Origin of the sequence: Streptomyces sp. NPDC001678 (assembly GCF_042892945.1) — a bacterium.
Classification (GTDB): Bacteria; Actinomycetota; Actinomycetes; order Streptomycetales; family Streptomycetaceae; genus Streptomyces.
The window spans coordinates 1-55431 of record NZ_JBIAUP010000011.1; the positions used below are offsets into that span (position 1 = coordinate 1).

50 protein-coding genes and 1 pseudogene (1 of these 51 only partly in view) are annotated in these 55431 nt (G+C 72.6%); 23 read left to right on the forward strand and 28 right to left on the reverse strand.

Features of this window, described 5'->3' with window-relative positions; translation table 11 throughout:
* Positions 1-162: 162 nt before the first annotated feature.
* The 5 genes from ACFYZR_RS22455 to ACFYZR_RS22475 all read right to left on the reverse strand — a co-directional run bounded on the left by ACFYZR_RS22455 (position 163) and on the right by ACFYZR_RS22475 (position 5888).
* Positions 163-1500: an NDP-hexose 2,3-dehydratase family protein gene (locus ACFYZR_RS22455; RefSeq protein WP_391912932.1), complete on the reverse strand. Its 1338-nt coding sequence runs from the start codon at positions 1498-1500 to the stop codon at positions 163-165.
* Entirely contained in the window at positions 1485-2489 is a 1005-nt protein-coding gene (locus ACFYZR_RS22460; protein WP_391912933.1) for an NAD-dependent epimerase/dehydratase family protein, read from the reverse strand. Before ACFYZR_RS22460 ends, ACFYZR_RS22455 begins: the two co-directional genes overlap by 16 nt.
* The gene (locus ACFYZR_RS22465) at positions 2477-3103 is read right to left on the reverse strand and encodes a dTDP-4-dehydrorhamnose 3,5-epimerase family protein (RefSeq protein ID WP_391912935.1); all 627 of its coding nucleotides are present in this window, start codon (positions 3101-3103) and stop codon (positions 2477-2479) included. The genes ACFYZR_RS22460 and ACFYZR_RS22465 overlap by 13 nt, the downstream gene beginning before the upstream one ends.
* Positions 3104-4411: an activator-dependent family glycosyltransferase gene (locus ACFYZR_RS22470; protein ID WP_391913416.1), complete on the reverse strand. Its 1308-nt coding sequence runs from the start codon at positions 4409-4411 to the stop codon at positions 3104-3106. It lies immediately after the preceding gene.
* Positions 4412-4490: 79 nt separating this feature from the next.
* On the reverse strand, positions 4491-5888 hold the full coding sequence (locus ACFYZR_RS22475) for an SRPBCC family protein (RefSeq protein ID WP_391912937.1): 1398 nt from the start codon (positions 5886-5888) through the stop codon (positions 4491-4493).
* A gap of 208 nt (positions 5889-6096) precedes the next feature.
* Here ACFYZR_RS22475 and ACFYZR_RS22480 point away from each other — a divergent pair, with 208 nt between their 5' ends.
* Genes ACFYZR_RS22480 through ACFYZR_RS22500 form a run of 5 tightly spaced genes read left to right on the forward strand, consistent with a single transcriptional unit; the run spans position 6097 to position 10250 of the window.
* Complete coding sequence (locus ACFYZR_RS22480; RefSeq protein ID WP_391912939.1) at positions 6097-6444, forward strand: antibiotic biosynthesis monooxygenase family protein; 348 nt, start codon at positions 6097-6099, stop codon at positions 6442-6444.
* Positions 6441-7712 (forward strand): beta-ketoacyl-[acyl-carrier-protein] synthase family protein, encoded by a 1272-nt coding sequence (locus ACFYZR_RS22485; protein WP_391912941.1) that lies wholly within the window; start codon positions 6441-6443, stop codon positions 7710-7712. The genes ACFYZR_RS22480 and ACFYZR_RS22485 overlap by 4 nt, the downstream gene beginning before the upstream one ends.
* Complete coding sequence (locus ACFYZR_RS22490; protein ID WP_391912943.1) at positions 7709-8929, forward strand: ketosynthase chain-length factor; 1221 nt, start codon at positions 7709-7711, stop codon at positions 8927-8929. The genes ACFYZR_RS22485 and ACFYZR_RS22490 overlap by 4 nt, the downstream gene beginning before the upstream one ends.
* A gap of 47 nt (positions 8930-8976) precedes the next feature.
* Positions 8977-9267, forward strand: a complete 291-nt coding sequence (locus ACFYZR_RS22495; RefSeq protein ID WP_391912945.1) for an acyl carrier protein — start codon at positions 8977-8979, stop codon at positions 9265-9267.
* The gene (locus ACFYZR_RS22500) at positions 9264-10250 is read left to right on the forward strand and encodes an acyltransferase domain-containing protein (RefSeq protein WP_391912947.1); all 987 of its coding nucleotides are present in this window, start codon (positions 9264-9266) and stop codon (positions 10248-10250) included. Before ACFYZR_RS22495 ends, ACFYZR_RS22500 begins: the two co-directional genes overlap by 4 nt.
* A 103-nt stretch (positions 10251-10353) precedes the next feature.
* Here ACFYZR_RS22500 and ACFYZR_RS22505 read toward each other — a convergent pair whose 3' ends face one another.
* Positions 10354-11214: a class I SAM-dependent methyltransferase gene (locus ACFYZR_RS22505; protein WP_391912949.1), complete on the reverse strand. Its 861-nt coding sequence runs from the start codon at positions 11212-11214 to the stop codon at positions 10354-10356.
* A 240-nt stretch (positions 11215-11454) separates the two neighbouring features.
* Between ACFYZR_RS22505 and ACFYZR_RS22510 the strand changes: the two genes are divergently transcribed.
* From ACFYZR_RS22510 to ACFYZR_RS22525, 4 genes are all read left to right on the forward strand, one after another.
* The gene (locus ACFYZR_RS22510; RefSeq protein ID WP_391912951.1) at positions 11455-11904 is read left to right on the forward strand and encodes a SnoaL/DnrD family polyketide biosynthesis methyl ester cyclase; all 450 of its coding nucleotides are present in this window, start codon (positions 11455-11457) and stop codon (positions 11902-11904) included.
* An 81-nt stretch (positions 11905-11985) separates the two neighbouring features.
* On the forward strand, positions 11986-12825 hold the full coding sequence (locus ACFYZR_RS22515; RefSeq protein ID WP_391912953.1) for a BTAD domain-containing putative transcriptional regulator: 840 nt from the start codon (positions 11986-11988) through the stop codon (positions 12823-12825).
* A gap of 102 nt (positions 12826-12927) precedes the next feature.
* On the forward strand, positions 12928-13374 hold the full coding sequence (locus ACFYZR_RS22520) for a nitroreductase family deazaflavin-dependent oxidoreductase (protein WP_391912955.1): 447 nt from the start codon (positions 12928-12930) through the stop codon (positions 13372-13374).
* 82 nt (positions 13375-13456) lie between these two features.
* Positions 13457-15073 (forward strand): FAD-binding oxidoreductase, encoded by a 1617-nt coding sequence (locus ACFYZR_RS22525; protein ID WP_391912957.1) that lies wholly within the window; start codon positions 13457-13459, stop codon positions 15071-15073.
* A gap of 67 nt (positions 15074-15140) precedes the next feature.
* Here the strand turns inward: ACFYZR_RS22525 and ACFYZR_RS22530 are convergent, their stop codons facing one another.
* A complete protein-coding gene (locus ACFYZR_RS22530) occupies positions 15141-15863 on the reverse strand; it encodes a class I SAM-dependent methyltransferase (protein ID WP_391912959.1) in 723 nt (240 codons plus the stop codon).
* A 71-nt stretch (positions 15864-15934) separates the two neighbouring features.
* On the reverse strand, positions 15935-16816 hold the full coding sequence (locus ACFYZR_RS22535) for an NAD(P)H-binding protein (protein ID WP_391912961.1): 882 nt from the start codon (positions 16814-16816) through the stop codon (positions 15935-15937).
* Between the two features lie 193 nt (positions 16817-17009).
* On the opposite strand from ACFYZR_RS22535, the gene ACFYZR_RS22540 reads away from it, so the two are divergent.
* The 5 genes from ACFYZR_RS22540 (at position 17010) to ACFYZR_RS22560 (ending at position 20680) form a co-directional block, all read left to right on the forward strand.
* Entirely contained in the window at positions 17010-17477 is a 468-nt protein-coding gene (locus ACFYZR_RS22540) for an ester cyclase (RefSeq protein WP_391912963.1), read from the forward strand.
* A gap of 113 nt (positions 17478-17590) precedes the next feature.
* Positions 17591-18199, forward strand: coding sequence for a PadR family transcriptional regulator (locus ACFYZR_RS22545; RefSeq protein ID WP_391912965.1), 609 nt, complete (start codon positions 17591-17593; stop codon positions 18197-18199).
* A gap of 247 nt (positions 18200-18446) precedes the next feature.
* On the forward strand, positions 18447-19427 hold the full coding sequence (locus ACFYZR_RS22550) for an ATP-binding cassette domain-containing protein (RefSeq protein WP_391912967.1): 981 nt from the start codon (positions 18447-18449) through the stop codon (positions 19425-19427).
* Entirely contained in the window at positions 19424-20287 is an 864-nt protein-coding gene (locus tag ACFYZR_RS22555) for an ABC transporter permease (protein ID WP_391912969.1), read from the forward strand. The genes ACFYZR_RS22550 and ACFYZR_RS22555 overlap by 4 nt, the downstream gene beginning before the upstream one ends.
* Positions 20288-20485: 198 nt before the next feature.
* Entirely contained in the window at positions 20486-20680 is a 195-nt protein-coding gene (locus ACFYZR_RS22560) for a hypothetical protein (protein ID WP_391912971.1), read from the forward strand.
* Positions 20681-20698: 18 nt separating this feature from the next.
* Here ACFYZR_RS22560 and ACFYZR_RS22565 read toward each other — a convergent pair whose 3' ends face one another.
* The 3 genes from ACFYZR_RS22565 to ACFYZR_RS22575 form a co-directional block, all read right to left on the reverse strand.
* Positions 20699-22105: a family 2B encapsulin nanocompartment shell protein gene (locus tag ACFYZR_RS22565; RefSeq protein WP_391912973.1), complete on the reverse strand. Its 1407-nt coding sequence runs from the start codon at positions 22103-22105 to the stop codon at positions 20699-20701.
* A gap of 219 nt (positions 22106-22324) precedes the next feature.
* Positions 22325-23737: a family 2B encapsulin nanocompartment shell protein gene (locus ACFYZR_RS22570; protein ID WP_391912974.1), complete on the reverse strand. Its 1413-nt coding sequence runs from the start codon at positions 23735-23737 to the stop codon at positions 22325-22327.
* A gap of 134 nt (positions 23738-23871) precedes the next feature.
* The gene (locus tag ACFYZR_RS22575; RefSeq protein ID WP_391912975.1) at positions 23872-25089 is read right to left on the reverse strand and encodes a phosphodiester glycosidase family protein; all 1218 of its coding nucleotides are present in this window, start codon (positions 25087-25089) and stop codon (positions 23872-23874) included.
* Between the two features lie 224 nt (positions 25090-25313).
* Here ACFYZR_RS22575 and ACFYZR_RS22580 point away from each other — a divergent pair, with 224 nt between their 5' ends.
* Positions 25314-26189, forward strand: a complete 876-nt coding sequence (locus ACFYZR_RS22580; RefSeq protein ID WP_391912977.1) for a phosphatidylinositol-specific phospholipase C/glycerophosphodiester phosphodiesterase family protein — start codon at positions 25314-25316, stop codon at positions 26187-26189.
* On the opposite strand, the gene ACFYZR_RS22585 is transcribed toward ACFYZR_RS22580, so the two are convergent.
* The gene (locus ACFYZR_RS22585; RefSeq protein WP_391912979.1) at positions 26137-26634 is read right to left on the reverse strand and encodes a hypothetical protein; all 498 of its coding nucleotides are present in this window, start codon (positions 26632-26634) and stop codon (positions 26137-26139) included. The genes ACFYZR_RS22580 and ACFYZR_RS22585 overlap by 53 nt on opposite strands.
* 280 nt (positions 26635-26914) lie before the next feature.
* Here ACFYZR_RS22585 and ACFYZR_RS22590 point away from each other — a divergent pair, with 280 nt between their 5' ends.
* Positions 26915-27166 carry a hypothetical protein gene (locus ACFYZR_RS22590; RefSeq protein WP_391912981.1) on the forward strand — a complete coding sequence of 84 codons (252 nt, stop codon included), beginning with the start codon at positions 26915-26917 and terminating at the stop codon, positions 27164-27166.
* 165 nt (positions 27167-27331) lie between these two features.
* Here ACFYZR_RS22590 and ACFYZR_RS22595 read toward each other — a convergent pair.
* Together ACFYZR_RS22595 and ACFYZR_RS22600 are read right to left on the reverse strand one after the other, a co-directional pair.
* Positions 27332-28264, reverse strand: a pseudogene (locus ACFYZR_RS22595) (SWF or SNF family helicase); the annotation flags it as partial.
* A complete protein-coding gene (locus tag ACFYZR_RS22600; RefSeq protein WP_391912983.1) occupies positions 28261-31137 on the reverse strand; it encodes an SNF2-related protein in 2877 nt (958 codons plus the stop codon). The pseudogene ACFYZR_RS22595 and the gene ACFYZR_RS22600, both read right to left, overlap by 4 nt.
* 167 nt (positions 31138-31304) lie before the next feature.
* On the opposite strand from ACFYZR_RS22600, the gene ACFYZR_RS22605 reads away from it, so the two are divergent.
* Positions 31305-31487 carry a hypothetical protein gene (locus tag ACFYZR_RS22605; RefSeq protein WP_391912985.1) on the forward strand — a complete coding sequence of 61 codons (183 nt, stop codon included), beginning with the start codon at positions 31305-31307 and terminating at the stop codon, positions 31485-31487.
* A 16-nt stretch (positions 31488-31503) separates the two neighbouring features.
* Here ACFYZR_RS22605 and ACFYZR_RS22610 read toward each other — a convergent pair whose 3' ends face one another.
* From ACFYZR_RS22610 to ACFYZR_RS22625, 4 genes are all read right to left on the reverse strand, one after another.
* Complete coding sequence (locus tag ACFYZR_RS22610; RefSeq protein ID WP_391912987.1) at positions 31504-32526, reverse strand: TolB family protein; 1023 nt, start codon at positions 32524-32526, stop codon at positions 31504-31506.
* A 35-nt stretch (positions 32527-32561) separates the two neighbouring features.
* A complete protein-coding gene (locus ACFYZR_RS22615; RefSeq protein ID WP_391912989.1) occupies positions 32562-33857 on the reverse strand; it encodes an MFS transporter in 1296 nt (431 codons plus the stop codon).
* A gap of 2 nt (positions 33858-33859) precedes the next feature.
* Positions 33860-34777, reverse strand: coding sequence for an alkaline phosphatase family protein (locus ACFYZR_RS22620; RefSeq protein WP_391912991.1), 918 nt, complete (start codon positions 34775-34777; stop codon positions 33860-33862).
* 128 nt (positions 34778-34905) lie between these two features.
* Positions 34906-35202 (reverse strand): hypothetical protein, encoded by a 297-nt coding sequence (locus ACFYZR_RS22625; protein WP_391912993.1) that lies wholly within the window; start codon positions 35200-35202, stop codon positions 34906-34908.
* A 227-nt stretch (positions 35203-35429) separates the two neighbouring features.
* On the opposite strand from ACFYZR_RS22625, the gene ACFYZR_RS22630 reads away from it, so the two are divergent.
* Both ACFYZR_RS22630 and ACFYZR_RS22635 read left to right on the forward strand, forming a co-directional pair.
* Positions 35430-35801 carry a roadblock/LC7 domain-containing protein gene (locus ACFYZR_RS22630; protein ID WP_391912995.1) on the forward strand — a complete coding sequence of 124 codons (372 nt, stop codon included), beginning with the start codon at positions 35430-35432 and terminating at the stop codon, positions 35799-35801.
* 198 nt (positions 35802-35999) lie between these two features.
* Positions 36000-36965 (forward strand): DUF6397 family protein, encoded by a 966-nt coding sequence (locus tag ACFYZR_RS22635; protein WP_391912997.1) that lies wholly within the window; start codon positions 36000-36002, stop codon positions 36963-36965.
* Positions 36966-37018: 53 nt separating this feature from the next.
* On the opposite strand, the gene ACFYZR_RS22640 is transcribed toward ACFYZR_RS22635, so the two are convergent.
* On the reverse strand, positions 37019-39532 hold the full coding sequence (locus ACFYZR_RS22640) for a DEAD/DEAH box helicase (RefSeq protein WP_391912999.1): 2514 nt from the start codon (positions 39530-39532) through the stop codon (positions 37019-37021).
* 133 nt (positions 39533-39665) lie between these two features.
* Between ACFYZR_RS22640 and ACFYZR_RS22645 the strand changes: the two genes are divergently transcribed.
* On the forward strand, positions 39666-40457 hold the full coding sequence (locus tag ACFYZR_RS22645; RefSeq protein WP_391913001.1) for a metal-dependent hydrolase: 792 nt from the start codon (positions 39666-39668) through the stop codon (positions 40455-40457).
* 29 nt (positions 40458-40486) lie between these two features.
* On the opposite strand, the gene ACFYZR_RS22650 is transcribed toward ACFYZR_RS22645, so the two are convergent.
* Positions 40487-42268, reverse strand: a complete 1782-nt coding sequence (locus ACFYZR_RS22650) for an ABC transporter ATP-binding protein (RefSeq protein ID WP_391913003.1) — start codon at positions 42266-42268, stop codon at positions 40487-40489.
* Positions 42265-44232 (reverse strand): ABC transporter transmembrane domain-containing protein, encoded by a 1968-nt coding sequence (locus ACFYZR_RS22655; RefSeq protein WP_391913005.1) that lies wholly within the window; start codon positions 44230-44232, stop codon positions 42265-42267. The genes ACFYZR_RS22650 and ACFYZR_RS22655 overlap by 4 nt, the downstream gene beginning before the upstream one ends.
* A gap of 158 nt (positions 44233-44390) precedes the next feature.
* On the opposite strand from ACFYZR_RS22655, the gene ACFYZR_RS22660 reads away from it, so the two are divergent.
* Complete coding sequence (locus ACFYZR_RS22660; protein ID WP_391913007.1) at positions 44391-46004, forward strand: peptide-N4-asparagine amidase; 1614 nt, start codon at positions 44391-44393, stop codon at positions 46002-46004.
* Between the two features lie 70 nt (positions 46005-46074).
* On the opposite strand, the gene ACFYZR_RS22665 is transcribed toward ACFYZR_RS22660, so the two are convergent.
* Positions 46075-46518, reverse strand: a complete 444-nt coding sequence (locus ACFYZR_RS22665; RefSeq protein WP_391913009.1) for a MarR family winged helix-turn-helix transcriptional regulator — start codon at positions 46516-46518, stop codon at positions 46075-46077.
* Positions 46519-46676: 158 nt separating this feature from the next.
* On the opposite strand from ACFYZR_RS22665, the gene ACFYZR_RS22670 reads away from it, so the two are divergent.
* A complete protein-coding gene (locus ACFYZR_RS22670; RefSeq protein ID WP_391913011.1) occupies positions 46677-48473 on the forward strand; it encodes an ABC transporter ATP-binding protein in 1797 nt (598 codons plus the stop codon).
* An 80-nt stretch (positions 48474-48553) separates the two neighbouring features.
* On the opposite strand, the gene ACFYZR_RS22675 is transcribed toward ACFYZR_RS22670, so the two are convergent.
* The 6 genes from ACFYZR_RS22675 to ACFYZR_RS22700 all read right to left on the reverse strand — a co-directional run bounded on the left by ACFYZR_RS22675 (position 48554) and on the right by ACFYZR_RS22700 (position 55247).
* Positions 48554-49780 carry an SGNH/GDSL hydrolase family protein gene (locus ACFYZR_RS22675; protein ID WP_391913013.1) on the reverse strand — a complete coding sequence of 409 codons (1227 nt, stop codon included), beginning with the start codon at positions 49778-49780 and terminating at the stop codon, positions 48554-48556.
* A 133-nt stretch (positions 49781-49913) separates the two neighbouring features.
* Entirely contained in the window at positions 49914-51092 is a 1179-nt protein-coding gene (locus ACFYZR_RS22680) for a CaiB/BaiF CoA transferase family protein (protein ID WP_391913015.1), read from the reverse strand.
* A gap of 44 nt (positions 51093-51136) precedes the next feature.
* On the reverse strand, positions 51137-51817 hold the full coding sequence (locus ACFYZR_RS22685) for a lactate utilization protein C (protein ID WP_391913017.1): 681 nt from the start codon (positions 51815-51817) through the stop codon (positions 51137-51139).
* The gene (locus ACFYZR_RS22690; protein WP_391913019.1) at positions 51814-53283 is read right to left on the reverse strand and encodes a lactate utilization protein B; all 1470 of its coding nucleotides are present in this window, start codon (positions 53281-53283) and stop codon (positions 51814-51816) included. Before ACFYZR_RS22690 ends, ACFYZR_RS22685 begins: the two co-directional genes overlap by 4 nt.
* Positions 53280-54041, reverse strand: coding sequence for a (Fe-S)-binding protein (locus ACFYZR_RS22695; RefSeq protein WP_391913021.1), 762 nt, complete (start codon positions 54039-54041; stop codon positions 53280-53282). Before ACFYZR_RS22695 ends, ACFYZR_RS22690 begins: the two co-directional genes overlap by 4 nt.
* 60 nt (positions 54042-54101) lie before the next feature.
* The gene (locus ACFYZR_RS22700; RefSeq protein WP_391913023.1) at positions 54102-55247 is read right to left on the reverse strand and encodes an NAD(P)-binding domain-containing protein; all 1146 of its coding nucleotides are present in this window, start codon (positions 55245-55247) and stop codon (positions 54102-54104) included.
* A gap of 120 nt (positions 55248-55367) precedes the next feature.
* Between ACFYZR_RS22700 and ACFYZR_RS22705 the strand changes: the two genes are divergently transcribed.
* Positions 55368-55431 carry the beginning of a secondary thiamine-phosphate synthase enzyme YjbQ gene (locus ACFYZR_RS22705; RefSeq protein WP_126917100.1) on the forward strand. The gene runs 359 nt beyond the window's last position, so the window shows 64 of its 423 coding nt (coding positions 1-64); its start codon is at positions 55368-55370; its stop codon lies beyond the right edge, outside the window.

The window sequence follows — 55431 nt, forward strand, 5'->3', positions numbered from 1 at the left end:
CTTTTTTTGCGGGCGCCCTATGCCCCCGCCCCGCCGCCGGGGGGTGGTGCAGTTGGTGTGGGGCGCGGCCCCCCGGGGGCCCGCGGCCTTGTCCCCCCCCGGGCGGCCCGCCGCCCCGGGCGCGGGGCCCCGCCTCCTTCGGGACGGGATTCAGGACGGGATTCAGGACAGGACGCTGTGCAGACAGGCCACCAGGGAACGGGCCTGGACGTTCAGGTAGTGACTGTGCCGCAGCAGCGCCGTCAGCTGGCGCACCGCCAGCCAGCGGTAGTCGGGGTGGCCCGGGTCGGCCGGCACGTCGCTGTCCACGACGAGGTAGCGGTTGCGGGCGTGGTGGAAGCGGCCGCCCTCCTCCGACAGCAGCGCCTCGAAGCGGATCCGTTCCTTCCCGGCGCTCAGCACCTCGTCCAGGTAGCGCGGCCGCGCCGTCGCGGGCAGCACCTCGTAACTGGCCGGGTCGCACTGCACCGTGGGGCCCAGCTCCACGACGTCCGCGTACCCCGGCTCGGCACCGGCGTGCAGGAGCACGTGCGGCACCCCGTCGAACTCCCGCAGGAGGACGGCGATGACACCGGTGCCCCTGGGCTCGATCATCGGCTGGCTCCACCGGCCCACCTCCCGGCCGCCCGCGACGACGTCGACGCCGATGACGTCGAAGAACCGGCCGCTCTCGTGGCAGACCCGCCCGTCCGCGTCGTGCCACCCCTCCAGCGCGTTCAGCGGCACCCGCTCGGTGCGGACGTCCGTGAGCGAACGCGCCTCCGTCAGCCAGCTCAGCACATCGGCGGTCCGGTGGAGGGCGGGCGCGCCGCCGGCCGGGAAGGGCAGACAGGACAGGACGGTACGGGCGTCCATGTTGACCACGTCGTCCCGGCCCAGCAGCGCGAGCACCTGCCCGAGCGTCATCCAGCGGAAGCCGTCGAGGACGGTCACCTCGTCCGTCGTCTCCACGACCATGTTCCGGTTGCGCTTGCGGTAGAACCAGGCGCCCTGCTCCGACTGGCGCACATCCACGATCACCCGCTGTGCGGCGGCGTTGCGGAAGTAGTCGAGGTACGGCACGCTGCCGCCCTGGTGCACCCGGGTGTAGTTGCTGCGGGTCGCCTGCACGGTGGGCGACACCTGGAGGCCGTCGCTGTTGCCCGGCTCGGCCTTGGCCTGCATCAGGCAGTGCAGGACCCCGTCGAACTCCTTGACCAGGATGCCGAGGATCCCGGTCTCGGGCTGGTCGATGATGGGCTGGTCCCACCGGGGCACCGGCCCCTCGGGGTGGTGCACCCGCAGCCCGTGCACGGTGAAGTACCGCCCGCTGTCGTGCCGCAGGTCGCCGGTGACCGGGTCCCGCCGCCACCGGTCCAGGGCGTCCAGCGGCACGCGCTCCACCGTGGTGTGGGTCCGGGTCGCGCACTGCGCGAACCAGCGGTCGAAGCCGCCGGGGTCCGCCACCGCGCTCTCCCGGGCGGAGGCGGAGCGGGCGACGCGCGTCATGATGTCGGCCATGGGGACTCCTCGTCCTGGGTGATGGTCGGTCCGGTGCCGGGGGCCGTCTCCCGCGCGTCCCACATCGCCCGCAGCGAACCGGCCAGCCCGGTCCGCGCGCGCCAGCCGAGCAGTTCGGCGGCCAGCCGGGTGTCGGCCAGCGTCCAGCCGCCGCCCTTGCTGTCGACGGAGCCGCCCTCGTCCCGCACCGTGCCCGGCGGCAGCCCGGCCTCCGCCACCAGCAGCGCGACCAGCTCGCGCATGCCCACGGCCACGCCCCGGCCGATGTTGACGACCCGTCCGGCCACCGGGGCCGGCACCGCCAGGACCGTGGCCTCCGCCAGGTCCCGTACGTCGACGAAGTCGCGCCGCGCCTCGGCGATGCTCAGGGTCAGGACGGCACCCGGGGGCAGCGCGCGCAGCCGCTCCACCACACCGCCCAGGAAACTGGCGGGTGTGGTGTACGGGCCGCAGACGTTCACCGCCCGCAGCACCACCGCGTCCGCCTCGCCGGCCCGGGCCGCCTCCAGCACCGCAGTGGAGCCGGCGAGCTTGGTGCGGGCGTAGGCCGTCGCCGGCCGGGGGACGACGCCCTCGTGGATCGCGGTGCCGAAGGGCACCGGCCCGTACTCGTGGATGGACCCCATGTGCACCAGCCGCGGCCGCCGCGCCATCAGGGCCACGGCTCGCAGGAGCCGCTCCACGAGGAGGACGTGCGCGTACTCCATCTCCTCGCGGGTGGTCCCCCAGCCCCCCGTCGCGTTGACGACGGCCGTCACCCCGTACCGCTCCAGGAGGTCGGAGAGTTCCTCGGGGTGCGCCGCCGCCACGTCCAGCGCGACGAACGGGTGCCCCGCGACGGCGGGACGGAAGGACCGGGCGACCGCGAGCACCCCGTACCCCGAGCGCGCGAGGGCGGCGCAGACCGCCCGGCCGACGCAGCCCGTCGCCCCCAGCACCGCGACCCGCGGCCCGCCACGGCCGTCACCGCCCCCGCTCAGGGACGCCACAGCGCGGCCTCCAGCCGTAGGCACTTCTCGTACTCGGGCAGCCCGCCCTCGGCCCGGACCTCCCGCAGCGTCGGCGCCGCCCGGTCGCGGTCGGACAGCACCGGCTCGATGTCCTCGGGCACCGGCAGCCCCAGCGCCGGGTCCAGCGCGGACAGCGCCAGCTCGTGCCGTGCCTCGTAACTGCCGGAGAGCATGTACGACATCACGGTGTCGTCCTCCAGCGCGACGAAGGCATGGCCCACGCCCACCGGGAAGTACATGGCCCGGAAGTCCTTCTGGTCCAGCAGCGAGACGTCCCACCGGCCGAACGTCGGCGACCCGACCCGGATGTCGACGACGATGTCCAGCGCGCTGCCGCGCGCGCAGTAGACGTACTTGGCGACACCGGGCGGAGTCACGGTGTAATGGACGCCCCGCACCGTCCCCCGCCGCGAGAGGCTGTGGTTGGACTGGGCCACCGGGAACAACGGACGCCCCGTCGCCCCGACGAACGCCGGCTCCTGGTAGGGCGAGACGAACAGGCCGCGGTGGTCGGCGAAGACGGGCGGGGCGAAGACGAACGCGCCCTCGACGGCGAGCTCGCGTGACTGCACGGCGGGACCGGCGGAATCCATCTACTGCTCTCCTCGGCGGGCGGCGCGGTGTTCGGCGGTGAGCTGCTCCAGCACCGGGACGATGCCGGCCGGGCTCGGCGTCCCCACCATCTCGGTGCGGAGCCGGGCGCAGTTGCGGGCGAACGACGGCTCGTCGAGCAGTCGCACCAGCTGGGCGCGCAGGTCCTGGGCGGTGTAGTGGTCGACGTCGTGTACGTAGAGCCCCGCGCCGAACCGCTCCAGCTGCTTGGCCTTGTGGATGGTGTCCCAGACCATGTCCGGAACGATGAGCTGCGGCACCCCGTGGATCAGCGCGGTCTGGAAGGTGCCCGAGCCACCGTGGTGGATGACGGCCGAGCACGACGGCAGCAGCGCGTTCAGCGGTACGAAGTCGACGGCCCGGACATTGCCCGGCAGCCTCCCCAGCCCCGCCAGCTGCTTGGCGTTGAGCGTCGCCACGACCTCGACGTCCAGGTCCGCGACCGCCTCCAGCAGTTCGCCGATGGACGCCCGGTCCGCGGAGAGCACCTCCCGGTGGGCCACGCCCAGGGTCAGGCACACCCGCCGTCGCCCGGGCGGCTCGTGCAGCCACCGGGGGACGACGGCCTGACCGTTGTAGGGCACGTACCGCACCGGGACGTAGGTCAGGTCCACGGGGAAGCGCATCGGGCCCGGCACCGGGTCGACGGTCCACTGGCCGACCGCGACCTCCTCGGCGAAGTCGCACCCGTACCGGGCGAGCGTCCAGGTCAGCCACTCGCGCAGGGGATCGTCGCGGAGCTCCGGCGGCCGCTTCGCCAGCAGCTCCAGGAAGGTCTCCCGCATCCGGCCCATCAGGTCCAGCCCGAACAGCAGACGCGCGTGGGCGGCACCGGTGACGCGCGCCGCCACCGGCCCGGCGAAGGACATCGTGTCCCAGACGACCAGGTCCGGCCGCCAGGCGCGGGCGAACGCCACCGTGTCGTCGATCATGCGCTCGGGACAGGAGTTCTGGAACGCCATCGCCGTCATCGAGGTGAACACGCCCAGGACGTGATCCCAGGTGAGCATCTCCGGCCGGGTCTCCGTCATGTCCATCCCGGCCTCGGCCTGGCTCTCCATGATCTCGGCGTCGTCGCCCAGGCCTTCGCTGACCTTCTGCATCTGCTCCTCGAGCAGGAGCGGCTCGCCGACCTCCACGGCGGTCAGGCCCGTCCGTGTGATGTCCTCCGCCAGATCCGGCTGGCTGGCCACGCGGACCTCGTGGCCGGCGGCCTGGAGCGCCCAGGCCAGCGGCACCTGGGCGTGCATGTGCGACTTCGCGGCGAATGTGGTGAACAGCACCCGCATGGAATTCCTCATCCTCCCGGGATCTCACGAACGGAAGTGCCCGGCCGGCCCCCGTTCGGGCGCGGGCCGCCGGGCCCGGTCAGCGGCCGTCGTGCTCCACCAGCCGGCGGCGCACCAGCCAGCCGTCCCCCTCGGGGGCCAGCGAGTCCTGACAGGAGGCGCTCAGCCGGAGCACGGGAGAGGCACCCTCCTCGGTGTCCACGACCAGGGCGTAGAAACGGGTGCGCACCGAACCGTCCGGCGACTGCCGGGCGGTGAGCATGCCGGTGAAGTGCCGGCGCCGCGCGGAGCGCGCCCGCCCCGCGGCGGAGCGCACCGCCGCCGCGATCGCGGCCCGCCCGCGCAGGGGCGCGGGCCCCGCGCTCTGGGCGAACTCGCCGTCCTCGGCGAAGGTGCCGGCCCACGCCTGTCCCTCGCCGTCGTCCAGCAGACGCATCTGCGCCGCGTAGAACCGCTGCAGCGAGGCGTACGTCGCCGGCGTCACGGGACGGTCGGCGCAGCGCCCCTCCGCGTACTCCTTGGCGTGCCGCATCGTGGTCGTGCTGTTGTGCCCGAGCGCCCGCCGGACGAACGCCCGGGCGTCCTCCGGCGTCGCCGTCCCACCCAGGACGGAGGCGATCGCCCCCGGGTCGATCACCACGGTGTGGCGGGAGGTGACCACCGAGCCGGCCGGGTCCTCCGTGACCGTCCAGCACCCGGTGTGCGCCGCCATCAGCGCGGGGGTGCGCAGTTGTTTGTAGACGATCCGCCGGCCGGGCAGGCAGATCCGGATGGACGAGGTGGTGTGCGTCGAGCCGTCCGCCGTGCGGGTGTCCATCTCCAGCAGCTGGACGTCCGGGGTGTCCTCCTTGAGCACCACCCGGGCGACGTGCGGGAGCCGGTCCTGCCACAGCTGGGCCTCCAGGAGGAAGGCGTGGACGTCGCCGGCCGGGGCGTCCACCCGCACCGTGTCCTCGAAGGTGAAGGCCGCCCCGTCGCCGGTCCGCCCGTCGCCGGTTCGCCCGCCGTCGGCCCGCTCGGCGGCGGTTCGTTCGGCGGCGGCCTTGAGGGCCGCCAGCTCCGCGCCGCTGTTGCGGTCGACCGCCCGGCTGATCCAGGCCACGTTCTCCGGCAGGTCGTCGACCGCGCGGAAGTCGTGGGTGAGCCGGACCCGGGTGTGCCCGTCCGGCAGCGGCTCGACGATCCACTCGCCGCCCATCGACGCGACCGGGTGCCGCGAGACCTCCTGGCGGAAGCGGATCCGCAGACCCTCGCGGTCCACGGTCCGGCGGGACGTCCAGTTCTTCACCTGGTCGTTGGCCGTCGCCCAGATGCGGATCCGCTCCTCGGCGCCGGCCCGTTCGAGGCACTCGACGTGGAGGGTCGGCGGGAAGACGTGGGGCCAGTCGTCCACGCTCTCGACCAGTGCGAAGACGGTCCCGGCCGGCGCGGCCACCGTGATCGTGTGCTCGGTCTCGTGCACGTCGGGTCGGTTCATGCGCTCCCCTCCGGTGGTGGGGCTCGGTGGTGCGGCGGACGACTGCGAGGCTGGCAGCCCCGGCTCGAATTGCGCTGGACCGGACGGCGGCGCGGCCCGGGCCGGTCCACCGGTCTTCCAGCCGCTTGCGAGAGACGGCCCGCACGTTGGGGACACGAGCGGTGATGACGCCTGGTCGAGAGCCGCCCGGAAGCGAGGAGCCAGTGCGATGCCCGATCACGATCCCGGTGCGACCGGAGCCGTCATGTTCGTCAACAGGTTCACCGTGCACGCCTCCCCCGAGGAGTTCGAGGAGGCCTTCGCGCGGACGTCGGAGTTCATGGCGGGCCGGCCCGGCTTCCTCCGGCACACCCTCTCCCGCCACGTCGACCGGCCCGGGCACTACGTCAACGTCGCCGAGTGGGAGGACGCCGAGTCCTTCCGGGCGGCCCTGGCGCACCCCGGCTTCGGCCCGCACGCGGCCGGGCTGCGGGCCCTGAGCACCAGCGAGCCCGCCCTCTACGAGACGCGCCGCACACGCGTCGCGGACCGCCCGGCGCACCGGGAGCGGGCATGACCGGGCGCCGGGTGGTGATCACCGGGATCGGGGTGGTGGCGCCGGGCGGAGTGGGGACGAAGGCGTTCTGGAACCGCGTCGTCTCCGGTGTCCCCGCGACCCGGACGATCACCGCGTTCGACCCTTCGCCGTTCCGCTCCCGCGTGGCCGCCGAGTGCGATTTCGACCCCGTACAGGCGGGGATCGCCCCCGCCGACGCGCGACGGCTCGACCGGGCCGCCCAGTTCGCCCTGGTGTCGGCGCGCGAGGCCCTCGCCGACAGCGGCCTGGACGTCACCGGGGAGAACGCCCACCGGGTCGGCGTCGCGATCGGCTCCGCCGTGGGATGCACCCAGAAGCTGGAGGAGCAGTACGTCGCGCTGAGCGACGGCGGACGCCACTGGCTGGTCGACCACACCCAGGGATCGCCCCACCTCTACGACTACTTCGTGCCCAGCTCCCTCGCGGCCGAGGTGGCCTGGGAAGCCGGGGCCGAGGGGCCCGCCACCGTCGTCTCCGCGGGCTGCACCTCCGGGCTGGACTCCGTGGGCTACGCCTGCGAGCTCATCCGCGAGGGCACCGCCGACGTCATGATCGCCGGTGGTGCGGACGCCCCCATCGCGCCCATCACCGTCGCCTGCTTCGACGCCATCAAGGCGACGACACCCCGCAACGACACCCCCGAACGCGCCTCCCGCCCCTTCGACCGCACCCGCAACGGCTTCGTCCTGGGGGAGGGCGCCGCCGTCCTGATCCTGGAGGAGCTGGACGCCGCCCGCGCCCGCGGCGCCGGGATCTACGCCGAGATCGCGGGCTTCGCCTGCCGGGGCAACGCCTACCACATGACCGGACTGCGCCCCGACGGGCGGGAGATGGCCGCCGCGATCACCGCCGCCCTGGACGAGGCCCGGCTCGACTCCACGGACGTGGAGTACGTCAACGCGCACGGCACCGCCACCCGTCAGAACGACCTCCACGAGACGGTGGCCTTCAAACTCGGCCTGGGCGAACACGCCCACCGGGTGCCGGTCAGCTCCATCAAGTCCGTCATCGGCCACTCGCTCGGCGCGGTGGGATCCATCGAGATCGCCGCCAGCGCCCTGGTCATCAAGTACGGGGTGGTGCCGCCCACCGCCGGACTGTACGACCCCGATCCCCAACTCGACCTCGACTACGTCCCGCTGACGGCCCGGGACCAGCCGACCGCCACCGTGCTGACGGTCGGCAGCGGATTCGGCGGCTTCCAGAGCGCGATGGTCCTCACCGGGCCGGAAGGGCGGCGGACGTGACCACGACAGTGGCGGTGACCGGGATCGGGGTCGTCGCTCCCAACGGCCTCGGCCTGGACGCCTACTGGGCGGCGACCCTGAAGGGCGAGAGCGGCATCGGCCGCATCACCCGCTTCGACCCCGGACGGTACCCGTCCCCGCTGGCGGGCGAGGTGACCGACTTCGTCGTCCGTGACCACGTCCCCGGCCGGCTCGTCCCCCAGACCGACCGCACCACCCGGTTCGCGCTGGCCGGGGCCGACTGGGCGCTGGCCGACGCGGGCGCCCCCCAGGAGGACCTCGGCCCGCTGGACCGGGGCGTGATCACCGCCGGCGCGTCGGGAGGCTTCGAGTTCGGCCAGCGGGAGCTGGAGAACCTGTGGGGCAAGGACCCGCGACATGTCAGCCCGTACATGTCGTTCGCCTGGTTCTACGCGGTCAACTCCGGCCAGATCTCCATCCGGCACGATCTGCGCGGCCCCACGGGCGTCTTCGTGACCGAACAGGCGGGCGGGCTCGACGCGATCGCCCACGCCCGGCGCAGGGTCCGCGCCGGCACCCGGCTGATGCTCACGGGCGGCATGGACGCGTCCCTGTGCCCGTACGGGCTCTCCGCCCAGCTCGCCGCCGGGTTCCTCAGCGACCGCGACGACCCCGCCCGCGCCTATCTGCCCTTCGACCGGGACGCCGCCGGCCACGTACCGGGCGAGGGCGGGGCGATCCTGGTGCTCGAGGACGCCCGGAGGGCCCGCGAACGGGGGGCCCGCGTCCACGGCGAGATCAGCGGCTACGGAGCCTCCTTCGACCCCCACCCCGCCACGGGGCGCGGCACCACCCTGCGCCGGGCGATCGACGGCGCGCTCGCCGACGCGGGCCTCGACGCCTCCGGCATCGACGTCGTCTTTGCCGACGGCGCGGGAGTCCCGGCCCTCGACCGGGCCGAGGCCGGGGTCCTCGCGGAGGTCTTCGGACCGTACGGCGTGCCCGTCACGGTCCCCAAGACCATGACCGGCAGGCTCTACTCGGGCGCGGCCCCCCTCGACGTGGTCGCCGCCCTGCTGGCCCTGCGCGACGGCGTCATCCCGCCGACCGCGCACGTGGACCGGCCGGCGGAGGGCTGCGCCGTCGACCTCGTCACCGCCACCGCCCGCCCCTTCACCGGCCGGGCCGCCCTCGTCGTGGCCAGGGGCCACGGCGGCTTCAACAGCGCCATGGTGGTGCGGCGCACGGACGGATGACATGTCCCTCACGATCCATGTCCCTCACGACCGACACGGAGGAAACCATGAGCGGCCTCACCAGCGGCTTCACCATCGACGAACTGATCCGGATCATGCGCGAGTGCGCGGGCGAGGACGAGGCGGGTGACCTCACCCCGGACGCGGCCGACCAGGACTTCGACCTCCTCGGCTACGACTCGCTCGCCCTGATGGCCGCCGCGGCCAGGGTGGAGCGGGAACTCGGCGTCCGGCTCCCGGAGGAGGAGCTGGCCGACACCCGTACGCCCGCCGCGTTCGTCGCCCTCGTCAACGAGGAGCTGAGCCGGGGGACGCGCGCGGCGGAGAGCCCCCGGTGACCGGTGGCGGCCTCCCGGTCGCCCTGCTGCTGCCGGGACAGGGCTCCCAGCACGTGCGCATGGCGGCCGGGCTCCACCCCGAAGTGCCGGTGTTCGCCGCCGCGATGGACGAGGTGTTCACCGCGATGGGGGAGGAGGGGGAGCGGTTGCGCTCCGACTGGCTCGCCGAGCGCCCGGTGGTGCCGATCGACCATGTCACGCGCTCGCAGCCGCTGCTGTTCGCCGTCGACTACGCGCTCGGCAGGCTCGTGCTGAGCTGGGGGGTGCGCCCCGCCGCGCTCCTGGGGCACAGCATCGGCGAGATGGCGGCGGCCGTCCTGGCCGGGGTGTTCGAGCTGCGGGACGCCGCCGTTCTGGTGCTGGACCGGGTGCGGCGGCTGGCCGCCGCACCGCCCGGCGGCATGCTCGCGGTGGCCGCGACCCCCACGGAACTGGAGCCGTATCTCAGCGCGGACGTCGTCGTCGGCGCGATCAACGCCCCCCGGCAGACCGTCCTCGCGGGGCCGGACGGCCCGCTGGAGAAGACCGGACGACTGCTGCGCGAGGACGGGTTCACCTGTCGCCGGGTGCCCTCGCTCAGCGGCTTCCACAGCCCGATGCTGGCACCCGCCTGCCGGGGCGCGGCGGAACGGTTCGCCGTGGTGCCGGTACGGGCACCGCGTACGGCGGTGTACTCCGCCTACACCACGGCCCCGCTGACCCGCGCGGACATCGCGGACGCCTCCTTCTGGGCCGGGCACCCGGTGGCCCCCGTCCGCTTCTGGCCGGCCCTGGAGACGCTGATGGCCGGGGGCGACCACCTGCTCGTCGAGGCGGGCCCCGGTCAGGGCCTCTCCCGGCTGGTCCGCCGGCACCCGGCGGTCCGCCGTGGCACCAGCCGGGTCGTGCCCCTTCTCCCGGCCCGCCCCGGCCCACCGGAGAAGGACCGGGAGACGCTGGCGGCCGCCGCCCGGCTCCTCGGGGCCGGGGCGTCCGCCAGGTGAGGACGAGGGCGAGAACGACGGGGGCCGGGGCCGGGGGTGGTGCCCCGGCCCCGGATGTCGGAGGCTGTCGAGGGTTGCTGGGGCTGTCGGGGGCTGTCGAGGGCTAACGAGCCGCGACAGCCGTCACATAGCGCACCGGCGTGTCGATCGTCAGCGGTCCGCCGTCCACCCGCATCGCGTCCAGTGAGGACACCAGCCGCCGCCGGAGCGCCTCGCGGTCCGCGGGGCCCAGGTGCTCCCAGAGCAGCCGCATGCCCTGGGTGTGCGACCACTCCACCCACGCCGTCCCCGACGCCGCCACCAGCCGGACGGTCTCGTCCGCGCACACCACGTCCCGGAAGCCGCACTCCCGCAGGGTCCCGGCCAGGTCGGCCGGGTCCGCCAGCCAGCTGTTGAAGCGCTGCCGCAGCCGCTCCGGCCGCCACTCGGGCGGCAGGTTCCGCAGCAGTTCGCGCGGGATCAGCTCGGTGAAGACCGGCGGCAGGAAGGGGAACGTGTCGTCCGTGAAGACCGGGGTGGTGAAGCCGATCCGGCCCCGGCCGGTCAGCAGCCGCGCGTAGCGGGCCAGCGCGGCCGGCGCGTCGGGGAAGAAGATGACGCTGTAGCTGCCCGTGACGACGTCGAACGTCTCCTCGGGGAAGTCCGGGTACTCCCCGTCCATCACCCGCAGCCGGACGTTGCCGGCCCCTTGGCGGGCGGCCTCCTTCGCGGTCTCCTCGATCATGCCCGGTGCGATGTCGATGCCGACCACCGACCCGGCCGCGCCCACCCGTTCGGCGGCGGGGAAGACGCAGGCCCCCCGGCCGCAGCCGACGTCCAGGACGCGTTCGCCGGGCAGCGGTGCGACCCGGTCGACGAGCCGGCGGCCCATGGGGGTGAAGAACTCCACCCCCAGCCTGTCGTAGGCGGCCGCGGCACGGTCGAATGCGGCGGCCACTTCGGATTTGTAGGTCGACGTGTCCAAGGTGTGCTCCCGTTTCCTCGGTGCGTGCCGCGGGCGCGCGTTTACGCGGCGTCCTCCGGTGATGACACCAGCGTCGGATCGTGATCTCGGGCGGGAATGGAGGGCTGTTGGAGCGGTACTGGACTACGGCTGGTGCGATCCGGAATCGGGCACGCGAGTGACGCTGGTCACTTGTTCCGTGCGACGGTGCTCCTGAGAATGGATCGGCAAGTACTGGAACCCATCTGCGAGGAGAGGTTCATGAGTGCGCAACTGGACGCGGTGCGGCGGCTGATCGACGCGTACAACACGGGAAAGACCGACGACGTCGCGGATTACATACACCCGGAGTATCTGAATCCGGGGACGCTGGAATTCACCTCGCTGCGCGGCCCGGAACTCTTCGCCGTGAACGTCGCGTGGGTGAAGAAGACGTTCTCCCAGGACGCCCGGCTGGAGGAGGTCGACATCGAGGAGCGCGGGGAATGGGCCCGCGCGAAGCTCGTCCTGTACGGCCGGCACGTCGGCGACCTGGTGGGGATGGCCCCGACGGGACGGCTGTTCTCGGGCGAACAGATCCATCTCTTCCGGTTCGTCGACGGCAAGATCCGTGACCACCGCGACTGGCCCGACTATCTGGGGACCTACCGCCAGCTCGGTGAACCGTGGCCGGAGCCGGGCGGCCGGGAGTCCGGCGGCCGGCGGCCGTAGCGCGACGTGCTCGACGCCCCGGGGCCGGAGCCATGGAGCCCCCCCGGGCGCGAGGGAACGAGGTGACGGGGAGATGGGGGAATGATGGAGCTGGGCGTTCTGGGGCCGTTGTGCGTGCGGGCGAACGGGCGGGTGGACGCGCCGAGCGCACCGAAACTGCGCAATGTGCTGGCGATGCTGATGGTGCACACCGGGCAGGTGGTGCCGGCCACCTCGCTCGTGCGGGACCTGTGGGACGACGATCCGCCGGTGAGCGGTCCGGCCACCCTGCAGACGTACATCCTGAACCTGCGCAAGATGTTCGCGTCCGTCACCGGCATGCCCACGGCCGAGGTAGCGCGCGAGGTCCTGGTGACCAGGGCGGGCGGCTATCTGCTCGCGGCCGGGGCGGGAACGCTCGACGTCCACCGCTACCAGCGGCTGGCGAGGAGCGGCCGGGAGGCGCTGGCGCGCCGCGACGACGGCGCCGCTGTGCGCGATCTCAACGACGCCCTGCTGCTGTGGCGGGGGCCCGCGCTGGTGGACGTCCCGGCCGGCCGGGTGCTGGAGTCCAAGCGCCGGCAGCTGGAGGAATCGCGGCTGGTCACCCTCGAGTACCTGGTCGACGCCCAGTTGCGGCTCGGCATGTACCGCGAGGTGCTGGCCGAACTGGCCGCTCTCACGGTCGAGAACCCGTTGCACGAGGGCCTGCACGGCCAGTACATGCGGGCGCTCTACCTCAGCGGCCGGCGTGCCCAGGCGCTCGAGGTGTTCCGGCGGCTGCGGACGGCCCTCGTGGCGGAGCTGGGCCTGGACCCGGGGCCCCGGTTGCAGCGGCTGCACCGGGCGGTGCTGACCGCGGACGGCGACGACCACGCGTGGGGGGATCCGGTGCCCGCGGAGGCGCCGGCCGTCGCCCTGGGTGGCGCACGTCGCTACTGAACATCCTGCTCAAACTTGTATACGGGCGCCGGTTCGCTCTAGTGTGGGCGCACTCAAACTTGAGCTCCTTCGAGCAAACTTGAGCTCCTTCGGGGAGGGGTCATGCCCGAGCGCGACGAGAACGAGGTCGTGGACAGCCCTACGGGCTGGGTCGCGGCACACATCCGCCGCTACGACGAGAGCGGCGGCCGGGAAGGGCACAAGTGGTACGGGCTCGACACGCTTCTTCTCACCACCCGGGGCAGGAAGTCGGGCCGGCTGCGCCGCACGGCGGTGATCTACGGGCGGGACGGCGACCGTTTCGTCATCGTCGGCTCCAATGCCGGAAGTCCGAACCACCCGCTCTGGTACCTCAATCTCCAGGCGAATCCGGAGGCCTGGATACAGGTCGGCGAGGAACACCACGCCGTACGGACCCGTACGGCCACCGCCGAGGAGAAACCGCGGCTGTGGGCGATGATGACCTCGATCTTCCCGCAGTACAAGGGATATCAGAAGAAGACCGACCGGGAGATCCCGGTGGTCATCGTCGAACCGGTCGCCGAATAGGCCATCGTGGCACAGGTCGGATAGGCCATGCAGGCCGCACACGAGTGAACGGGAAATACACAACGGGGAGAGGTAAGCGTCGGTGTCAACTCAATTCACACGCCGGGGATTTCTCGGCAGTGCGGCGGCCGTCGGTGGTGCCACGGCATGGACCGTCAACGGTCCGGGTGCCGCCCTCGCCCGGGCCGCGGAGCCCGGGAACCGCGTACCCGGGGCGGAGACCGTCACCGTCGGCCGGGACGACCCCCGCTACCAGGACCTGGTCAGCCGCGGGTTCAACGGCCGGTTCCGCGGCCGTCCCGACGCCGTTCACCTGGTCCACTCCGCCGACCAGGTCGTGGACGTGGTGAACAAGGCCGTCCAGGGCGGCAGACGCGTCGCGGTGCGGAGCGGAGGCCACTGCTTCGAGGGCTTCGTCGACGACCCCGCCGTACGGGCCGTCATCGACATGTCCCAGATGCGCGAGGTCTCCTACGACCCCCGGAGGCGGGCCTTCGCCGTGGAACCCGGCGCCACCCTCGGCGAGGTGTACCGCACCCTGTACCTCAACTGGGGCGTCACCCTCCCGGCCGGCGTCTGCCCCCAGGTCGGCGTCGGCGGCCATGTGCTGGGGGGCGGCTACGGCCCGCTGTCCCGCCGCGAGGGCGTGGTGACGGACCACCTCTACGCCGTCGAGGTCGTGGTGGTCGACAAGGCGGGCCGCGCCCGCCGCGTGGTGGCCACCCGGGAGGAGTCCGACCCGAACCACGACCTGTGGTGGGCCCACACCGGAGGCGGCGGGGGCAACTTCGGGGTCGTCACCCGCTACTGGTTCCGCTCGCCCGGCGCCACCGGCGACGACCCGGCGAAGCTGCTGCCCAAGGCCCCCGGGTCCAGCCTGCGGTACGTCGTGACCTGGCAGTGGTCCGACCTGACCGAGCGGGCGTTCAGCCGGATCCTGGCGAACCACGGCGAGTGGCACATGCGCAACAGCGATGCCCGCTCGCCCTACGCCGTCATGCACAGCGTCTTCTACCTCAACAACCGCGCGGGCGGACAGATCGTCCTCGAAGTGCAGATCGACGGCGGTGTGGCCGGCGCCGAGGGCCTGGTCGACAACTACGTGGGCGCGCTGGGCGAGGGCGTGGGGCTCAAGCCCGCCGTCGAGCGGACCGCCGAACCCTGGCTGCGCGCCACCCTCGCCAACAGATACGACACCGCGGGCTACGACCGCACCAAGTCCAAGGGCGCCTACCTGCGCAAGCCCTGGTCCGGCCCGCAGATCGCCACCCTCTACCGGCACCTGAGCGCCGACTCGCAGATCTGGGGCGAGGTGTCGCTCTACTCCTACGGCGGCAAGGTCAACTCCGTCCCGGAGACCGCCACGGCCACCGCCCAGCGCGCTTCGGTCGTCAAGGTGTGGATGTCGGTCACCTGGAAGGACGCGGCCCAGGACGACGCCAACGTCCAGTGGCTCAGGGAGCTCTACCGTGACGTCTTCGCCGAGACGGGAGGGGTCCCCGTGCCCGGCGACGCCACGGAAGGCACCTTCATCAACTACCCGGACATCGACCTCCTGGACCCGAAGTGGAACACTTCGGGCGTGCCCTGGCACACCCTGTACTACAAGGGCAACTACCCCCGGCTGCAGCAGGTGAAGGCGCGCTGGGATCCGCGCGACACCTTCCGGCACGCGCTCTCCGTACGGCTGCCCGGCTGACGGCGGGCCCGCACACGCCGAAGGCCGCGGGGCGGGGAGACGGCCGGCCGTCTCCCCGCCCCGTCCTTTAGTCGCGTGCCGGCAGAGTCCCGACGAACAGCCCGCGCCCGGACGGGACCCCCGAGTGGTAGCCGACCTCCAGCCCGGCCCGCGCGAACGCCTCTTCGTACTCGGCGCGCGTGAACAGGGAGATGCGGTGTTCCTCCACGAAGTGCCGTGCCCCCGCCCCGGCTTCGGCCACCACGTAGTGCACCCGCATGTGCGAAGCGGCGCCCTCGCGCGCGGAGTGGGAGACCCGTGCGACGGTGCGCCCCCGCACCGTGACCACGTCCCCCGAGACGTGTCCGTCGATGAACGTCTCGGGGAACCACCAGGGCTCCACGACCACCACACCACCGGGGCTGAGGTGGCGGGCGAACGACCGCAGAGCCGACCGCAGTTCCGAGGTGTCGGTCATATAGCCGATCGAGCCGAACATGCATGTGATCGCGTCGTAGACGCGGCCGGTGGCCAGCGCGCGCATATCGCCCTGGCGCAGTACCGCGCCCGGCGTGTTCACCCGGGCGACGGCGAGCATCGCCTCCGACAGCTCCAGCCCCTCGGTGTGCGCGAAGTGCTCGCCGAAGTGGCGCAGGTGGGCGCCCGTGCCGCAGGCGACGTCCAGCAGCGAGGCAGCCCCGGGCTCCCGCGCGCGGATCAGCCCGGTGACCGTCGCGGCCTCCGCGCCGAAATCCTTGCCGCGCGCCTCGTGGAGAAGATCGTAGATCTCCGCGATCCCGGCTCCGTACATGGGTGTCCCTCCTCGGTGCTCCGCGTTCCTCACTCGGCGTTCCGTGCTCCTCACCCGGTGCTCCCCGTTCCTCAGCGGAATTCGTGGACGTGGTCGGCGGCCCACCGCGCGAAGGAGCGCGGCTCGTGGCCGGTGATGTCCCGCACAGTGGGGACCACGGGCCCGGGCACGGCGGTGGACGCGGCGAGGTAGCCGAGCACCATCTCCACCACGGGCGGCGGCATATGGGCGCTCATCGCCGCGCGCCCCTCCTCGTGGCTCAGCTCCTCGAACCGGATGTCCCGGCCCAGGGCTTCGGCGATGGCGCGGACCTGGTCGATCTGGGTCAGCGTCGCGGGGCCGGTCAGCTGGTACCTCCCGCCCACGTGACCGTCCTCCAGGAGCGCCGCCACGGCCACGTCCGCCACGTCCGCCTCATGGATCAGGGCCCGTGCGGCCTTGCCGTAGGGGGCGCGGACGACGCCCTCGGCGCGGATGGAGTCCCGCCACTTCCACAGCACGTTCCCGGCGAATTCGTCGGGGCGCACGAAGGTCCAGTCGACACCGGACTCCTCGACCGCCCGTTCCACGGTGAGGTGGTGAAGGGCGCTGTGATTGCGCGCCAAGGCCTCGTCGTCACCCCCTTCGAGTTCTTCGAGTTCTTCGAGCCCTTCGAGCACGGAGCTCGAGGACAGGACGACCACCCGCCGCACCCCCGCCTCCCGGGCCAGGGCGGCCACTTCACGGGCGGTCTCGGGAACGGGGAAGAGATAGAGCCGGCCGACGCCCTCCAGGGCGGCCGGCAGGGTGTCCGGGAGGGTGAGGTCCCCCTTGTGGACCTCGACCCCGGGCGGCAGCCCCGCCGCCTCCGGTGCCCTGGTGAGCGCACGCACGCGGACGCCCGCCGCCATCAGGCCGGCCACGACACGGCGGCCGACCCTGCCTGTCGCTCCGGTCACCAGAACGTCGCTCATGAACACTCCTTCGGGCAGGCGGCTTCCGGGTGACGAGCATCGGCGGCCCTGCTGGAGGAATCCCCCAGCAGCGGTCGATTCCCCCTGGTCCGGCGGGCGCGCCGCCCGTCGTTCCAGCACGGCTGGAGCGGTTCTCAGGGGGGCGGCGTGCAGGGTGGTCCGAACACCGTCGTCGAGAGCGCAAGGAGTCCCCATGTCGCTGGCCGAGCGCAAGGCGTTGTGCTTGGAGATGGTCGCCGCCTGGAACCGGGGGGACCTCGCAGGGATCGTCGAACACTGGGCGCCGGACATCGTCCACTACTCGGAAGACCGCGAAGTGAGCTCGACGGCCATGATCAAGCTGATGGAGGAGGGTCTGAAGGCCTTTCCCGATCTGCGGCTCGAGGTGAAGAGCATCATGGCGGAGGAGGACCGGGTCGCCCTGCGGATCACGGTCACCGCGACCCACCGGGGCGAGTTCTTCGGGGTGGCCCCCACCGGGCGGCCGGTGAGCTGGCACCTGGTGGAGGAACTGCGGTTCGCCGGCACCAAGGTGGTCGAGCACTGGGACGTGATCAACATGCGGCCCTTGCTGGTCCGGCTCGGCAAGCTGCCGGACACCGGTGGCACGGTGAGTGCGACGGGGGAGGAGCGGACGCCGGTCGCGGAGGCGCGCGCCTGACGGTGCCGCAGGCGGGGGCGAGGGGGCGGCCGGCGCCCGTGCCGTGCCCCCTTCCTCCGCTGGTCTACGCTGGTCACACCACGCTCACCAGCGGAATGCGGAATAGGGAGACGATGTCGGCGACGCGGTTGCTGGTCCTCGGAGTCGTCCGGGGGTTCGGCAGGACCCATGGATACCAGGTCCGCTCGGAGCTGCTCTCCTGGGGCGTCGAGGGGTGGGCCAATGTCAAGTGGGGCTCGATCTACCACGCGTTGCGGCAGCTCGCCAAGGAAGGGCTGCTGGAGGCCACGGAGATCGAGGAGTGGCCCGGGCGCGTGGACTACCAGCTGACCGAGGAGGGGGACGAGGCCTTCTTCCGGCTCCTCCTCGATGCCCTCAAGCGGCCCGAGCACCGGCCCGACACCCTTGGCGCGGGCCTGGCGCTGATGCCCGCGCTCTCGCGCGAGCAGGCGATCGGGGCGCTCCGGGAGCGCCTCGCCACGCTGGAGGAGGAGCGGGACGCGCTGCGCGCGGAGCCCGGAAGCGCGCGGCGCGGCGCCCTGTTCGGCCATCTGTCGGAGCTGAGGAGGCTGCGGACGCAGGCCGTCGAGGGCAGCGTCGAGTGGACGCGGGACCTGCTCGACCGGCTGGCGGCCGGTGAGTACGTGATGGCGGGCGAGGACGATCAGGCATTCGGCATGCCGGGCACGTGGCCCGAGAAGGGCTCCGACCCGGCGGCCTGAGCCCCCTTCTTCCCCTGCGTTCTTCTCCTGCTTCTTCCCTTGTGCAAGGCCCTTGGGGACCCTGCACAAGCTGATGCTCAAACTTGAATAACGACCTGGTACTCAAACTTGCATAAGCCGCTTCGACTGCCCTAGGCTCCGGTGGTGCTCAAGTTTGAGTCCGGGCATCGGGGGAGTCATCCGCCCGGAGGCCGTCCCGTCGAGCGGGACCGTGAGCCAAGGCGCACAGGACCTAGGAGTCAGAGATTTGAGTTCACCATCCTCGCCTGCCATCGAGACCTCGGGACTCGTGAAGAAGTTCGGTGAGACCCGGGCGGTCAATGGCGTCGATCTTTCCGTCCCCCAGGGGATCGTGTACGGGGTCCTGGGACCCAACGGTGCCGGCAAGACCACCACCATCCGCATGCTCGCCACCCAGCTCACCCCCGACGAGGGCTCCGCCCGGGTGCTCGGCCACGACGTCGTCAAGGAAGCCGACGCCGTGCGCAGCCGGGTCAGTCTCACCGGGCAGTTCGCGTCGATCGACGAGGATCTCACCGCCACCGAGAACCTCGTCCTGCTGGCCCGCTTACTGGGCTTCTCCCGCGGCCGGGCCACGAGCCGGGCCGCCGAACTGCTGGCGGCCTTCGAACTCACCGAGGCGGCCGACCGCCAGGCCAAGACCTTCTCCGGCGGTATGCGCCGCCGCCTCGACATCGCGGCGAGCATCGTCATCACCCCCGATCTGCTCTTCCTCGACGAACCGACCACAGGGCTCGACCCCCGCAGCCGTAACCAGGTCTGGGAGAGCGTCCGCGCCCTCGTCGAGGTGGGCACCACCGTCCTGCTCACCACCCAGTACCTGGACGAAGCGGACCAACTCGCCGACCGCATCGCCGTCATCGACCGCGGCCAGGTCATCGCCGAGGGGACCACGGGTGAACTCAAGGCATCCGTGGGCTCGGGCGCCCTCCACGTCCGGCTGATCGAACCGAAGGACCGGCCGGAGGCCGCCGAGCTGCTCACCCGGGTCCTCGGGGTGCCGGTCTACCAGGAGCCGGATCCGCTGGCCCTCTCGGCGCGCACCGCCGACGCCGAGCGTGTCGCCCAGGCGCTCGCCGAGCTGGCCCGGTCGGGCGTCTCCGTCGCCGACTTCGCCCTCGGGCAGCCCAGCCTCGACGAAGTGTTCCTCGCTCTGACCGGCCGCCTGGCCGAGGACGCCACGACCACTCAGGAGGACGCGGCATGACGACGGCATCCAAGACGGCGTCAGCGACGGCACAACCCCCCGCCGCCGCTGACGCCCTGCGCGCGGCCCTCGCCGTCCGGGCCCGGCCCGGGCGGCCGAACCCCTTCACCGCGATCTGGGTCACCGCCTGGCGCACTCTGCGGAAGATGAAGCACTACGGCGTGGCCGTCCTGTTCGACGTGACGCTGATGCCCGTCATCTTCCTGCTGACCTTCACCTACCTCTTCGGCGGCGCGTTCGCGGGGTCGACGAAGGAGTACCTCCAGTACTTCCTCCCCGGCGTCCTGGTTCAGGCCGTGGTCATGCCCACGGTGTACACCGGCACCTCGCTCAGCATGGACATCACCAAGGGCATCTACGACCGCTTCCGCACCCTGCCGTTCTGGCAGCCGGCCGTCATCGTCGGCAGCCTCCTCGGAGACCTGGTCCGCTATGTGCTGGCGCTCGTCACCACCCTGGGCGTGGGCCTGGCACTGGGCTTCCGGCCGGACGGCGGGACGGGCGGAGTGATCGCCGCGCTGCTGCTCCTGCTGCTCTTCGCGGTCAGTGTGAGCTGGATCTTCGCCGCCCTCGGGGTGGTGGCCAAGACCCCGGAGACCGTGTCCGGCACCAGCATGCTGGTGATGTTCCCGCTGGTCTTCACCAGCAATATCTTCGTCGAGCCCGACACCATGCCGGGCTGGATGGAGCACGTCGTCGATGTGAACCCGGTGAGTGACGCCGCCACAGCGGTCCGCGGGCTGGTCCACGGCACCGCGACGGCCGGCCAGGTCGGCTGGGTGCTGCTGGCGTGCGGAGTGATCACCGCCGTTTTCGCGCCGCTGACGATGCATCTCTACCGGGCCAAGAGCCGGGGCTGAGCCCCCGTCGGAGCCGACAGCCGGGTGGCGTATCCCCCGTCCGCCCCCGGCTGTCACCCCGTTTCGCGCCCCTTTTCACTCCGGTTCACGGCCGAATCGGTGATGTCCCACCCGGATGGCGTATGCCCGTCGCGCCGGTCCCGGCGGTGAGATGAGCAAGACTGGCGGACGTCCACCGCCGCACCGAGGAGGTACATCATGGCCGTGTCGATTTCCGTGGTCCTGTTGCTTCTGATCCTGTCGGTGGTGTTCATGCGCAACGGAGGGTTGCGCTTCTCGCACGCGATGGTCTGCGTTCTGCTGGGCTTCGTCCTCGCCAGCACCAGCGTCGCGCCCACCATCGCGCACGGGATCAACGCCACCGCCGAGATCGTCGGCGGCGTCAGGCCCTGACCGGCCGGGCGGCGCCCGTCAGCGCCCGATCTCCACGTCCTCCAGCACGCCCAGCGCGTCCGGCACCAGGACGGCCGCCGAGTAGTAGGCGCTCACCAGGTAGGACGACACGGCCTGCTCGTTGATGCCCATGAAGCGCACATTGAGGCTGGGCTGGAACTCGTCGGGAATGCCGGTCTGGTGGAGCCCGATGACGCCCTGGTTGTCCTCGCCCATCCGCATCGCGATGATCGAGCTGGTGCCGGTGTCGCTCACCGGGATCTTGTTGCAGGGCAGCAGGGGGACACCGCGCCAGGAGCGCACGGAGGTGCCCAGGAAATCGATGTTCTTCGGGTAGAGGCCACGGCTGGTGCACTCGCGCCCGAAGGCGGCGATCGTCCGCGGATGCGCCAGGAAGACCTGGGTCTTGCGGCGCCGTGAGAGCAGCTCGTCGAGGTCGTCGGGGGTGGGCGGTCCGCTGCGGGTGTGGATGCGCTGGCCGAAGTCGGCGTTGTGGAGGAGACCGAATTCCCGGTTGTTGATCATTTCGTGCTCTTGGCGTTCGCGCAGGGCCTCGACGGTGAGCCGCAGCTGCTGTTCGAGCTGGTTCATGGGCTCGTTGTAGAGGTCGGCGACGCGGGTGTGCACCCGAAGCACCGTCTGGGCCACGCTCAGCTCGTACTCGCGGGGCTTGAGCTCGTAGTCCACGAACGTGCCGGTGATGGCCGGCTCGCCGGCGTGGCCGGAGGTCACCGCGATGTCCGCCTCGCCCCGCTTGTTGGCGGGGGGAGCGGGCCGGGACGCGAAGCCCGCGACATGGGCGCGCAGCGCGTCGGAACGGTCGGCGATCTCCTGGAAGGCCTGCCGGTTGAGCGTCAGCACCGCACAGCGGGTCACCGCCCGGACGGTGAAGCCCCAGGTGCCGTCGGGCTCCAGGGGCACCTTCTCGCCGAAGTAGTCGCCGTCGGCGAGGGTGCCGAGCGCGGTCTCGTCCCCGTACTTGCCGGTGCCGGTCTTGGCGAGCTTGCCATGGGCGATGAGGAAGATCTGGTCGGCGGGCTGACCCGCCTCCACGAGCGCGTCGCCCGGGGCGTACTCCCGCTGCACGAAGGCGTTCGCCAGGGCCTCCAGGACGTCGGCGTCCTCGAAGCCGCGCAGGACGGGCAGTTCGCCCAGCTCCGGCGGGATGACCCGGATGTCGGCGCCGGTGGAGATGAACTCCACCCGGCCGTCCCCGACGGTGTAGGTCAGCCGCCTGTTGACCCGGTAGGTGCCGGCCGACACCTGCACCCAGGGCAGGACGCGCAGCAGCCAGCGCGAGGAGATCCCCTGCATCTGGGGGACGGACTTGGTGGTCGTCGCGAGCTGGCGTGCCGCGCCGGTGCCCAGGCTCAGCTGTGCCTGAGCGGCCTGCTCGGTGTTCTCCGGCTCCACTGACGTGGTCATATGTGGTGATCACCCATCTGTGTGATTCAAGCTGTTGAACGTGGTGCGGGGCGGTTCGGGGCGGTCCCGCCGGTGGCCCGGGACCGTTCCTGGGCGCGCTCCGGGGCGACACCCCGGAGAGCCGGGCGGCGGCTGTGCCCAGACCGATGGGCCCGCCCGGCTGTCGGGGTGGCGATCCTCTTCACGCGCTCATACGGAAGAGACCTTCGAGGGAATTCCTCAGTGCCCGATCTCGACGTTCTCGAGGATTCCCAGGGCGTCGGGCACCAGGACCGCCGCCGAGTAGTAGGCGCTCACCAGATAGGACATGATGGCCTTTTCACTGATGCCCATGAAGCGCACGGAAAGGCTCGGCTGGTATTCATCGGGAATTCCCGTGCGGTGGAGGCCGATGACGCCCTGGGACTCCTCACCGGTGCGCATCAGCAGAATCGAGCTGACGCCCGTCTCGGTGATCGGGATCTTGTTGCAGGGGTAGATGGGCACGCCCCGCCAGGCGGGCAGGGAGTGGCCGCCCACCTGGGCGCTGTCCGGGTAGACGCCCCGGCGGTTGAACTCGCGGGCGATCGCCGCGATGGTGCGCGGGTGGGCCAGCAGGAAGCCCGGGTCCTTCCAGACCGTCGCCAGCAGGTCGTCGAGGTCGTCGGGGGTGGGGGCGCCGCCGCGGGTGTGGATGCGCTGGCTGAGATCGGCGTTGTGGAGGAGGCCGAATTCCCGGTTGTTGATCATTTCGTGTTCCTGGCGTTCGCGCAGGGCCTCGACGGTGAGCCGCAGCTGCTGTTCGAGCTGGTTCATGGGCTCGTTGTAGAGGTCGGCGACGCGGGTGTGCACCCGCAGCACCGTCTGGGCGACACTCAGCCCGTACTCGCGCGGCGAGGTCTCGTAGTCCGCGAAGACCCCGGGCAGGGAGGGCTCCCCGCTGTGCCCGGAGGCGACGTCGATCGCCGACTCCCCGTGCTCGTTGTGGGGGAGGGCCGACCGGCGGCGAAAGGCCTCGATGTGCGCCCGCAGGCCGGGGGAGCCGTCCAGCGCATCCTGGAAGTCCCCGCGCGGCAGCGTCAGCACCGTACAGGCGGTCACCGCCCGGACCGAGAAGTCCCACTCGCCCGGCTCCTCGGCGGCCAGCGCCTGGTCGCCGACGTACCCGCCGTCGGCCAGGACGCCCAGCACTGCCGGCTCGCCGTACTCGCCCTCGTGGAACCTCTCGGCCTTGCCGTGGGCGAGCAGCACCACCTCGTCCGCCGGCCGCCCGGCCTCCACCAGCAGCTCACCGGGCCGGAACTCCCGCTGGACGAACCGCCCGGCCAGCGCCTCCAGGACCGCGGGGTCCGCGAAGCCGCGCAGCAGGGGCAGCTCGCCCAGCTCCGCCGGGATGACCCGCACCTCGGCGCCGGTCGTGAAGAACTCCACCTTGCCGTCGCCGAGCGTGTGCGTCAGCCGGCGGTTCACCCGGTACGTACCACCGGAGAGCTGAACCCATGGCAGCAGCCGCAGGAGCCACCGCGAGGTGATCCCCTGCATCTGCGGAACGGACTTTGTCGTGGTCGCCAGATTGCGGGCGGCCTCGGTGCCCAGGCTCAGCCGCCCGGGGGGATTATCCGTGCCCGCTCCGGTCTCCAGTGACGTCGTCATAATCGAATGCCCACCCATCCATTACGGAAGTACCCATTGCGGAACCGTCGGGAATTCCCGCTCGCCCCCATTCGAAGCTAGCAGTGCGAATCCATGGGGGCGATCACTCAAAAGGATGGGATTGAAAGCTGGTGTCAAGGTCGGATAAAAATGCCGATCCCGTTGGGCACGGGCCGCTCGGCCCCGCCCGACGGATGGTTGCGCACGGTCGGACGGGCCTCGCCCGGGTCCCGGGCGACGAGCGTCGACGAGCCGCCGCCGTCGAGGTTGAAGCCGTCGGCGGCCCCCAGCCCCTTCAGGGCCTGGGCCAGTTCCAGCAGGGTCAGCCCGGGCCGGTGGGCGGCTCCGCCGTCGAGCGCCAGCAGCAACAGCCGCCGCCCCCGGTCCGCCAGACCGGCGGCGGTCCGCACGGCGGCGGTCTCCGTGTCCAGCCCCCCGACGGGCCTGCCCCCGCGCAGCAGGGGAAAACCCCCGATCGCGAAGCGCAGCGACCCCGAACGCCGGGGCCGGAGGTACTCGTCGACCGCCACCCGGTCCCCGACCTTGAGCTTGCGCAGCTGCCGTGCCCCGTCCTCGCGCCCCAGCAGCACCACCGAACCCCGGGCGACGGCGCCCCGGCCGGGCCGCTCCGCCACGGCCGCCACCCGGCCCCCGCGCACGGTCAGTTCACGGGTGTCGTCGCTGCACGGCGCGCCCCGGTCGGTGTCCGTGCCACAGGTGGCCCGCAGCCGTGACGCCGTGCCCCAGGCCGGGGTGAACGCCCCGATGCCGTCGACCGGGATCGCGTACTGGTTGAAGCCGCTCAGCGGGAACTCGTCGTTCCGGGCGCGCACGGACCCCTCCAGCGTGAGCCGGTCCAGCCGCGCCGTCCGGTCCGCGCCCACGCCCAGGACGTCCTCCGTGGTACCGCCCGACGGCATCGCCGGGCCGAACCGCTGGCCGTCCGGCACCGCCGCCTTCAGATCGTGCCCGCCCGCCACGGCGGGACCCACCGGCGCGCCCGTGGCGTCCACCCCGGGATGCTGCGCCTCGGCGATGTTGAAGAAGTCCCCGTTCACCCCGCCGACCGCGCTGCGGTCGCCGGCCATCCGGGACAGCCGCTCCCGGGCGCCCACGGCCCCCGGGTACAACAGGTCCACCGACACCCGCCGCTCGCGCAGGTCGACCGTGAGCAGATGCCCGTACGCCGGTCCGTTCGATCCCTTCAGCGAGAACCCCCGATACGTCACTCCCGGCCCCAGCGCGGTCGGCGCGCCCAGCTCCGGCGGGGAGAGCTCCTCCGTGCCCGCCCACGCCGTGCCGCCCCCGACCAGCGAGACCCATGCCACCAGTACCGTCAGAACCGCGCGCACGCGGCGTCCACTTCTTCCCACTGTCACCCCAGAGGTCCCGTCAACTCTGTCATGGCGCAAGGGACTTAACCATGCCCCGAAAGAACGACAGGGAAAGCTCAGGCGGCGCCCGGCGCAACTCTCGGCCCGGCCCTGTCAAACGGCCCGGTGGGCCCCGATACTCGCAAGCGTCAGCGCGCGCAGCCCGCCCCTATTCGCTCACCGAGCCACCGGGAGGCAGCCCCATGTCCCGTACGCGCCGATCCGCCGTCCTCGCCCTCGGAGCCGCGCTCGCCGGCTCCGTCGCCGCACCGGCCCTCGTCACCCCGGCTCTCGCCGCCCCCGCCGCCACGCCCACGGACACCGGGCGCGCCAGGCCGCCGCTGCGCCGCGCCCACGCGCACAACGACTACGAGCACCCCCACCCGCTCACCGACGCCCTCTCCCACGGTTTCAACAGCGTGGAGGCCGACATCTGGCTGGTCGGGGACGAGCTCCTCGTCGCGCACGACGCCTCCGGGCTCGACCCCGCACGCACGCTCGAATCCCTCTACCTCGACCCCCTGATGAGCCGCGTCAGAGCCAACCGCGGCCGGGTGTACCGCGGATACGATCTGACCCTCCAGCTCCTCATCGACATCAAGACCCCGGGCGACGCCACCTACCGGGCCCTGTCGCGCCGACTGCGCCCGTACCACCCGATGCTCACCGCGTGGTCCGGCGACCGGACGCGCCGCGCCGCGGTGACCGCCGTCGTCTCGGGGGACCGGGGCGCCCGCGCCCCCATGGAGGCGGAGCGGACGCGCCAGGCCTTCTACGACGGCCGGCTCACCGACCTCGGCGGCGCGCCCGCCTCCTTCGCGCCCCTCATCAGCGACAACTGGGTGGAGAACTTCACCTGGCGGGGGGTGGGCCCCATGCCCGGCCACGAGCGGGCCGCCCTCCGGCGGATCGTCGCCACCGCGCATGCCGAGGGGCGGGCGGTCCGCTTCTGGGCCACGCCGGACGCGCCCGGCCCGGCGCGGGACGCGCTCTGGCGGGAGCTCCTCGCGGCCGGTGCGGACTACCTCAACACGGACGACCTGGCAGGCCTCGAGGCGTTCCTGCGCGCAGCTCGTTGAGCACCCGGCACACCTCCGTGTCGCGGACCGCCGGCAGCAGCAGCGCGACCGCCTGCACCAGCTTGCCCAGCAGGAAGGTCGTGTCGGGTGTGGCGCGCACCAGCTCCCGTACCCTCTCCGTGTCCTTCCGCCATACGGATTCGAGCAGCACTGCGACATCCGGTGCGGCCTCCTCGTCCGTCTCGACCCAACCGGGCTCGTCCGGCACCCGCCTGACGAGATGCCGCAGCACCCGGTCGGCGACATCGGGCCGGTAGGCCTTCCGGATGGCCTCGTTGGCGATCCAGACGAGCGCGGCGACGAGGTCCCGGGCCTCCTCGGCCGTCATGGACCCGGGCAGCGAGCAGTCGAACGCCGCCTGATTGCCGTGCCGGAAGGCGAGCAGAAGGCGGGCCGCGCCCGCCTTCGCCTCGCCGGCGCGTGTCCGTGTGATCTCGGCAGTCATCGGTCGAATCATACGGTTAACGGATATTTATTCCGGTAACGCCGCATCGTCGGCGGGTCGATGGAATGTCCGGTTCCGGAGCGGATCCCGTAGCGGAACGGTCACCGCGCGGGCCGGGCCGCCACGGCAGGGGAACGCTGGCCGTATGGCCACCCCTCCAGGCCCCCCGCCGGGGCCGCCGTACGGCCCGCCGTACGGACCTTACGGACCGTCCGGCGGCTTCGGCCCCGCTTGGCAGCCGGACCCACCGCCTCCGCCCGGCGGCGGGAGAGGACGGCGGGTGGCGACGGCCGTCGCCGCGCTGCTCGGGGTCGCGGTCCTCGCGGTGGGGGCCGTGGTGCTCGTCGGAGGCAAGGACTCCGGTGGCAGCACGCCGAGCCACAGCGCGGTGCCGACCGGCACCGCCTTGTCCCCCTTCCCGCTCCCCACCGGGCTACCGTCGAGCCTGCCCAGCGGTCTGCCGTCCGGGTTCCCGTCGACGCTGCCCTCGACTCTCCCGTCGGGCCTGCCGACGGACATCTTCGGGCTGTAAGGACGACGTCCAGTGCGCTACCGCGCCCCGTAAGGGGCGCGGGACAGTGTCGATATGCGGCTACCGCCGCGTGGGCGCGATCGGCCCCCACCGGCCCGCAGCCGCTCGGACCACGCTTCCAGCCGAGTACTTGACGGCTGCCGCTCAACCGGCCTCTGCAAGCCGCGCCGCGATCCGCGCTGCGACCCGCTCCGGTGGCCCCGCCGCGGCCAGCCGCTCCGCGTCCTCGCGCACCGTCGGCTCCCCGGGCACGGGCGTCAGCTCGTGGCCCGGCGTCAGCGCCTCCGCCAGCAGCCGCCGCGCCCGGACCGCCGCGTCCCTCGCGAGGAACGCCAGGGCCTCGACGTCGAGCCCGTGCGCCCCTTCGGCCCCGTCCCCCTCGCCGGCCAGGACGGGCGGCCGCCCCGCCACCTCCACCGGCGGCGGGAGATCCGGAAGCGGCGGCACGAGGCCGCGCCCCGCGAACGCCTCACGCGCCGGTATCCCCACAGGCGGCTCCGGCGCGCACGAAGCGGCACGCGGGGCACTGCGCGATCGCAGTTCCTCCAGCAACTCCCGCTCCTCGCGCCCCCGTAGCAGCAACAGGACGAGCGGATCCCGGTCGAGCAGCCGGGCGACCTGATGGCACAGCGCCGCCGAGTGCGGGCAGTGGTCCCACGCCCCGCAGGCGCACTCGGCCTCCAGATCGCCGATGCCGGGCAGCAGGTCGACGCCCGCCGCGGCCGCGTCCTCGGCCAGGTGCGGCGGCAGGTCCCCGTCCAGCAGCGCCGCGATGTGCTCGGGACGATCGGCCACCACATCCAGGAGCCGGTCCCAGTCGGCCTCCGTGAATCGCTGGACCACCACGTCCGAGCGGTGGGTGACGCCGTCCCGGTCGCGGACGAGCGCGGTGATCCGCCCCGGCCGGACGGACACCGCCCCGACCGCTCCCGCGCGGGCGTACTGACGGCCGGCCTTCACCTGCCTGCCGTCCAGGGCGGTGTCCTCCAGCGCCTTGAGCCAGGCCCGGCCCCACTGGCTCGTGGCGAAAACCTGCCCCGCCACCGGAGGCAGGGCCGCGAAGACGCGTTCCCGCCGGTCGTGTGCCGTCCTCGTCATCGTCCGGTCCCCCTCAGCTCCACGAGCTCCGCCAGTTGGGCGTCGGTCAGTTCGGTCAGCGCGGCCTCCCCGGCGCCCAGCACCGCGTCGGCAAGGGCCTGCTTGCGCGCCAGCATCTCCGCGATCCGGTCCTCGACGGTGCCCTCGGCGACGAGCCGGTGCACCTGGACGGGCTGGGTCTGGCCGATGCGGTAGGCGCGGTCGGTGGCCTGGGTTTCGACCGCGGGATTCCACCAACGGTCGAAGTGCACGACATGACCGGCGCGCGTGAGGTTCAGGCCCGTGCCGGCCGCCTTCAACGACAGCAGGAAGACCGGGATCTCACCCTCCTGGAAGCGCCGTACCAGCTCCTCCCGCCGCGCAACGGGCGTACCGCCGTGCAGCAGCGCGGTGGTCACGCCCCGCGCGGCCAGATGACGTTCCAGGAGGCGCGCCATCCGGACGTACTGGGTGAACACCAGGATGCTTCCGCCCTCGGCGAGGATGGTGTCCAGCAGCTCGTCGAGAAGCTCGACCTTGCCGGAACGTCCCTCGATCCGGGGGCCGTCGCCCGCCTTGCCCGGCTCTCCGGGGACGTGCTCCTTGAGGAACTGGGCGGGATGGTTGCAGATCTGCTTGAGCCCGGTGAGCAGCTTGACGATCAGCCCGCGCCGTTCGAGCCCGTCCGCCTCCGCGATCTCCGCGAGGATCTCCCGCACCACGGCCTCGTACAGGCCCGCCTGTTCCCCGGTGAGCGCCACCGGATGGTCGGTCTCGGTCTTGGGCGGCAGCTCGGGCGCGATGCCCGGGTCGGACTTGCGGCGGCGCAGCAGGAACGGGCGGACGAGCGCCGCGAGGCGCTCGGCGGCCGCCGGGTCGGCGCCGCTCTCCACGGCCCGGGCGTGGCGCCGGCGGAAGCCGCCGAGCGAGCCGAGGAGCCCGGGCGTGGTCCAGTCGAGGATCGCCCACAGCTCGGACAGGTTGTTCTCGACCGGGGTGCCGGACAGCGCCACGCGCGCCTTCGCCCCGATGGCGCGCAGGGCCTTGGCGGTCGCGGAGGACGGGTTCTTGACGTGCTGGGCCTCGTCGGCGACGACCAGTCCCCAGCCGATGCCCGCCAGCCGGGGCGCGTCCAGTCGCATCGTGCCGTAGGTGGTGAGGACGAACTCCCCCTCGCCGAGCGCGTCGAGGTCGCGGGACGTGCCGTGGAAGCGGCGGACCGGGGTGCCGGGGGCGAAACGTTCGATCTCGCGCTGCCAGTTGCCCATCAGCGAGGCCGGGCAGACCACCAGCGTGGGGCCGGCGGCCTCCGGCAGGGTCTGCCGGTGCAGGTGGAGGGCGATCAGGGTGATGGTCTTGCCCAGGCCCATGTCGTCGGCCAGGCAGCCGCCGAGGCCGAGCGAGGTCATCCGGTTCAGCCAGTCGAGGCCGCGCAATTGGTAGTCGCGCAGGGTGGCGGTCAGCGCGGCGGGCTGGGCGACCGGTTCACGGCGGGTCTCGGGGTCGGCGATACGGTCGCGCAGCGCCGCCAGCCAGCCCGTCGCCAGCACCTCGACCGTCTCGTCGTCGTTCCCGGCGGGGGCGCTGCCGGTGAGCGCGGCGCCCAGCGCCTCGGCGGGGGTGATCCGCCGGTCGCGCCGGTCGCGGGCGCGGCGCAGCGCCTCGGGGTCGACGAGCACCCACTGGTCGCGCAGCCGTACGACGGGGCGGCTCGCCTCGGCGAGCCGGTCCAGCTCCGCCCGCGTCAGCTCCTGGTCGCCGATGGCGAAGCGCCAGCCGAAGGCGAGCAGTTTGTCGGCGGACAGCAGGGACGGCATGCCCGAGCGGTGCCCGGACGCGTCGTCCGGCGGGCCGACGACGGCACGGGCGGTGAGCTCGCGGACCAGGTCCTTGGGCCAGTGGACCTCGACGCCCGCGGCGTCCAGCGCCCGGGCGGCCGCGCCGAGGAGCTCCCCGGTCTCCTCGTCGGCGAGGTCGACGGCGGTGGGCACCGCGGCCGACAGCAGGGGCGAGAGCGCGGGCCAGGCGTGGGCGGCGCGCCGCAGGGCGCGCAGCGCGTTCATGCGGGAGCCGCCGAGCGCGCGGCCCGCCGGGGACACGCCGGACCACACGTCGGCCGCGTCGGCGACCAGTGCCGGGTCGGAGAGGCTGTGCAGCTGTGGCACGGCCCGGAAGCGTGGGTGGAGCTCCTCGCCCGTCCCGTCGGACCCCGTTCGCGCGAGGACCTCGACGCGCAGGGAGAGCCGTACGGCCGTGTCGTAACCGGTGGCCCAGGCGCGCGCGGCGGGCACCCGCTGGGGCTCGGGGGCGGCGAAGGGGCGGCCGCCCGCGGCGAGGACGGCGGCGGGGGAGCGGGGCAGGCCGTCGGCGACGGCGTCGAGGAAGGACCGTACGAGCCCCTCGGGTTCGGGCAGCAGGGGTGCTCCGCCGCCCGGCAGCGGCACGGCGTGCGCCGTGGGCGGCATGGCCGCGGCGAGCTCCTGGACACGGCGGGTGTCGTCGGGGGTGAGCGGCCCGGCCCGCCAGGTGTCGTGGTCGGTGCCGGTCAGTCCGGGCAGCAGCTTGCCGGTCGCGGCGAGCTGGAGGGCGAGGACGGCGACGGCGCCCCAGAAGGCGGCCGTCTCGTCGGCCCGGGCGGCCCGGGCACGGGTGAGGACGGGCACGGCGTCGCGCACGGGCAGCACGTTCGCCCGGACGGTCGTCGTGGTCACGTCGTCGCCGTCGGGGACGGCGACGGTCAGTTCCTCGACGGTGCCGCCCGCCAGGGGTGGTGTGCCGTCGGGGAGCCAGAAGGCGACCCGCCCGGCGCGGGCCGGGTCCCCGGGGAGGAAGACCGCCTGACAGCGGGCGAGCAGGGAGACGTCGGAGGGTGTCGCGGCAGAGAGCGGGGTCACAGCGCTGCGCATTCCTCAAATTTGACTAGTGCGGGTCGGAGCGGCCGAGGGTACAGGAGACGCGCGGCCGATGGAGGGATCTCCGAGGTGATCCGCGTCACCCGACTTGGCGCGGACCGACGTACGCTGAAACCGGGTTCGGCAGCCGTCGCGAAGGAGGCACGGACATGTCCAACAGGGCCAAGGTCGCCGTGGGTGGTGTGGCGGTGGGGGTGATCCTGCTGTGGCTGCTGCCCTTCTGGGCGGCGCTGCTGGTGATGGTCGGCATTCCCGTCGGCGCCTATCTGCTGCTCGATCCGTCGCAGCGCACACGGCTGCGCAGGGCGTCCCGCAAACAGTTGGGTCGCTAGGGCCGCCGGGCCCGCACTAGGGACGCGTGGTGAACACGGGGGCGAGCGCCGCCTCCGTCAGCAGCCGCGCGCGGCCGGATCCGTCGGCCGGGACGGTCCACAGATCGGAGCCGTAGTCACCGGGCAGGGAGTACACGAGCGTGTGCCCGTCCCGCCAGACCGCCTGGTCGTCGACATTGCGCCGCTCCGCCGTGGCGGTCTCGCGCAGGGTGCGCAGGTCCAGGACGTACAGCCGCCAGGGCGCGTCGGGGGACGCGCCCTCGACACGCTTCTTGTACGCGACGCGCGTCCCGTCGGGGGACAGGGACGGGCATTCGACGTTCTCGTGCAGGGCGCGCAGCGTCCGCTCCGAGCGGTCCCCGCGCACCAGATAGGTCCTGCCGCCCGTGGCGACGGTGGCGTAGAAGTGTCCGGCGTCGGCGAAGGTGACGCCCCAGACGTTGAGGTCCGCCGCCCGGTGGGGCCGGCCGTCCAGGAGGAAACGGTAGTCCTCCAGATCGCGGTCCAGTTCCCCGGTGCGGACGTCCAGGACCGAGGTGCGGGTGGAGAAGGCGGTGCCCGCGTAGGAGTCGCCGCTGACGAAGACCGTCCAGGCCGCGGCCCGCCCGTCGGGGGAGACCCGGGCGCGGGTGGGGATGCCCGCCAGGTCGTAGCGGCGCAGCGGGCGCAGGCGCGCGTCGAGGACCACGGCCCGGTAGACGTCCCGCAGGCCGCTGCGCGCCGACTGGAGGCAGACGCCGGTGCCCGCCGCCGTGTGGAAGCGCAGACAGCGGACGCCGGAGGAGGTGCGGGGTCCGGCCGGGTCGGCGTCGGAGACCGAGACGACCTCGTCGCGGTGCGGCCCCCAGGCCATGTTCCGGAAGACGTCGCGGCCCGGGGCGTCGAGGGTGACCGCGCCGGGCCGTACGGGCGGGCCGCCCGCCCGGGGCCGGTCCTTCTCCGCCGCCCGGTCGGCGGCCCGCAGGGTGGCGCCGACGGCGACCCCCGTCAGGAGGAGGACGGCGGCGAACAGGACCAGGAGTCGGTGCGTGCGGTTCATCCTGTTCGGGTTCATCCGGTTCGGGTTCATCCGGTTCAACGGACGGGCTCCGGTGGGACGTCGGTGGGCGAGGGGCGCAGCAGTACGGCGCTGGCGGCGGCGGAGACGAGGAGGCCGGTGGCCGCCGCGCCCAGCGCCGTGCGGTCGCCCCACGCGGTCCAGGCCGCGCCGAAGGCGATCGAGCAGACGAAGCGCGCCGCGGCCTGACCGGTCTGGACGACCGCGAGGCCGCTGCCCCGGGTCTCCCGGGGCACGGCGTCGGCGGTCGCGGCGGCCAGCACCCCGTCGGTGGCGGCGTAGAACGTGCCGTGCAGCGCGAGGACGGCGCAGGCCAGGGCGGGCGAGCTCCCCAGGGGCGCGAGCAGCAGCCCATAGGCGCCGAGGAGCGCGAGGTGGCCGCAGAGGAACAGCCTGCGCCTGCCGAAGCGGTCGGCGACCACGCCGAGCGGCACCGCCAGCAGGAGGAACGCCGCGGCGGTGCCCAGGGGCAGCAGCGGGAACCACGCCTCGGTGACGGCGAGCCGGCGCTGGAGGGTGAGGTAAAGGAAGGAGTCGCTGACGGTGGTCAGCCCGAGGAGTACCGCGCAGGCGGTGAGCCGGCGGACCCCGGGACGGCGCAGGAGGTCCCGGAGCGGAGTCCGGGTCTCCGTGCGGCGGGGGAGCACGGGGTCGGTGGGGCTCGTGGGTTCGCCGGGGTGCGCGGGAACGAACAGCCAGAGGATGAGCACGCCCAGCGCCGCCACGCAGCCGCTGACCGTGAAGACCGCGTCGTACCCCTCGGCGGCGGTCCGCAGGACCAGGAAGGCCAGCAGGGGGCCGAGCAGCGCCCCGGCGGTGTCCATGGCCCGGTGCGCGCCGAACGCCCGGGCCCGGTCGGCGGGTTCGCAGGCCAGCGAGATCATGGCGTCGCGCGGTGCGGTGCGCAGTCCTTTGCCCGTGCGGTCGGCCGCCAGGACGGCGCCGATCAGCGGGACGCCGTGCACGACGAGCAACAGCGGTTTGCACAGTGCGGAGAGGCCGTAGCCGAGGAGGGCCACGGTCTTGTGGCCGCCGTCGCGACGGTCGGCGAGCCGGCCGCCGACGAGGCGGACGAGCGCGCCGACGCCGTTGTAGAGGCCGTCCAGCAGTCCGAAGCCGAGCGGGGACAGGCCCAGCCCGGCGACCAGATAGAGCGGCAGGACGGCGCTGACCATCTCCGAGGAGACGTCGGTGACCAGGCTGACGGTGCCGAGCGCGAACACCGTGGCGGGAACGGCGGCCCGCCGGCCGGGAGCGGGATTCCGTCCGGCGGCGTCGGTGGCGGTGGTGGTGCGACGGTCCGCGAGGTACACGGTCAGCTGTTCCAGACGCCGGTGATGTCCTTGGCGCTCGCGGCGTTCCCGGCGTGCGGGAGACCGTACATGGTCTCCAGGGTGCGCAGCACGTCGTAGTGGTTGTACGTGGTGTCGGAGGTGGAACCGGCCTTGACCTGCTGGCCGTAGAGGACGGTGGGGATCCGGTTGCCGCTGAGGCGGTTGTCCTCGTCGAAGGTGATCAGCAGCAGGCTGTTGTGGGTCTTGGCCCAGTCGGCGTAGGACTTGAGGTTGTTCTTCAGCCAAGTGTCGCCGGTGCCGATGGAGCAGTCGTGCATGTCGCTGCACATGTTCGGTACGACGAAGGAGACCGCGGGAAGGGTGGCGTAGTCCCGGGGGAAGGCGCCGAAGGTGTGGGCGGTGCTGGTGGGGACGTTGCCGAAGCCGAACCAGGGGTTGTGCTTCTGGCGGTACTTGCCGCTCTCACAGGTCGTGGAGCCCTCGGAGGGCAGGGATTCGTTGTAGCTCGCCCAGGTCTTGCCCGCGGCGATCAGCTCCGAGCCGAGGTTGGGCTCCTCGCTGAAGCCGGGGTCGACGCAGCTGTCGTCGGTGATGCCCTGGGTGTCGCCCGAGAACAGCGCGTAGTAGTTGGGCTGGCTGGGGTGGGTCTCGGCGTACGAGGCGGTCAGGTTCGCGCCGCCCGCGGCCAGGGAGTTGATGTAGGGGGCGCTGGAGCTGCCCATGACCTGGTCGTAGGCGCGGTTCTCGAAGACGACGACCACGACGTGGTCGGGCGTGGGAACAGCCGGCGCGGCGGTGGAGTCCGAGGCCCACAGGCCGAGGGAGGTGGCCGCGAGCCCGAAGGCCGTGGCGAGGGCGAGGAGATGGCGGCGGCGGGGGCGATGGGGGTGGGTGGGACTGGCTGCGGCGGGCACGAGCTCCTCCGGATGAAGTGGCATCGGTGGGGGGTGAGCCGGGTGCGCTGGCAGCGTAGGACGGTGCGCGGTGGCATGTACACGACTTCAACATGACGAATCGTGGAACGGCGGCCGAGCGGCGTGCGACGCGTGATGGACGTCGTTCCGCGTCAGGCGGCGGGCAGTCCGAGGAGGGTACGGGCCACCGTCTGCGGGGATTCGTCGCGTTCGCGGGCGAGGGCTATCACGGCGCGGCACGCGAGCTCGTTCACGCCGAAGCTGAGGGCTTCCGGCGAGACCCAGCGCGTCGCTTCCATGCTTTTGTCGTAGTCGTTCTCGGCGCAGGCGGCGACATATGCCGCCGCGGCCTCGAAGAGATTGTGCTGGCGGCTCACGAGCGGCCGTGGCGTCGGTGCCCGCCGGACCTCTTCCGAGCGCTTGCGGAGTTTGTTGAACACGCGGATCACCTGCCCTTGTGAGCGGCAATTTCCTGCGGTCGTTCAAGTGTGCCCGGTGGGCGAGGAGTTGAACCTCCGGAAAATACAGTGGTGCCGCTCGTTTTCCGCGTCATGTCCGCATCCTGTGTCAACTGGCGAACGGATGGGTGTCGGAGGGGAGGGCGGGTTGCCCGGAGCGCGGAGGTGGGCAAGGCTTGCACGGCGGTTACGGGGAATTGCCGAACGGGGAGGCGGACATGGGAATCGGTAAGGAACTCGACTCGATGCTGGACGAGTTGGCCGAGAGGGGCGGTGGGATACGCCACGCATTGGTGCTGTCCAACGATGGGCTTGTGACGGGAGCGAGCGCGAGTCTGGCGAGAGAGGAGGCCGAACACCTGGCGGCGGTCGCCTCCGGACTGCACAGTCTCGCCCGGGGAACGGGCCGGCAATTCCGGGTGGGCGGCGTGCGCCAGACCATGGTCGAATTCGAGCAGGGCGTGCTGTTCGTGACGGCCGCCGACGAGGAGAGCTGCTTGTGCGTGCTCGGCGATGCCGATGCCGACATCGGCCGGATCGCCTACGAGATGACCTTGCTGGCCAACCGCGTCGGCGGCCGGAACCGCTGAATCCGGCCGGAAATCGCCGACTCCCGCCGGAAATCGCCGACTTCCGCCGGAAGTCGGCGACCCCGGCCGGTGCCGGACCGGTGGCCGCACCGGGGTCGGCGCCGAGGCCCGCCGGGGTTATCCACAGGCCCGGCGGGCTGTCGCACCCCACCGCTATCGTCGTCACTGTCAGTAATCGGGCGATGGTGGGAGGGCGTCATGGAGGTACGACAGGAACGGCAGCGACGGGAGCGAGGGCGGACGGGGGCGCACGGCCCGGCGTGGCCGGGCGTCCCCTTCGCCCGGGCCGCGCGGGAGCTCGGGCTCAAACCGCGCGAGTTCGAACTGGCCGTCCAGCTCGGGGAGGTACGGACCGTCTCGGCCGGCCCGGCCGGGCGGCGACGGGTCCCCCCGGAGGAGATCGACCGGCACGGATCGAGCGAGGGCTTCCCGGAAGCGCTGCGCTCCCGGCTCTGGGCCGTGGGCACGGCGGAAGGAGCCGAGCTCATGGGCGTCAGCCCCGCCCGCTTCACCCGCCTGGCCCGGGCCGGCTGCTTCACCCCGGTCCGCTTCTACGTCAACCGGTACCGCGCCGTCGTCTGGCACTATCTGGCGGCCGACCTCGCGGAGTTCGCCGACCGTGAACCCGGGCTGCTCACCGGCCGCACCCCCGCCCTGCTGCGGACCGCGCTGGACGAACACTCCGACCGGCGCGCCCGGGGCTGGCGCGCCCGCCGGGTCGACCAGCTGACCGCCCAGGCCACGGACGCCTGGCAGCGAGCGGCCGCCACCGCCGCCGTGCTCGACACCCCCGAACTGGCACAAGCCGTGCCCGACCCGGGTGAACGGGCGTATCTGAACGCGCTGCGCCCGGAGCTGACCCGGATCCGCTCCGAGGTCCCGGCGGCCCGTGAGGTGATCGAGTCGCTGGTGCTGGCCGAGGACCCGGACGAGATCGACTGGTACCGCCACTGCCTCACGACCGCCCTGCCCCAGGCCCGGGCCACCCGGCCCGCACCCGGCACCGACGGGAACCGGCAGACCGGGCCGGACCACGCCCCCGAGCCGGAGCCCGGTCGTGACCCCGCCGACAGCACGGCGCCCGGGCGGGAGCGCACCCGCCGCCCGGAGCCCCGGTCCCCGCGTCCCGGAAAGTTGTGGTCATGGCTGCGCGGGCGTCGGTAGACCACGGTCCGGCGGAGCGCCGAGCGCACCGCCGGACCGTGGCCGGGAAGGCGTCAGAGCTGGCCGACGTCCATGATCCGGACGACCGCCCGGCCCTCCTCGTCGGATGCCGCGAGGTCGACCTCGGCGGAGATGCCCCAGTCGTGATCGCCATTGGGGTCGGCGAAGGTCTGCCGGACCCGCCACAGACCGTCCTCCGGCCGCTCCTCGATGCGCAGCAGCTTCGGCCCGCGCGCCTCGGGGCCGGTGCCCAGATCGTCGTACTCGTCCCAGTAGGCGTCCATGGCCTCGGCCCAGCGGTCCTCGTCCCAGCCGGACTCGGCATCCATCTCGCCGAGTTCGGCGACCTTGTCCAGGGCGGCGAGCTCCACACGACGGAACAGCGCGTTGCGCACCAGCACCCGGAAGGCACGGGCGTTGGCCGTGACGGGCTTGACCTGGTCGGCCCGCTCCTGGGCCTCCTCCGCGCTCTCCTCCGAGGGGTTGGCCAGCTGCTCCCACTCGTCCAGCAGGCTCGAGTCGACCTGGCGGACCATCTCGCCGAGCCAGGCGATCAGGTCCTCGAAGTCGTCGGACTTCAGATCGTCCGGCACGGTGTGGTCCAGCGCCTTGTAGGCACTGGCCAGGTAGCGCAGCACGATGCCCTCGGTCCGGGCCAGGTCGTAGTGGGCCGTGAACTCCGTGAAGGTCATCGCCCGCTCGTACATGTCACGGATGACCGACTTGGGCGACAGGGGGTGGTCGCCGACCCACGGGTGGCTCTTGCGGTAGACGTCGTAGGCGTGGGACAGCAGCTCCTCCAGCGGCTTGGGGTAGCTGACGTCCATGAGGCGCTCCATGCGCTCCTCGTACTCGACGCCGTCCGCCTTCATCGCCGCCACGGCCTCGCCGCGCGCCTTGTTCTGCTGCGCGGCCAGGATCTGCCGGGGGTCGTCCAGCGTCGACTCCACGACCGAGACCATGTCCAGCGCGTAGGAGGGGGACTCCGGGTCCAGGAGCTCGAAGGAGGCCAGCGCGAAGGTCGACAGCGGCTGGTTGAGCGCGAAGTCCGACTGGAGGTCGACCGTCAGCCGCACGATCCGGCCCTCGGCATCCGGCTCCTCCAGCCGCTCCACCACACCGCCGTCCAGCAGCGAGCGGTAGATGGCGATGGCCCGGCGGATGTGCCGCAGCTGGTTCCTGCGCGGCTCGTGGTTGTCCTCCAGTAGCCTGCGCATCGCCTCGAAGGCGTTGCCCGGCCGGGCGATGACCGCCAGCAGCATCGCGTGGGTGACCCGGAAACGGGAGGTGAGCTGCTCCGGCTCGGAGGCGATGAGCTTCTCGAAGGTGTTCTCCGTCCAGTTGACGAAGCCCTCGGGAGCCTTCTTGCGGACCACCTTGCGCCGCTTCTTGGGGTCGTCCCCCGCCTTGGCCAGCGCCTTCTCGTTCTCGACGACGTGGTCGGGCGCCTGCGCGACGACGAATCCGGCCGTGTCGAAGCCGGCCCGCCCGGCCCGGCCCGCGATCTGGTGGAACTCCCGCGCCCGCAGCGTCCGCACCCGCTGGCCGTCGTACTTGGTCAGCGCGGTGAAGAGCACCGTGCGGATGGGCACGTTGACCCCGACGCCCAGGGTGTCGGTACCACAGATCACCTTGAGCAGACCGGCCTGCGCCAGCCGCTCCACCAGTCGCCGGTACTTCGGCAGCATCCCGGCGTGGTGCACACCGATGCCGTGCCGCACGAAGCGCGAGAGGTTCCGCCCGAACTTGGTGGTGAAGCGGAAGTTGCCGATCAGCTTGGCGATCTCGTCCTTCTCCTCGCGCGAGCACATATTGATGCTCATCAGCGCCTGCGCCCGCTCTACGGCGGCCGCCTGGGTGAAGTGGACGATGTACACCGGGGCCTGGCGCGTCTGGAGCAACTCGGTCAGCGTCTCCGTCAGCGGCGTCGAGCGGTACTCGTACGACAGCGGAACGGGCCGGGTCGCCGAGCGGACCACCGAGGTCGGCCGCCCGGTGCGCCGGGTCAGGTCCTCCTCGAAACGGGAGACGTCACCGAGCGTCGCGGACATCAGGATGAACTGCGCCTGGGGGAGCTCCAGCAGCGGGATCTGCCACGCCCAGCCCCGGTCCGGTTCGGCGTAGAAATGGAACTCGTCCATCACGACCTGGCCGATGTCGGCGTCCTTGCCGTCGCGCAGCGCGATGGAGGCGAGCACCTCGGCCGTGCAGCAGATCACCGGGGCGTCGGCGTTGACCGAGGCGTCGCCGGTGAGCATGCCGACGTTCTCGGTGCCGAAGATCTTGCACAGGTCGAAGAACTTCTCCGAGACCAGCGCCTTGATGGGGGCGGTGTAGAAGGTCACCTGGTCATTGGCGAGCGCGGTGAAGTGCGCGCCCGCCGCGACCAGGCTCTTGCCCGAGCCGGTGGGCGTCGAGAGGATCACGTTCGCCCCGGAGACCACCTCGATCAGCGCCTCCTCCTGGGCGGGGTACAGCGAGATGCCCCGCTCCTCGGCCCAGGTCGAGAAAGCTTCGAAAAGGGCATCGGGGTCGGCATGGCTCGGCATCTGATCGATAAGGGTCACACCCCCATACTGCCTGGCCCCCGGCCGGATCAGGGAACCGGCCGGTCGAACGATGATCATCCGGGCATTACGCTGAGTGGCCGACAGGGCGTCAGCGAAGCCCGGCACGGGCCGGCGAAGGGGTGGCACGACGATGATGGGACCGGCTCATTCGCTCTCCGGGGCGGCGGCCTGGCTGGGCGTGGGAGCGGCGGCCGCCGCGCTGGACCACCCGATGCCCTGGCCCGTGCTCGTGGTCGGCGCGCTGATCTGCGCCGGGGCCGCCCTGGCCCCGGACCTCGACCACAAGTCCGCGACCATATCGCGGTCCTTCGGCCCGATATCCCGGATCCTGTGCGGGATCATCGACCAGCTGTCCTACGCGGTCTACAAGGCCACCAGGTCCAAGGCCGACCCGCGCCGCAGCGGCGGCCACCGCACGCTGACCCACACCGCCCTCTGGGCGGTGCTGATAGGGGCCGGCGCCTCGGCGCTGGCGATGACCGGGGACCGCTGGGCCGTGCTCGGCATCCTCTTCGTCCACATGGTGCTCGCCGTCGAGGGGCTGCTGTGGCGGGCGGCCCGGACCTCCAGCGATGTGCTGGTCTGGCTGCTCGGCGCCACCAGCGCCTGGATCCTCGCCGGCGTCCTGGACGCACCGGGCAACGGCTCCCACTGGCTGTTCACCGGCCCCGGCCAGGAGTACATGTGGCTGGGCCTGCCGATCGTCCTGGGCGCGCTCGTGCACGACATCGGGGACGCCCTCACCGTTTCCGGCTGCCCGATCCTGTGGCCCCTGCCGATAGCGCGCAAGCGCTGGTACCCCCTCGGCCCCCCGAAGTCGATGCGCTTCCGGGCCGGCAGCCGGGTCGAGGTCAAGATCCTGATGCCCGCCTTTATGATCCTCGGCGGTGTGGGCGGGCTGGGGGCCCTGGAGCTCCTCTGACCTCCCGGGCCCCCGCCCCGCCCGGAGGGCTAGCGATGCCAGGAGCGCCACAGCGCCGCGTACGCGCCGTCCGCCGCGACCAGTTCGTCGTGGCTGCCCAGCTCGCTGACCCTGCCGTCCTCCGCCACCACGATCACGTCCGCGTCATGGGCGGTGTGCAGCCGGTGCGCGATCGCCACGACCGTGCGCCCCTCCAGCACCTTGGCCAGGGAACGCTCCAGATGGCGGGCGGCGCGCGGGTCCAGCAGCGAGGTCGCCTCGTCCAGGACCAGGGTGTGGGGGTCCGCGAGCACCAGCCGGGCCAGGGCGATCTGCTGGGCCTGGGCCGGGGTCAGCGCGAGCCCGCCCGAGCCGACCTCGGTGTCCAGGCCCTTCTCCAGCGCCCGCGCCCAGTCCTCGGCGTCCACCGAGGCCAGTGCCGACCACAGCTTGTCGTCCCCGGCGTCCGGCCTGGCGAGCAGCAGATTGTCCCGCAGGGCACCGACGAAGACGTGGTGCTCCTGGTTGACCAGCGCCACATGGCGGCGCACCCGCTCCGTCGGCATCCGGGAGAGCTCCGCGCCGCCCAGCGTCACCGTCCCCGTCCGCGGGGCGTAGATCCCGGCCAGCAGCCGGCCCAGCGTCGACTTGCCCGCGCCGGACGGTCCGACCAGCGCCACCCGGGTCCCCGGCCGGACGTCGAGCGAGACCCCGTGCAGCACATCGCCGCCGGGCCCGTAGCCGAAGCGCACCCGGTCCGCCCGGACGTCCCGGCCCACCGGGCGCACCCGCTCGTCGGCGTCGTCGGCGCCGATCTCCCGCACACCCACGAGCCGGGCCAGCGACACCTGGGCGACCTGGAGCTCGTCGTACCACCGCAGGATCAGCCCCAGCGGCTCGACGAGCATCTGCGAGAGCAGCGCGCCCGTCGTCAGCTCACCGACCGAGAGCCAGCCCTTCAGCACACAGAACCCGCCGAGGAGCAGCACGACGCAGAGCAGCAGCACATGCGACACATTGACCACCGGATACAGCACCGAGCGCAGCCACAACGTATAGCGCTCCCACTGCGTCCATTCGAAGACGCGACGGTCGGACAGCGCGACCCGCTCCCGGCCCAGCCGGTGCGCCTCGACGGTCCGCCCGGCGTCCACGGTCTCCGTCAGGGCCGCGGCGACGGCCGCGTAGCCGGCGGCCTCGGAGCGATAGGCAGCCGGCGCCCGCCGGAAGTACCAGCGGCAGCCGACGAGCAGCAGCGGCACCGTGACCAGCAGCGACAGCGCCAGCGGCGGTGCCGTGACGGTCAGCGCCCCCAGCAGCAGCCCGGCCCAGACGACGCCGATCGCCAGCTCGGGCACGGCCTCCCGCATGGCGTTGGCCAGCCGGTCGATGTCCGTGGTGATCCGCGACAGCAGATCACCGGTGCCCGCCCGCTCCAGCACGCCCGGCGGCAGCCCCACCGACCGTACGAGGAAGTCCTCGCGCAGGTCCGCCAGCATCTGTTCGCCGAGCACCGCCCCGCGCAGCCGCACCATGCGTGTGAACAGCGCCTGGACGGCCAGGGCGACGGCGAAGAGGGAGACCGTACGGCCCAGGTGAAGCTCCCGGGCGCCCGAGGCGAGCTCCTCGACCAGTCCGCCCAGCAGATACGGGCCGGCCATCGAGGCGAGCACGGCGATCGCGTTGGCCCCCACGAGCAGGGCGAAGGCGCCCCGGTGCCGGCGCAGCATCGCCTTCGCATAGCCGCGCACCGTGGAGTGTCCGGCCACCGGAAGCGTCGTCGCCGACTCCGGTGCGGCGGGGTCGTAGGCGGGAGGTGCCAGGCCGATCATGCCGTTTCCCCGATCTGCTCGCCCTTGTCGGCCACGTCGGCCACGTCGGCCACGTCGGCCACGTCGGCCACGTCGGCCACGGCCTTCTCGAAGTCCGCTCTATCGAAGTCCGCCTTCTCGAAGCCGGCGAGCTCCATGTCCAGCGCCTTGGTGTCTGCCTTGTCGTTCTCTTCGTTCGTCCCGTCCGGTTCCTCGTCCGTCCGGCGGGTGACGACCGCGTGGTAGGCGGGGTCGGTGCGCACCAGGTCGGCGTGGGCCCCGACCGTCGCCACTCGGCCCTCCTGGACGAACACCACTCGATCGGCCCGGTCGAGCAGCAGCGGACTGCAGGTGAACACCACCGTCGTACGGCCCGCGCGCAGGTGGCGCAGCCCGTCCGCGATGCGCGCCTCGGTGTGCGAGTCCACCGCGGCGGTCGGCTCGTCCAGCACCAGCGCCTCCGGGTCGGTGATCAGGGAACGGGCCAGTGCCAGACGCTGGCGCTGCCCGCCGGACAGCGAGCGGCCGCGCTCGGTGATCCGGGCCCGCATCGGATCGTCGCTCCCTTCCGCCGAGGACCGGGTGAGCGAGGCCAGTACGTCCTCGCACTGCGCCGCCGCCAGAGCCGCCTCGGCCGTCACGGCACCCGAGGAGGGCACGTCCAGCAGCTCGGCGAGGGTGCCCGACAGCAGCACCGGGTCCTTGTCCTGGACGAGCACGGCCTCGCGCGCCACGTCGAGCGGCAGGCCGTCCAGCGCCACCCCGCCCAGCAGTACGGAGGGCGTGCCCTCGGTGCTTCCGTCGGCCCTTCCGCCCGTGCTCCCGTCGGCGTGACCGCCGAGCCGGTCGGCGAGCCTGCCCGCGGCGTCGGGATCCCCGCACACCACCGCCGTCAGCCGCCCGGTCGGCGCGAGGAGCCCGCTGACCGGGTCGTACAGATCGCCCCGCGGCCCCGGCCCGGACGCCTCCCGGTCGCCGTCCGGCGGCGCGACGCGCTCCAGCCCCAGGACCCTGGCGGCACGCGCCGCCGAGGGCCGGGAGAAGGCGTAGGCCTGGGCGATCTCCTCGAACTGGCGCAACGGCAGCAACAGGAAGCTGACCACGCCGTAGACCGTGACCAGCTCGCCGACCTCGATCCGGCCCTCCTGGACCAGCCGTACGCCGTACCAGACCACCGCGATCAGCAGCAGCCCCGGCAGCACCACCTGGACCGCCGCGATCAGCGCCCACATCCGGGCACTGCGCACGGCCGCCGTGCGCACCTCCTGGGAGGCGCGGCGGTAGCGGGAGAGGAACAGCTCCTCGCCGCCGATGCCCCGCAGCACCCGCAGCCCGGCCACGGTGTCCGACGCCAGCTCGGTGGCCCGGCCGGCCTTCTCCCGCTGCTCGTCTGCTCGCCGCGTGGCATGCGGCAGCAGCGGCAGCACCGCCAGGGCCAGTACGGGCACACCGGCCGCGATCACCAGCCCCAGGACGGGTTGATAGATCGTCAGGGACACGCAGAGCACCACGGTGGTGAGCAGCGCCGCCATGAAGCGCGAGACGGACTCCACGAACCAGCCGATTTTCTCGACGTCGCCCGTGGACACCGCCACCACTTCACCGGCCGCGACCCGGCGCGTCAGCGTCGCCCCCAACTCGGCGGTCTTCCGGGCCAGAAGCTGCTGCACCCGCGCCGCCGCCGTGATCCAGTTGGTGACCGACACCCTGTGCAGCATCATGTCGGCCAGCGCCATGACCGTCCCGAGCAGCAGCATCAGACCGGCCGCCAGCGCCAGCCGGGCGCCGGAGCGGTCGACCACCGCCTGCACGGCGAGCCCCGCCGCCAGGGGGAACAGGGCCACGGACGCCATGTTGACCGTGCCCCAGAACATCGCCTTTGCCTGGCCGCCCACCTGACTCCGCCCCAGCCACAGCAGGAAGCGGGGGCCCGACCGGACGTCCGGACGGCCGGGGTCGGCAAACGGCAGATCGCGAATGTGCATGACATCCCGGTTCGGAGTGGGTGGTAGGGGTCCGTGCCAGGCTCTCGGCAGGGAGATGTCCGGTTCAACTGGTTTTCCCGCGCCGGGTGTCCGGCCATGGCCCATCGGACCGGCTTCGTACTGGTGCGCCATGCGGCGAAGCGCTTCACTCCTGCCTCATGAGACGACTGCTTCTGGCACTGTGCGCCGCGGCCACCGGACTGGCGCTGAGCGCCGGACCGGCCACGGCCGCCGTACCCACCGAGTTCGGCACCGCATGGCACGATCCGGTCACCGCTGCCCCACCCGTGGCCACCCCTCGCACCACCTCCTGCACCGTGACCGTCGCGGAGACCGAATTCCGCGACTACACGCCCTACAAGAGCACCTACACGCCCCCCGAGCGCTGTGGTGACCGCTGGAACAAGGTGGTCCTCAGACTCGACGGCGCCGTGGCCGGGCGGCAGTTCGACCGCCTCGGCTATCTCCGCATAGGCGGTGTCGAGGTGTTGCGCACCTCGACACCCGAACCCTCGCCCAAGGGCATCACCTGGCACGTCGAGAAGGACGTCACCCGTTACGCCCCCGCCCTGCGCACCCGGCAGCCCGTCGAGATGCTCATCGGCAACCTCGTCAACGAGACCTACACCGGCGTCATCAAGGTCAAGGCGACCCTGACCTTCTACAAGGCCGAGGGGCGGGTGAAACCCGCCCGCACCCCGGACCGGGTGCTCACCCTCGACGGCGCACAGAAGGCCGGCCAGGCCTACGAGGGCGCGCTGACCGTGCCGCGCAACAGCGAGCGCGTCGTGGCCGAGGTCTACGCGACCGGGTCCGGCGGCGGCTGCGAGGAGTTCTGGTACCTCGCCGCGCCGGAGTCCTCGCCCTACTCCTGCAAGGCCAAGGACGGTCCCAACCGGGAGGTGCGCGTCTCGGTGGACGGCAGACTCGCCGGGATCGCCGCCCCCTACCCGACGGTGTGGACCGGCGGCTGGTCCAACCCCTTCCTGTGGTACGTGATCCCCGGCCCGCGCGCCTTCGACGTCCGGCCGGTGGAGTACGACCTCACGCCCTTCGCGGGGCAGCTGAACGACGGCAAGCCGCACCGGATATCGGTGACGGTGGCCGGGGTGCCCGAGGGGCAGAGCGGCTGGGACACTCCCGTCAACGTCCTGGTCTGGCAGGACGCCAAGGCGTCCGTGGTCACCGGCGCGGTCACCCGCCACCAGGAGGACGCCCCGCGCGGGACCGCCGACTATCAGCCCGGCGCCCGGCACCGGGTGGCGGCGGACGCCGCGCACGCGCTGACCGTCTCCGGCTATCTGAACACCTCGCACGGGCGGGTCGCCACCACGGTCGGCCGCCATCTGGCCGCCACCTCGCTGCACCGCTGGAAGGACGGCGAGGCCACGGACGGGCTACGGGCCCGCTGGACGGACGACGAGACCGTCACGGTCGCCGGCCGCGGACCGGCCACGGTGAACACGGCACACCGCGTCTACAGCATGGAGGGCGTCACCACCGTGGACCCCGACAACCGGCTGAACACCGTGCTCACCATGGGCGACCAGGCCGACCTGCGCACCACGCGGGCGGGGAAGCAGCTCACCTGGAGCCGGCTGGACGACACCTACACCGGTAACGCGTCCTACATCCAGAACGTCCCCCGGGAACAGCGCCACGCCACGGGAGTCTCCCGTGAGCGCTACCGCCTCCTGGGCCCCGGCGCGTGCTACGACCGCACCCTGGCCACGGTCCAGGGCGAGCTGACGGAGGACAGCCGGCGCTGCTGACCGGTCGTCCGGGAGGGGCGGGGGTGGGGCGTGCGCTCCACCCCCGCCGTCGCGCGGGCGCGGAGGGAGGTCAGGAAGCGGGGCGGACCGGGCCCGTCAGCAGCTCGGCGAGCAGATCGCCCAGCACCTCGCGCTGGCCGTCGTCCAGCGGGGCCAGGACGTCCTCCACCGCCGCGCGGCGGGCGTCCCGCAGGGCGCGCAGCGTGGAGCGGCCCTGGTCGGTGAGCTCTATGCGGATCACGCGGCGGTTGGACGGGTCCGGCACCCGGCGCACCGCCCCATTGGTCTCCAGGGCGTCGACCAGGGTCGTCACCGCCCGGGGCACGACCTCCAGGTGCTCGGCCAGATCCGCCATGCGCGGCGGTGCTTCGTAGTGCGCCACGGTGCGGAGCAGGCGCGACTGGGCGGGCGTGATGCCGACCGGGTCCAGATAGCGCTTCTGCGCGCGATTGAGCCTGCGGGTCAGCCTCAGCAGCTGCTCGGCGAGCTGGCCGGACGTGTCGGGGGCCGTCATGATCGCAATGTTATCAGGACAGATTGCATTGTGAGTATAGGTAACAGTGAGCTATGCTCTGTTCGGAGCCGGGCGGGTCATGGCACATGAGCCACCCGGCACCGTCCCGGCGTCACCGTGCCGTCCGCCTCCCGGACCCGACCTCGCTGAAGGAGCCCATGCCTCGCGACACACTGGACTGGACACCACCTCCCGCAGACCCGGAGCGGCCCGCGCAGGTGCGGCGTATCCTCCGTCTCTTCCACCCGTACCGCGGCCGGCTCGCGCTCGTCGCGCTGCTGGTCGCCGCCTCGTCGCTCGTCACCGTCGCCTCGCCGTTCATGCTGCGCGAGGTCCTCGACGTCGCCATCCCGCAGGGCCGTATGGGCCTGCTGAGCCTGCTGTCGCTCGGCATGATCGCCGCGGCCGTCGTCAACAGCGTCTTCGGCGTGCTCCAGACCCTGATCTCCACCACCGTCGGCCAGCGCGTGATGCACGATCTGCGCACCGCGGTCTACGGGCGGCTCCAGGGCATGCCGCTGGCGTTCTTCACCCGGACCCGCACCGGCGAGGTACAGTCCCGCATCGCCAACGACATCGGCGGGATGCAGGCCACCGTCACCTCCACCGCGACCTCGCTCGTCTCCAACCTGACCAGCGTCATCGCCACCGTCGTCGCGATGATCGCCCTGGACTGGCGGCTGACCGCCGTCTCCCTGCTCCTGCTGCCGGTCTTCGTCTGGATAGGCCGACGTGTGGGCAACGAGCGCAAGAGGATCACCGCCGAACGGCAGACGCAGATGGCCGTCATGGCCTCCATGGTCACCGAATCGCTCTCCGTCAGCGGCATCCTGCTCGGCCGCACCATGGGCCGGGCCGACTCCCTCACCAAGGCCTTCACCGAGGAGTCCGAGCGGCTCGTCGAGCTGGAAGTGCGCACCAATATGGCGGGGCGCTGGCGCATGTCCACCATCGGCGTCGTCATGGCCGCCATGCCCGCCCTCATCTACTGGGCGGCCGGCATCGCCCTGCGGACCGGCGGACCGGACATCTCCCTCGGCACGCTCGTGGCCTTCGTCTCCCTTCAGCAGGGGCTCTTCCGGCCCACCGTCGCACTGCTGTCCACCGGTGTGCAGGTGCAGACCTCCGTCGCCCTTTTCCAGCGGATCTTCGAATACCTCGACCTGCCCGTGGAGATCGCCGAGCCCGCGCACCCGGTGCGCCTGGAGAAGATCCGCGGCGAGGTCACCTTCGAGAACGTCTCCTTCTCCTACGGCCCCGGCAGCGCGGCCCTCAGCGGCATCGACGTCACCATCCCCGCCGGCGGCAGCCTGGCCGTCGTCGGCCCCACCGGTTCGGGCAAGAGCACCCTGAGCCATCTCGTGCCCCGCCTCTACGACGTCACCGGCGGACGGGTCCTCATCGACGGGGAAGACGTGCGCGACCTCGACTTCGACACCCTCGCCCGGGCCGTCGGCGTCGTCTCCCAGGAGACCTACCTCTTCCACGCCTCCGTCGCCGACAATCTCCGCTTCGCCAAACCCGACGCCACGGACGAGGAGATCAGAGCCGCCGCCGAGGCCGCCCAGATCCACGACTACGTCGCCTCCCTGCCCGACGGCTACGACACCCTGGTCGGCGAGCGCGGCTACCGCTTCTCCGGAGGCGAGAAACAGCGCCTCGCCATCGCCCGTACGATCCTCCGCGACCCACCCGTGCTCATCCTCGACGAGGCGACCAGCGCCCTGGACACCCACACCGAACACGCCGTCCAGCAAGCTCTCGACACCCTCTCCGCGGGGCGTACGACCATCACCATCGCGCACCGGCTCTCCACGGTCCGCCACGCCGACCAGATCATCGTCCTGGACGGCGGCCGGATCGCCGAGCGAGGCACCCACCAGGAACTCCTCGCGGACGACGGGCACTACGCCGCCCTGGTCCGGCGCGACATCCCCCTCGTGGCCAAGGTCTGACCCCGCGCGCGGGGCGGGTGGCCGGGCCCCGGCCCGGCCCAGCCGGCCCGCCCGGCCGCGTGCCACCCCGCCCCGGGGCCTCAGAGCGACCCGAGCGGCACGGCCCCGGCCATCACGCGGTACCCCGCGTCATTGGGATGCTTGTGATCCCCGCTGTCGTACGCGGGGTCGAGCGTCTCGATATCGCCCGGTGCGGCCAGAACCGTGGCGAAATCGGCCACCGCGTCGAAGACCCCGGACGTGCGGATCCACTCATTGACCGCGACGCGCTTCGCCTCGGCCCGAGGCGTGTGGTACTCGGCGCCCTTGAACGGCAGGACAGTCCCTCCGATCACCTTGACGCCGCGCCGGTGCGCCCGCTCGACGAGCTCGCGGTATCCGGCCGTCAGCTCGGCCACCGACACCTGGGGGTTGGGCCGGTAGGTGGGCAGATCCACCTCGCTGAACCCGATGTCGTTGAGCCCGACGAGGACGATCACCGAGCGGACGCCGGGCTTGTCGAGGACGTCCCGGTCGAAGCGGGCCGACGCCCGCTCGCCGTACCACGGGGAGTCATTGAGCAGCAGATTGCCGCCGATGCCCGCGTTGAGCACGGCCCAGGAGTGGCCGGCGGACCGGAGCCGCTCGGCGAGCGCGTCCGGGTAGCGCCGATCGGCGCCGACGGTCGAGCCGAAACCGTCGGTGAGGGAGTCGCCGAAGGCCACCACCGTCCCGGAAGCAGGGGCGTCACCGCCTGTCAGCTCCACATCGGAGAGGTAGTACCACGAGTGGGTCCGCTCGGCGAAGCCTCCGGCCCCCACGTCGGCGGTTCGGTCACCGGATGCCCTGAAGCTCGTTGCGTAGGCCTGTGCGTGGAAGGTCGCCGGTCCCGTCGGGCCCGCGAACCAGAGGGTCACCGTGACCGAGGACAGCGGCTCGACCGGCAGCTCCGCCAGGTCGCTCACGACCTCGCCGCCCGCCGGTACGACCACCGAAGACGCCCCGTCGAAGGACAGCGGCCGCACGGTGCCGGGCCGGACGGCGGCCCCCTCGCCGGCCAGGGCGAGCGACGCGGCGTCCACGGTCAGCGGCCCCGTGCCATAGCGGTTCGACAGCCGGATCCGGGCCCCGGAGCCACCGTCCGTCACCCGGACGACCTGGCGCACCGACTGGCGGTCGAAACCGGTCTCCGCCCAGTTCTCCTCGAAGCCGCCGCTCGGCCGCTGCACCGGGGCCGACCACCCCGCCCGCCACCGGGTCCCCGTGTCCACTCCGCCCGTCGTCCCGGCCCGTGCCGCCGTGTCGACCCCCGCCGTCCGCACAACCATGGGTCGTCCCCCTTCTGGATGGGTCCGCCGGTTCCCCGGCGATCTTCCGCTTCGGGACAGAGCCTGCCGTCCCGGGACCGGCCCACCCAGCCCCCGGTCTCGCGTACGCACGGCGTGCCTACCACCGGCAGGGTCACCCTCGACGGGCGCCCGGACCCTCCAGCCCCTCCGGCTCCCCGAACTCCGCGCGGATCGCGGCCGTGTGCTCCCCGAGCGCGGGTACCGCGCCCATCACCGCCTCCCGGCCCGCCACCGTCACCGGAGGCAGCAGCCCGCGCAGCGGACCGGCGGGCGAGCCGAACTCCCGCCATCTGTCCCGCGCCGCCAGCTGCGGGTGCGCGGCGAACTCGGCGACCGTACGCAGTCGGGCGGCCGCGATGCCGGCCGCGTCGAGCAGGGCGAGGATGCCATCGGCCGTGTGCCCGGCGAAGCACTCCTCGATGACGACCGTCAGCTGCTCGTCATGGGTGTGGCGCAGTGGGTTGTCCACGAAGCGCGGATCGTCCGACAACTGCGGGCGGCGTAACACCCGTTCGCACAGCGCCCGCCACTCGCGGTCGTTCTGCACGCTGAGGAAGACCCGGTCGCCGTCGCCGCACCGGTAGTGGCCGTAGGGGGAGATGGACGGGTGGCGGGCCCCGGTGCGGGCCAGGGGCCGCCCGTCGTACGCCTCCGCGTAGTACGGCTGCCCCATCCACTCGGCCAGGGCGTCGAAGAGGGAGAGGGACAGGGCCGAGCCCTCGCCGGTGCGCTCACGCTCGTACAGGGCCGTCAAGATGCCCGTGAAGGCGTACATCCCTCCGGCGATGTCGGCGACGGATATCCCGGGCCGGGCGACGGAGTCCGGGCTTCCGGTGAGTGAGACCAGTCCGGCCTCGCACTGCACCAGCAGGTCGTAGGCCTTGCGGTCGCGGTACGGGCCGCTCGTGCCGTAGCCGGAGACGTCGCAGGTGATCAGGCGGGGGCGGCGGGCCTGCAGGGGGCCGGGTGCCAGGCCCAGCCGCTCGGCGGCGCCGGGGCCGAGGTTCTGGACGAAGACGTCGGCGCGGGCGAGGAGCCGGTCGAGCAGCGCCCGGTCCGTGGCGTCCTTGAGGTCCAGGACCACGCTCTCCTTGCCCCGGTTGACCCAGACGAAGTAGGCGGAGAGGCCCTTCACCCGGCGGTCGTAGTCCCGGGCGAAGTCGCCGCGCCCGGGGCGTTCGACCTTGATGACCCGGGCTCCCAGGTCGGCGAGCTGACGGGTGGCGAAGGGGACCGCGACGGCCTGTTCGAGGGCGACGACCGTGATGCCGCGCAGGGGTGGTTCCGGCACGCTTCCTCCTTGGGAACGAGCGCGGTTGACAAGGGCGGGCGCTGTCAGGAGGGCGGCTCCGGGACCTCGACGAGGATCACCTCCAGAGCGCGCGGGCCGTGGACCCCCTCGACGCGGTCCAGCTCGATGTCGCTCGTCGCCGAGGGGCCCGAGATCCAGGTCAGGGGCCGGACGGGGGAGAGGCGGTCCAGGGCTTGGGGCACCGAGTCCACCACCTGCCCGGGGGCCCGGACCACACACAGGTGGTGGTCGGGCACGAGGGTGATGCGGCGGCGGCCCTGGTCCGGCCCCGCGTCGAGGACCAGGGTGCCGGTCTCGGCGATCGCCAGCGCGCACCCCGTGACCACGCTGTCCATGGCGTCCAGGTCACGGGCCGTCAGCCCCGGGCCGTCCACGATCTGTTCGACGGCCGCCTCGGCCAGCCAGCCGTCCGGCAGACCGGCCGGTACGACGACCCGGCGGGCGCCGCGCCGGCGCAGCAGTTCCGCGAGCAGGGCGGGCAGCCCTGCCGGGACCGTGCGGTGGACGACGGCCCGGTAGTCCATCAGCCGTTCGGCGAGCAGGTCGACGGACTCGGCCGGCGTCCGTTCGCCGTGCGCCCGCAGATAATCCCGGGGAACCGGGTGATCGTCGGGGCGCTCGTAGCGCGGTACATCGGCCAGCGCGCGCCGTACGCGCCCCAGGACGCGCGCCCTGCTCGGGGAGTGCTGCGGGTCGTCGGTCATGGCTGCTCTCCCCGGGTGCGGGCCCACCAGTCGCGGAAGGACTCCTCGGGCACCTCCGGCAGTTCGCGGGTGTCCGACCAGGCGCGGCCCGGGCCCGGCAGCCGCCGGGGGTGGGCGCGGCGGGTCCGGGCGGCGAGACGCTGGGCCCGGCGCAGCGCGGCCGGGTGGTCGAAGGTCCAGCCGGCGGCGCGCATCGCGGCGCGCTCCAGGGCGTGGCGCTTCGCGGGCCTGATCACGGTGCGGTTGCCGCGGACGGTGACGGGGCCGCCCTCCACGACCCGTTCCCGCAGATGGACCAGGACCTCGGGGATGTCGATGGCCACCGGGCACACCTCGTAGCAGGCGCCGCACAGGGACGAGGCGAAGGGGAGCGACTCCTCCAGCGGCGAGGCCAGGCCGCGCAGTTGCGGGGTGAGGATCGCGCCGATGGGCCCGGGGTAGGGCGAGCCGTAGGCGTGGCCGCCGGCGCGCTCGTAGACCGGGCAGACGTTGAGACAGGCCGAGCAGCGGATGCAGCGCAGGGCCTGGCGCCCGACCTCGTCGGCGAGGGTGTCGGTGCGGCCGTTGTCGAGCAGCACGAGGTGGAAGTCGCGGGGGCCGTCCTCGTCCGTGGTGCCCGTCCACATCGAGGTGTAGGGGTTCATGCGCTCGGCGGTGGAGGAGCGCGGCAGCAGCTGGAGGTAGATCTCCAGGTCCCGCCAGGTCGGTACGGTCTTCTCGATTCCGACCACGGAAATCAGGGTTTCGGGGAGCGTGAGGCACATACGGCCGTTGCCCTCGGACTCGACGACGACCAGGGTTCCGGTCTCGGCCACCATGAAGTTGGCACCGGAGATGCCGACCTTGCACCGCAGGAACTTCTCGCGCAGGTGCAGTCGCGCGGCCTCGGCGAGGTCGGCGGGCCGGTCGGTGAGTCCTTCCGGCGCCGGGCGGCCCCAGTCGGCCATCCGGTCGCGGAAGATGTCGCGGATCTCCCGGCGGCCGCGGTGGATCGCCGGGACGAGGATGTGGGAGGGCAGGTCGTCGCCGAGCTGGACGATGAGCTCGGCGAGGTCGGTCTCGTAGGCGCGGATGCCGGCCCGCTCCAGGGCGGCGTTGAGGCCGGTCTCCTGGGTGACCATGGACTTGACCTTGACGACCTCGCGCTCGCCGGTGGCCCGTACGAGATCGGTGACGATGCGGTTCGCCTCGTCGGCGTCTGCCGCCCAGTGGACCGTGCCCCCGGCGCGGGTGACGTTCTCCTCCAGCCGCAGCAGGTAGTGGTCCAGGTGGCGCAGCGTGCGGTCCTTGACGGCCGCTCCGGCCGCCCGCAGCCGCTCCCAGTCCTCCAGTTCGGCCACGGCGGCGGCCCGTTTGGCGCGGATGGTGTGTGTGGCGTGCCGGAGGTTGGCGCGCAGCGTGCCGTCCCGGGTCGACTCGGCGGCGGCGCGGGGGAAGGCGGGCATGCCCAGGTACGTGCGGCTCATGGCACGACTCCGTCCGTGGAGGCGAGGATCTCCGCCAGGTGGAGGGGGCGCACGGGGGAGCCTTCCCGGGCGAGGGTGCCGCCGATGTGCAGCAGACAGGAGTTGTCGGCCGCGCAGACCGTCGCGGCGCCGGTCCGGTCGATCGCCCGCGCCTTGTCGGCGCCCATGGCGGCGGAGACGGCCGCGTTCTTGACCGCGAACGTGCCGCCGAAGCCGCAGCACTCGTCGGCGCCTTCGAGCTCGCGCAGTTCGAGTCCCTCGACGTGCTCCAGCAGCCGGCGCGGGCGGTCACGCAGGCCCAGTGCGCGCAGACCGTGGCAGGTGGGGTGGTAGGTGACGGTGTGCGGAAAACGGGCGCCGACGTCGACGACGCCCAATACGTCCACCAGGAACTCGGTGAGTTCATAGGTTCTGGGCACCAGCCGTGCCACGGCGGCGCGCAGTCGCGCAGCCTCCGCGGGGCGTCCCTCGGCGGCCGCGCGGGCGGCGATCCGGGGGTAGGCGTCCCGGACCATCGCGGCGCACGAGGCGGAGGGGGTGACGACGTACTCGTGGTCGGCGAACGCGGCGGCGGTGCGCAGGAGCAGCGGCTCGGTGCCGTGGCGGTAGCCCGTGTTGTACAGGGGCTGGCCGCAGCAGCTCTGCGTCGGCGGGAAGTCGACGCGCACACCGAGCCGTTCGAGCAGGGTGACCACGGCCCGGCCGGTGTTCGGCCGCAGCGTGTCGTTGACGCAGGTGACGAACAGCCCTACGCGCATGACACCTCGGCCATCTCCTCGCGGTCGGTGACGCTCCGGCCAGTGATCGTCTTCGCCGCCTCATACTGCCGCAGCGAGCGCCCGCTGGGAAGAACCCGAGGAACCCGAAGGAGCTGAAGAACCCGCCGCGTCCGGCGGGCCCTCCGCCAGGAGCTCCCCGATCTCGCGCACGGCGGCGCGCCCGGCGCGGTTGGCGCCGATGGTGCTGGCCGACGGCCCGTAGCCGACCAGGTGGACGCGGGGGTCGCGGACCGCGCGCGTGCCCTCGACCCGGATGCCGCCGCCCGGCTCGCGCAACCCCAGCGGGGCGAGGTGGCCGAGGGCCGCCCGGAATCCGGTGGCCCACAGGATGACGTCCGCGTCGACGGCCGTGCCGTCGGCCCAGGCGACACCGGTCGGTGTGAGGCGGTCGAACACCGGCAGCCGGTCCAGGACCCCGGCCTCGCGGGCCCGTTCCATCGCGGCCGTCATCGGCAGTCCCGTGACCGACACGACGCTCCGCGGCGGGAGGCCCTCGCGCACCCGTCGCTCCACCATGGCGACGGCGTCGCGCCCGCGCGCCTCGTCGAAGGGGCCGTCGCGGAACACCGGCGGCCGGCGCGTCACCCAGGTCGTGGCCGCCGCCACCTCGGCGATCTCCAGCAGGTGCTGCACCGCAGAGGTGCCGCCGCCGACGACCACGACCCGCAGCCCGGCGAAGGCGTCCGGCCCGGGGTAGTCCGCGGTGTGCAGCTGACGGCCCCGGAAGTCCTTCTGGCCGGGGTAGCGAGGCCAGAAGGGGCGGTCCCAGGTGCCGGTCGCGTTGATCAGCGCACGGGCCGACCAGACGCCCCCGGACGTCTCCACCCGCAGCCGTCCACCGTCGTCCTCGCGTACCGCGCGCACCTCGACCGGTCGGCGCACGCGCAGGCCGAAGGCGTGCTCGTAGTCCGCGAAGTACCCGGCGATCACCTCCGAGGAGGGCCGGTCGTCGTCCGCGTCCGTCAGCTCCATGCCCGGCAGGGCGTGCATGCCGTGCACCTTGCCGTAGGTCAGGGTCGGCCAGCGGAACTGCCAGGCGCCGCCCGGGCGCGGCGAACGGTCCAGGACGACGAAGTCCCGTTCCGGCTCGTGTCCCGCGCGCCGCAGGTGGTAGGCGGCGGACAGGCCCGCCTGCCCGGCGCCCACGACCACGGTCTCGACGTCCTGCACCCCTGCTTCGTTCATGTTTCTACTAACTATCGGGATGGGCGATCCCTTCCCGGTGCTCCCTTCCCGGCGGGCGCCGACCGGGCGCGAGTCGGTCACCGGTACGACGGGGCGCGGCATCCGTACGAAGATGGGCGCATGAGCGATACCTTCCGCACCCGTGTCCTGGAGATCACCACCGGCCGTTCCGAGCGCGTGTACG

What these genes read in the sequence shown, in the direction of transcription:
- ACFYZR_RS22455 (WP_391912932.1), bottom strand. Translation starts at nt 1,500, where the DNA reads ATGGCCGACATCATGACGCGCGTCGCCCGCTCCGCCTCCGCCCGGGAG.
- ACFYZR_RS22465 (WP_391912935.1), bottom strand. Translation starts at nt 3,103, where the DNA reads ATGGATTCCGCCGGTCCCGCCGTGCAGTCACGCGAGCTCGCCGTCGAG.
- ACFYZR_RS22470 (WP_391913416.1), bottom strand. Translation starts at nt 4,411, where the DNA reads ATGCGGGTGCTGTTCACCACATTCGCCGCGAAGTCGCACATGCACGCC.
- ACFYZR_RS22475 (WP_391912937.1), bottom strand. Translation starts at nt 5,888, where the DNA reads ATGAACCGACCCGACGTGCACGAGACCGAGCACACGATCACGGTGGCC.
- ACFYZR_RS22480 (WP_391912939.1), top strand. Translation starts at nt 6,097, where the DNA reads ATGCCCGATCACGATCCCGGTGCGACCGGAGCCGTCATGTTCGTCAAC.
- ACFYZR_RS22485 (WP_391912941.1), top strand. Translation starts at nt 6,441, where the DNA reads ATGACCGGGCGCCGGGTGGTGATCACCGGGATCGGGGTGGTGGCGCCG.
- ACFYZR_RS22495 (WP_391912945.1), top strand. Translation starts at nt 8,977, where the DNA reads ATGAGCGGCCTCACCAGCGGCTTCACCATCGACGAACTGATCCGGATC.
- ACFYZR_RS22510 (WP_391912951.1), top strand. Translation starts at nt 11,455, where the DNA reads ATGAGTGCGCAACTGGACGCGGTGCGGCGGCTGATCGACGCGTACAAC.
- ACFYZR_RS22515 (WP_391912953.1), top strand. Translation starts at nt 11,986, where the DNA reads ATGATGGAGCTGGGCGTTCTGGGGCCGTTGTGCGTGCGGGCGAACGGG.
- ACFYZR_RS22520 (WP_391912955.1), top strand. Translation starts at nt 12,928, where the DNA reads ATGCCCGAGCGCGACGAGAACGAGGTCGTGGACAGCCCTACGGGCTGG.
- ACFYZR_RS22530 (WP_391912959.1), bottom strand. Translation starts at nt 15,863, where the DNA reads ATGTACGGAGCCGGGATCGCGGAGATCTACGATCTTCTCCACGAGGCG.
- ACFYZR_RS22535 (WP_391912961.1), bottom strand. Translation starts at nt 16,816, where the DNA reads ATGAGCGACGTTCTGGTGACCGGAGCGACAGGCAGGGTCGGCCGCCGT.
- ACFYZR_RS22540 (WP_391912963.1), top strand. Translation starts at nt 17,010, where the DNA reads ATGTCGCTGGCCGAGCGCAAGGCGTTGTGCTTGGAGATGGTCGCCGCC.
- ACFYZR_RS22545 (WP_391912965.1), top strand. Translation starts at nt 17,591, where the DNA reads ATGTCGGCGACGCGGTTGCTGGTCCTCGGAGTCGTCCGGGGGTTCGGC.
- ACFYZR_RS22555 (WP_391912969.1), top strand. Translation starts at nt 19,424, where the DNA reads ATGACGACGGCATCCAAGACGGCGTCAGCGACGGCACAACCCCCCGCC.
- ACFYZR_RS22560 (WP_391912971.1), top strand. Translation starts at nt 20,486, where the DNA reads ATGGCCGTGTCGATTTCCGTGGTCCTGTTGCTTCTGATCCTGTCGGTG.
- ACFYZR_RS22565 (WP_391912973.1), bottom strand. Translation starts at nt 22,105, where the DNA reads ATGACCACGTCAGTGGAGCCGGAGAACACCGAGCAGGCCGCTCAGGCA.
- ACFYZR_RS22570 (WP_391912974.1), bottom strand. Translation starts at nt 23,737, where the DNA reads ATGACGACGTCACTGGAGACCGGAGCGGGCACGGATAATCCCCCCGGG.
- ACFYZR_RS22580 (WP_391912977.1), top strand. Translation starts at nt 25,314, where the DNA reads ATGTCCCGTACGCGCCGATCCGCCGTCCTCGCCCTCGGAGCCGCGCTC.
- ACFYZR_RS22585 (WP_391912979.1), bottom strand. Translation starts at nt 26,634, where the DNA reads ATGACTGCCGAGATCACACGGACACGCGCCGGCGAGGCGAAGGCGGGC.
- ACFYZR_RS22605 (WP_391912985.1), top strand. Translation starts at nt 31,305, where the DNA reads ATGTCCAACAGGGCCAAGGTCGCCGTGGGTGGTGTGGCGGTGGGGGTG.
- ACFYZR_RS22610 (WP_391912987.1), bottom strand. Translation starts at nt 32,526, where the DNA reads ATGAACCGCACGCACCGACTCCTGGTCCTGTTCGCCGCCGTCCTCCTC.
- ACFYZR_RS22620 (WP_391912991.1), bottom strand. Translation starts at nt 34,777, where the DNA reads ATGCCACTTCATCCGGAGGAGCTCGTGCCCGCCGCAGCCAGTCCCACC.
- ACFYZR_RS22630 (WP_391912995.1), top strand. Translation starts at nt 35,430, where the DNA reads ATGGGAATCGGTAAGGAACTCGACTCGATGCTGGACGAGTTGGCCGAG.
- ACFYZR_RS22635 (WP_391912997.1), top strand. Translation starts at nt 36,000, where the DNA reads ATGGAGGTACGACAGGAACGGCAGCGACGGGAGCGAGGGCGGACGGGG.
- ACFYZR_RS22645 (WP_391913001.1), top strand. Translation starts at nt 39,666, where the DNA reads ATGATGGGACCGGCTCATTCGCTCTCCGGGGCGGCGGCCTGGCTGGGC.
- ACFYZR_RS22650 (WP_391913003.1), bottom strand. Translation starts at nt 42,268, where the DNA reads ATGATCGGCCTGGCACCTCCCGCCTACGACCCCGCCGCACCGGAGTCG.
- ACFYZR_RS22655 (WP_391913005.1), bottom strand. Translation starts at nt 44,232, where the DNA reads ATGCACATTCGCGATCTGCCGTTTGCCGACCCCGGCCGTCCGGACGTC.
- ACFYZR_RS22660 (WP_391913007.1), top strand. Translation starts at nt 44,391, where the DNA reads ATGAGACGACTGCTTCTGGCACTGTGCGCCGCGGCCACCGGACTGGCG.
- ACFYZR_RS22665 (WP_391913009.1), bottom strand. Translation starts at nt 46,518, where the DNA reads ATGACGGCCCCCGACACGTCCGGCCAGCTCGCCGAGCAGCTGCTGAGG.
- ACFYZR_RS22670 (WP_391913011.1), top strand. Translation starts at nt 46,677, where the DNA reads ATGCCTCGCGACACACTGGACTGGACACCACCTCCCGCAGACCCGGAG.
- ACFYZR_RS22675 (WP_391913013.1), bottom strand. Translation starts at nt 49,780, where the DNA reads ATGGTTGTGCGGACGGCGGGGGTCGACACGGCGGCACGGGCCGGGACG.
- ACFYZR_RS22685 (WP_391913017.1), bottom strand. Translation starts at nt 51,817, where the DNA reads ATGACCGACGACCCGCAGCACTCCCCGAGCAGGGCGCGCGTCCTGGGG.
- ACFYZR_RS22690 (WP_391913019.1), bottom strand. Translation starts at nt 53,283, where the DNA reads ATGAGCCGCACGTACCTGGGCATGCCCGCCTTCCCCCGCGCCGCCGCC.
- ACFYZR_RS22695 (WP_391913021.1), bottom strand. Translation starts at nt 54,041, where the DNA reads ATGCGCGTAGGGCTGTTCGTCACCTGCGTCAACGACACGCTGCGGCCG.
- ACFYZR_RS22700 (WP_391913023.1), bottom strand. Translation starts at nt 55,247, where the DNA reads ATGAACGAAGCAGGGGTGCAGGACGTCGAGACCGTGGTCGTGGGCGCC.